This is a genomic window from Nonomuraea sp. NPDC059023, assembly GCF_042740095.1.
Lineage (GTDB): Bacteria > Actinomycetota > Actinomycetes > Streptosporangiales > Streptosporangiaceae > Nonomuraea.
The window spans coordinates 55,981-112,895 of record NZ_JBHYIO010000017.1 but is presented as its reverse complement, the minus strand read 5'-3'; the positions used below and the strand labels follow the sequence as shown (position 1 = coordinate 112,895).

The 56,915-nt window shown below is 70.6% G+C and carries 52 protein-coding genes (2 of these 52 only partly in view); 20 read left to right on the top strand and 32 right to left on the bottom strand.

Translation table 11 applies throughout. The features are described from left to right. Positions 1–904 carry the 5' portion of an aldehyde dehydrogenase family protein gene (locus ACFWYW_RS27835; RefSeq protein WP_379614910.1) on the bottom strand. 527 nt of this gene lie to the left of the window's left edge, so only the first 904 of its 1,431 coding nucleotides appear in the window; the start codon lies at positions 902–904; its stop codon lies beyond the left edge, outside the window. Between the two features lie 292 nt (positions 905–1,196). Between ACFWYW_RS27835 and ACFWYW_RS27830 the strand changes: the two genes are divergently transcribed. Genes ACFWYW_RS27830 through ACFWYW_RS27815 form a run of 4 tightly spaced genes read left to right on the top strand, consistent with a single transcriptional unit; the run spans position 1,197 to position 5,003 of the window. After that, the gene (locus ACFWYW_RS27830) at positions 1,197–2,273 is read left to right on the top strand and encodes an extracellular solute-binding protein (RefSeq protein WP_379614908.1); all 1,077 of its coding nucleotides are present in this window, start codon (positions 1,197–1,199) and stop codon (positions 2,271–2,273) included. After that, a complete protein-coding gene (locus ACFWYW_RS27825) occupies positions 2,270–3,163 on the top strand; it encodes an ABC transporter permease (protein WP_379614906.1) in 894 nt (297 codons plus the stop codon). Before ACFWYW_RS27830 ends, ACFWYW_RS27825 begins: the two co-directional genes overlap by 4 nt. Then, the gene (locus tag ACFWYW_RS27820) at positions 3,160–3,969 is read left to right on the top strand and encodes an ABC transporter permease (RefSeq protein WP_379614904.1); all 810 of its coding nucleotides are present in this window, start codon (positions 3,160–3,162) and stop codon (positions 3,967–3,969) included. Before ACFWYW_RS27825 ends, ACFWYW_RS27820 begins: the two co-directional genes overlap by 4 nt. Next, on the top strand, positions 3,966–5,003 hold the full coding sequence (locus tag ACFWYW_RS27815; RefSeq protein ID WP_379614902.1) for an ABC transporter ATP-binding protein: 1,038 nt from the start codon (positions 3,966–3,968) through the stop codon (positions 5,001–5,003). The genes ACFWYW_RS27820 and ACFWYW_RS27815 overlap by 4 nt, the downstream gene beginning before the upstream one ends. A gap of 82 nt (positions 5,004–5,085) precedes the next feature. Here ACFWYW_RS27815 and ACFWYW_RS27810 read toward each other — a convergent pair whose 3' ends face one another. The 5 genes from ACFWYW_RS27810 to ACFWYW_RS27790 form a co-directional block, all read right to left on the bottom strand. Continuing rightward, the gene (locus tag ACFWYW_RS27810; protein WP_379614900.1) at positions 5,086–5,538 is read right to left on the bottom strand and encodes a hypothetical protein; all 453 of its coding nucleotides are present in this window, start codon (positions 5,536–5,538) and stop codon (positions 5,086–5,088) included. A 27-nt stretch (positions 5,539–5,565) separates the two neighbouring features. Continuing rightward, on the bottom strand, positions 5,566–7,215 hold the full coding sequence (locus ACFWYW_RS27805) for a tetratricopeptide repeat protein (protein WP_379614898.1): 1,650 nt from the start codon (positions 7,213–7,215) through the stop codon (positions 5,566–5,568). Between the two features lie 260 nt (positions 7,216–7,475). Then, positions 7,476–8,765, bottom strand: a complete 1,290-nt coding sequence (locus tag ACFWYW_RS27800; protein WP_379614896.1) for a DMT family transporter — start codon at positions 8,763–8,765, stop codon at positions 7,476–7,478. A gap of 233 nt (positions 8,766–8,998) precedes the next feature. Further along, complete coding sequence (locus ACFWYW_RS27795; protein ID WP_379614894.1) at positions 8,999–9,487, bottom strand: GNAT family N-acetyltransferase; 489 nt, start codon at positions 9,485–9,487, stop codon at positions 8,999–9,001. Beyond that, positions 9,484–11,037, bottom strand: coding sequence for an XRE family transcriptional regulator (locus ACFWYW_RS27790; RefSeq protein WP_379614891.1), 1,554 nt, complete (start codon positions 11,035–11,037; stop codon positions 9,484–9,486). The genes ACFWYW_RS27795 and ACFWYW_RS27790 overlap by 4 nt, the downstream gene beginning before the upstream one ends. Positions 11,038–11,334: 297 nt before the next feature. Here ACFWYW_RS27790 and ACFWYW_RS27785 point away from each other — a divergent pair, with 297 nt between their 5' ends. The 4 genes from ACFWYW_RS27785 (at position 11,335) to ACFWYW_RS27770 (ending at position 14,937) form a co-directional block, all read left to right on the top strand. Then, positions 11,335–11,589 (top strand): hypothetical protein, encoded by a 255-nt coding sequence (locus tag ACFWYW_RS27785; RefSeq protein WP_379614889.1) that lies wholly within the window; start codon positions 11,335–11,337, stop codon positions 11,587–11,589. A 504-nt stretch (positions 11,590–12,093) separates the two neighbouring features. Further along, positions 12,094–13,005, top strand: coding sequence for a mechanosensitive ion channel family protein (locus tag ACFWYW_RS27780; RefSeq protein WP_379614887.1), 912 nt, complete (start codon positions 12,094–12,096; stop codon positions 13,003–13,005). 16 nt (positions 13,006–13,021) lie between these two features. Next, positions 13,022–13,402, top strand: coding sequence for a globin (locus ACFWYW_RS27775; RefSeq protein ID WP_379614885.1), 381 nt, complete (start codon positions 13,022–13,024; stop codon positions 13,400–13,402). Between the two features lie 17 nt (positions 13,403–13,419). Next, a complete protein-coding gene (locus tag ACFWYW_RS27770; protein ID WP_379614883.1) occupies positions 13,420–14,937 on the top strand; it encodes a glycoside hydrolase family 13 protein in 1,518 nt (505 codons plus the stop codon). Positions 14,938–14,966: 29 nt separating this feature from the next. Here the strand turns inward: ACFWYW_RS27770 and ACFWYW_RS27765 are convergent, their stop codons facing one another. From ACFWYW_RS27765 to ACFWYW_RS27750, 4 genes are all read right to left on the bottom strand, one after another. Further along, the gene (locus ACFWYW_RS27765) at positions 14,967–16,133 is read right to left on the bottom strand and encodes an MFS transporter (protein WP_379614881.1); all 1,167 of its coding nucleotides are present in this window, start codon (positions 16,131–16,133) and stop codon (positions 14,967–14,969) included. Positions 16,134–16,202: 69 nt separating this feature from the next. Next, complete coding sequence (locus ACFWYW_RS27760) at positions 16,203–16,625, bottom strand: acyl-CoA thioesterase (RefSeq protein WP_379614879.1); 423 nt, start codon at positions 16,623–16,625, stop codon at positions 16,203–16,205. Between the two features lie 30 nt (positions 16,626–16,655). Continuing rightward, positions 16,656–17,171: a VOC family protein gene (locus ACFWYW_RS27755; protein WP_379614877.1), complete on the bottom strand. Its 516-nt coding sequence runs from the start codon at positions 17,169–17,171 to the stop codon at positions 16,656–16,658. Between the two features lie 67 nt (positions 17,172–17,238). After that, entirely contained in the window at positions 17,239–18,561 is a 1,323-nt protein-coding gene (locus ACFWYW_RS27750) for a DNA-3-methyladenine glycosylase 2 family protein (RefSeq protein ID WP_379614875.1), read from the bottom strand. 292 nt (positions 18,562–18,853) lie between these two features. Between ACFWYW_RS27750 and ACFWYW_RS27745 the strand changes: the two genes are divergently transcribed. Continuing rightward, positions 18,854–20,317 carry an MFS transporter gene (locus ACFWYW_RS27745; RefSeq protein ID WP_379614873.1) on the top strand — a complete coding sequence of 488 codons (1,464 nt, stop codon included), beginning with the start codon at positions 18,854–18,856 and terminating at the stop codon, positions 20,315–20,317. 196 nt (positions 20,318–20,513) lie between these two features. Here ACFWYW_RS27745 and ettA read toward each other — a convergent pair whose 3' ends face one another. Further along, positions 20,514–22,178 (bottom strand): energy-dependent translational throttle protein EttA, encoded by a 1,665-nt coding sequence (ettA, locus tag ACFWYW_RS27740; protein WP_379614871.1) that lies wholly within the window; start codon positions 22,176–22,178, stop codon positions 20,514–20,516. A 61-nt stretch (positions 22,179–22,239) separates the two neighbouring features. On the opposite strand from ettA, the gene ACFWYW_RS27735 reads away from it, so the two are divergent. Continuing rightward, positions 22,240–22,797, top strand: coding sequence for a thymidine kinase (locus tag ACFWYW_RS27735; RefSeq protein ID WP_379614869.1), 558 nt, complete (start codon positions 22,240–22,242; stop codon positions 22,795–22,797). Positions 22,798–22,868: 71 nt separating this feature from the next. After that, on the top strand, positions 22,869–23,900 hold the full coding sequence (locus ACFWYW_RS27730; protein ID WP_379614867.1) for a fatty acid desaturase family protein: 1,032 nt from the start codon (positions 22,869–22,871) through the stop codon (positions 23,898–23,900). Positions 23,901–23,954: 54 nt separating this feature from the next. Here ACFWYW_RS27730 and ACFWYW_RS27725 read toward each other — a convergent pair whose 3' ends face one another. The 14 genes from ACFWYW_RS27725 to ACFWYW_RS27660 form a co-directional block, all read right to left on the bottom strand. Then, positions 23,955–26,159: a M64 family metallopeptidase gene (locus tag ACFWYW_RS27725; RefSeq protein WP_379614865.1), complete on the bottom strand. Its 2,205-nt coding sequence runs from the start codon at positions 26,157–26,159 to the stop codon at positions 23,955–23,957. A gap of 933 nt (positions 26,160–27,092) precedes the next feature. Continuing rightward, positions 27,093–28,208 carry a GGDEF domain-containing protein gene (locus ACFWYW_RS27720; RefSeq protein WP_379614863.1) on the bottom strand — a complete coding sequence of 372 codons (1,116 nt, stop codon included), beginning with the start codon at positions 28,206–28,208 and terminating at the stop codon, positions 27,093–27,095. A 493-nt stretch (positions 28,209–28,701) separates the two neighbouring features. Next, positions 28,702–29,661, bottom strand: coding sequence for a single-stranded DNA-binding protein (locus ACFWYW_RS27715; protein WP_379614861.1), 960 nt, complete (start codon positions 29,659–29,661; stop codon positions 28,702–28,704). 117 nt (positions 29,662–29,778) lie between these two features. Continuing rightward, positions 29,779–31,383, bottom strand: coding sequence for a GTP-binding protein (locus ACFWYW_RS27710; RefSeq protein WP_379614859.1), 1,605 nt, complete (start codon positions 31,381–31,383; stop codon positions 29,779–29,781). Next, positions 31,380–33,491 carry an AAA family ATPase gene (locus tag ACFWYW_RS27705; RefSeq protein WP_379614857.1) on the bottom strand — a complete coding sequence of 704 codons (2,112 nt, stop codon included), beginning with the start codon at positions 33,489–33,491 and terminating at the stop codon, positions 31,380–31,382. The genes ACFWYW_RS27710 and ACFWYW_RS27705 overlap by 4 nt, the downstream gene beginning before the upstream one ends. Positions 33,492–33,496: 5 nt before the next feature. Then, on the bottom strand, positions 33,497–34,729 hold the full coding sequence (gene cobA / locus ACFWYW_RS27700) for a uroporphyrinogen-III C-methyltransferase (RefSeq protein ID WP_379637692.1): 1,233 nt from the start codon (positions 34,727–34,729) through the stop codon (positions 33,497–33,499). 71 nt (positions 34,730–34,800) lie between these two features. After that, positions 34,801–35,796 carry an agmatinase gene (speB, locus tag ACFWYW_RS27695; RefSeq protein WP_379614853.1) on the bottom strand — a complete coding sequence of 332 codons (996 nt, stop codon included), beginning with the start codon at positions 35,794–35,796 and terminating at the stop codon, positions 34,801–34,803. Between the two features lie 335 nt (positions 35,797–36,131). Further along, entirely contained in the window at positions 36,132–37,184 is a 1,053-nt protein-coding gene (gene cobT, locus ACFWYW_RS27690) for a nicotinate-nucleotide--dimethylbenzimidazole phosphoribosyltransferase (RefSeq protein WP_379614851.1), read from the bottom strand. Between the two features lie 14 nt (positions 37,185–37,198). Then, positions 37,199–38,032: a sirohydrochlorin chelatase gene (locus ACFWYW_RS27685; protein ID WP_379614849.1), complete on the bottom strand. Its 834-nt coding sequence runs from the start codon at positions 38,030–38,032 to the stop codon at positions 37,199–37,201. Positions 38,033–38,090: 58 nt separating this feature from the next. Next, positions 38,091–39,260, bottom strand: coding sequence for a precorrin-6Y C5,15-methyltransferase (decarboxylating) subunit CbiT (locus ACFWYW_RS27680; protein ID WP_379614847.1), 1,170 nt, complete (start codon positions 39,258–39,260; stop codon positions 38,091–38,093). Positions 39,261–39,264: 4 nt separating this feature from the next. Then, positions 39,265–40,371 carry a GNAT family N-acetyltransferase gene (locus ACFWYW_RS27675; RefSeq protein ID WP_379614845.1) on the bottom strand — a complete coding sequence of 369 codons (1,107 nt, stop codon included), beginning with the start codon at positions 40,369–40,371 and terminating at the stop codon, positions 39,265–39,267. A gap of 17 nt (positions 40,372–40,388) precedes the next feature. Further along, complete coding sequence (locus ACFWYW_RS27670; RefSeq protein ID WP_379615089.1) at positions 40,389–40,934, bottom strand: lactate utilization protein C; 546 nt, start codon at positions 40,932–40,934, stop codon at positions 40,389–40,391. Beyond that, positions 40,921–42,324 (bottom strand): lactate utilization protein B, encoded by a 1,404-nt coding sequence (locus ACFWYW_RS27665; RefSeq protein ID WP_379614843.1) that lies wholly within the window; start codon positions 42,322–42,324, stop codon positions 40,921–40,923. The genes ACFWYW_RS27670 and ACFWYW_RS27665 overlap by 14 nt, the downstream gene beginning before the upstream one ends. Continuing rightward, a complete protein-coding gene (locus ACFWYW_RS27660) occupies positions 42,321–43,049 on the bottom strand; it encodes a (Fe-S)-binding protein (RefSeq protein WP_379614841.1) in 729 nt (242 codons plus the stop codon). The genes ACFWYW_RS27665 and ACFWYW_RS27660 overlap by 4 nt, the downstream gene beginning before the upstream one ends. Before the next feature lie 69 nt (positions 43,050–43,118). Between ACFWYW_RS27660 and ACFWYW_RS27655 the strand changes: the two genes are divergently transcribed. Next, complete coding sequence (locus tag ACFWYW_RS27655; RefSeq protein WP_379614839.1) at positions 43,119–43,823, top strand: FadR/GntR family transcriptional regulator; 705 nt, start codon at positions 43,119–43,121, stop codon at positions 43,821–43,823. A gap of 36 nt (positions 43,824–43,859) precedes the next feature. Here ACFWYW_RS27655 and ACFWYW_RS27650 read toward each other — a convergent pair whose 3' ends face one another. Beyond that, positions 43,860–44,690: an NAD(P)H-binding protein gene (locus ACFWYW_RS27650; RefSeq protein WP_379614837.1), complete on the bottom strand. Its 831-nt coding sequence runs from the start codon at positions 44,688–44,690 to the stop codon at positions 43,860–43,862. Between the two features lie 73 nt (positions 44,691–44,763). Here ACFWYW_RS27650 and ACFWYW_RS27645 point away from each other — a divergent pair, with 73 nt between their 5' ends. After that, positions 44,764–45,498 (top strand): helix-turn-helix domain-containing protein, encoded by a 735-nt coding sequence (locus ACFWYW_RS27645; RefSeq protein WP_379614835.1) that lies wholly within the window; start codon positions 44,764–44,766, stop codon positions 45,496–45,498. Positions 45,499–45,523: 25 nt separating this feature from the next. Here ACFWYW_RS27645 and ACFWYW_RS27640 read toward each other — a convergent pair whose 3' ends face one another. Continuing rightward, positions 45,524–46,912 (bottom strand): sulfatase, encoded by a 1,389-nt coding sequence (locus tag ACFWYW_RS27640; RefSeq protein ID WP_379614833.1) that lies wholly within the window; start codon positions 46,910–46,912, stop codon positions 45,524–45,526. A 135-nt stretch (positions 46,913–47,047) separates the two neighbouring features. On the opposite strand from ACFWYW_RS27640, the gene ACFWYW_RS27635 reads away from it, so the two are divergent. Then, positions 47,048–48,049: an LLM class F420-dependent oxidoreductase gene (locus ACFWYW_RS27635; RefSeq protein WP_379614831.1), complete on the top strand. Its 1,002-nt coding sequence runs from the start codon at positions 47,048–47,050 to the stop codon at positions 48,047–48,049. A gap of 11 nt (positions 48,050–48,060) precedes the next feature. Here ACFWYW_RS27635 and ACFWYW_RS27630 read toward each other — a convergent pair whose 3' ends face one another. Then, positions 48,061–48,918, bottom strand: a complete 858-nt coding sequence (locus tag ACFWYW_RS27630) for an alpha/beta fold hydrolase (protein ID WP_379614829.1) — start codon at positions 48,916–48,918, stop codon at positions 48,061–48,063. A gap of 67 nt (positions 48,919–48,985) precedes the next feature. Here ACFWYW_RS27630 and ACFWYW_RS27625 point away from each other — a divergent pair, with 67 nt between their 5' ends. Further along, entirely contained in the window at positions 48,986–49,603 is a 618-nt protein-coding gene (locus ACFWYW_RS27625) for a TetR/AcrR family transcriptional regulator (RefSeq protein WP_379614827.1), read from the top strand. 15 nt (positions 49,604–49,618) lie between these two features. Here the strand turns inward: ACFWYW_RS27625 and ACFWYW_RS27620 are convergent, their stop codons facing one another. The 3 genes from ACFWYW_RS27620 to ACFWYW_RS27610 all read right to left on the bottom strand — a co-directional run bounded on the left by ACFWYW_RS27620 (position 49,619) and on the right by ACFWYW_RS27610 (position 51,879). Then, positions 49,619–50,341 (bottom strand): hypothetical protein, encoded by a 723-nt coding sequence (locus ACFWYW_RS27620; protein ID WP_379641097.1) that lies wholly within the window; start codon positions 50,339–50,341, stop codon positions 49,619–49,621. Between the two features lie 172 nt (positions 50,342–50,513). Further along, complete coding sequence (locus tag ACFWYW_RS27615) at positions 50,514–50,945, bottom strand: peptidase inhibitor family I36 protein (RefSeq protein ID WP_379614823.1); 432 nt, start codon at positions 50,943–50,945, stop codon at positions 50,514–50,516. A 328-nt stretch (positions 50,946–51,273) separates the two neighbouring features. Next, positions 51,274–51,879, bottom strand: coding sequence for a TetR/AcrR family transcriptional regulator (locus ACFWYW_RS27610; RefSeq protein ID WP_379614821.1), 606 nt, complete (start codon positions 51,877–51,879; stop codon positions 51,274–51,276). Positions 51,880–51,941: 62 nt separating this feature from the next. On the opposite strand from ACFWYW_RS27610, the gene ACFWYW_RS27605 reads away from it, so the two are divergent. The 5 genes from ACFWYW_RS27605 to ACFWYW_RS27585 all read left to right on the top strand — a co-directional run bounded on the left by ACFWYW_RS27605 (position 51,942) and on the right by ACFWYW_RS27585 (position 55,380). Beyond that, positions 51,942–52,841, top strand: coding sequence for an oxidoreductase (locus ACFWYW_RS27605; RefSeq protein WP_379614819.1), 900 nt, complete (start codon positions 51,942–51,944; stop codon positions 52,839–52,841). 206 nt (positions 52,842–53,047) lie between these two features. Beyond that, the gene (locus tag ACFWYW_RS27600; protein ID WP_379614817.1) at positions 53,048–54,250 is read left to right on the top strand and encodes a hypothetical protein; all 1,203 of its coding nucleotides are present in this window, start codon (positions 53,048–53,050) and stop codon (positions 54,248–54,250) included. 5 nt (positions 54,251–54,255) lie between these two features. Beyond that, positions 54,256–54,414, top strand: a complete 159-nt coding sequence (locus tag ACFWYW_RS27595; protein WP_379614815.1) for a hypothetical protein — start codon at positions 54,256–54,258, stop codon at positions 54,412–54,414. Next, the gene (locus tag ACFWYW_RS27590) at positions 54,411–54,968 is read left to right on the top strand and encodes a cysteine hydrolase family protein (RefSeq protein WP_379614813.1); all 558 of its coding nucleotides are present in this window, start codon (positions 54,411–54,413) and stop codon (positions 54,966–54,968) included. The genes ACFWYW_RS27595 and ACFWYW_RS27590 overlap by 4 nt, the downstream gene beginning before the upstream one ends. A 46-nt stretch (positions 54,969–55,014) precedes the next feature. Then, positions 55,015–55,380 carry a hypothetical protein gene (locus ACFWYW_RS27585; protein ID WP_379614811.1) on the top strand — a complete coding sequence of 122 codons (366 nt, stop codon included), beginning with the start codon at positions 55,015–55,017 and terminating at the stop codon, positions 55,378–55,380. Between the two features lie 149 nt (positions 55,381–55,529). Here ACFWYW_RS27585 and ACFWYW_RS27580 read toward each other — a convergent pair whose 3' ends face one another. Next, on the bottom strand, positions 55,530–56,915 hold the 3' portion of the coding sequence (locus tag ACFWYW_RS27580; protein ID WP_379614809.1) for an ABC transporter permease. Its footprint extends 663 nt past the window's final position; only the last 1,386 of its 2,049 coding nucleotides appear in the window; its start codon lies beyond the right edge, outside the window — the gene reads right to left on this strand; its stop codon occupies positions 55,530–55,532.

The window sequence follows — 56,915 nt, the reverse complement described above, 5'->3', positions numbered from 1 at the left end:
GCTCCTTGACCGCCTTGTCCACGACGACCCGTGAGGTGGCGCTGCACCGCTGCCCGGACTGGCCGAAGGCGCCGAACGCCGTGGCCTTCACCGCCTTGTCGAGGTCCGCGTCGGCCAGCACCAGCACGGCGTTCTTGCCCCCGAGCTCCAGTTGCGTGCGCAGCAGGCGGGGCGCGCCGGCGGTGTGGATGGCCAGGCCCACCGGCAGCGATCCGGTGAAGCTGATGCCGGCCACCCGCGGATGGGAGACCAGCGCCTCACCCGCGGCGATGTCGCCCTGCACGAGGTTGAGCACCCCGGCGGGCACACCCGCGTCCACGAACGCCTCCACCAGCAGCGCCGCGGTCAGCGGCGTGAACGGCGACGGCTTGAGCACCGCCCCGCACCCGGCCAGCAGCGCGGGCGCGACCTTCCACATCGGGATGGCCAGCGGGAAGTTCCACGGCGTGACCAGCCCGACGACGCCGATGGGCGCGCGGAAGGTGTAGGCGAACGTCCGCGGCTCCTCGGCCGGCAGCGTCTCGCCCTTGAGCCGGCGCCCCTCCCCCGCGGTGAAGTCGAGGATGGCGAGGGCCCGCTTCACCTCGCCGCGGGCCTCCTTGAGCAGCTTGCCCTGCTCACGGGTGATCGCCTGGGCGAAGTCCTCGGCCCGCTCCTCGATGAGGCGCTCGGCGGCCCGCAGGTACTCGGCCCGCTTGATCGGCCCGAGCGCCTTCCACGCCGGCATGGCCGCGGCGGCCGCCTCGACGGCCAGTTCGACGTCGGCGCCGCCGGACTCGGCGAAGTCCCCGATGTGGTCGGAGACGTCGCCCGGGTTGATGTTCGGCCGGGTCTGCCCGCTCTCGGGGGCACGCCATTCGCCCCCGATGTGGTTGAGCAGGTAGCGACTCGGGATCGTCGCCATCGAGTTCCTTTCCTCTCATGGTCTAGTACGGCAAAGCCTCATTGCCAGGGATGTTCCGGACAAGGGGGATAAGCCTGATGCCCCCGATAGACAGCGGCTATATGCCTCTGCCTATGGCCGCCATAGGCAAATCACACATTGGCCGGGCCGTACACCTGGACTAGACATGCCGAAAGCCACCCCTCTCGATGGCAAGGCGCGAGTTCACCCCGAATTCACCTCCTTGAAGCCCGAGGGATATCCGACATAAGCCAGCATTCGGTGCGAAATCCCTCAGAAGGGTAGATAAAGGATGAAACTTCGTATCGGGGTTGCTCTCGCATCCCTGTTCGCGCTGACGGCCTGTGGCGGAGCGGGCGCGAGTGACTACGACTGGGCCGCCGCACCGGACGCCGCGAAGATCGCCGAGCAGGGCAAGGATCTGCCCACGTACGGCCTGGCCCCCGACTGGGCCAACTACGGCGAGGTGGTGAAGGCGTTCTGCGCCAAGCACAGCGGCACCTGCGCCCACAAGGACACCGACATGTCCTCCTCGGAGGAGATCGTCCGCATCGACGCGGAGAAGGCCAACCCCATCGCCACGGCCAGCGACATCGGCCTGATGTGGGGCCCGGTCGCCGAGGCCAAGGGCGTGGTGCCCGCCTACCAGCCGCCGTCGGCCGCCAAGCTCAAGGACTGGCAGAAGGGCAAGGGCGGCTGGGTCGCCACCTTCGTCGGCGCGCCCGCCTTCGTCGTCAACACCGACAAGGTCAAGAACCCGCCCAAGAGCTGGGCCGACCTGCTCAAGCCCGAGTACAAGGGCATGATCTCCACCAAGAACCCGGCCTCGTCCGGCACCGGCCAGGCCATGGTCGTGGCCGCCGCGGTCGCCAACGGCGGCTCGGCCGAGAACCTGGCCCCGGCCTATGGCTACTTCAAGAAGCTCAAGGACGCCGGCAACCTCAGCGACGTCAAGATGAGCGAGGAGACGCTGGAGAAGGGCGAGGCCCCCATCCAGATCAACTACGACTTCAACGGCATCGCGCAGAAGGCCGCGCTGAAGGAGAAGAGCGTCAACGTCGAGGTGATCATCCCGGCCGACGGCTCCGTCTGGTCGCCCTCCGGCCTGATCATCAACAGGTACAACACCAAGAAGGGCGACTTCCTCAAGGGCTTCCTCGAGTACGTGCTGTCCGACGAGGCCCAGCTCCTGTTCGCCAAGTTCGGCGCCCGCCCCATCCGCGCCCTGAACGGCGACCTCCAGGTCCCGGACGAGGCCAAGGCCAACTGGCTGCCGGAGAGCGCGTACGCCCCCGTGAAGGAGATCGAGATCACCAAGGTCAACGTCGAGACGATCGTCGCCGACTGGGAGGCCAAGGTTCTCGCGTGACCTCCCACGTAGAGGGACGACCGGCGATCCTCACCCGCCGGTCGTCCCCCCGCAGATTCCTCATCAGATGGGGGCCGGCGCTGCCCCTGCTGCTGTTCACGGCGGCCACGCTGGTGCTGCCCGCGATCATGCTGGTGTACGAGAGCTTCGCGCTGCCGGACGGCGGCCTCGGCTTCGAGCACATCACCAAGGTCGCGAGCAACCCCGTGGACCGCCAGGCCATCGGCGGCTCGCTGGCGCTCGGCGTCGTGCAGGCCACGCTGGCCACCGCGCTCGGCGCCCCCGCGGCCTGGCTCATCACCCGGATGCGGCTGGGCGGGCGCGCCTTCTGGCTCTCGCTCATGAACGTGGCGTCGAACTTCGCCGGCATCGGCCTGGCCTTCGGCTTCGTCGCGCTGATCGGCTCCACCGGCATGCTGACGCTCATTCTGAAGGCGCTGCTCGGCATCGAGGGCAACCCGTTCCCCTCGACCGGCTCCTTCAACGGCATGAACCTGGTCTACCTGTACTTCAACGTGCCGATGTTCGTCCTGCTCACGCTGCCCGCGCTGAGCGTACTCAAGGACGACTGGCAGGAGGCGGCCGAGGTCTGCAAGGCGACCCGGTGGCAGTTCTGGCGGTACGTCGGCATCCCGGTGCTGTCGCCGTTCGTGATCGCCGGCTGGCTGCTCGTCTTCACCTGGACCATCGGGGTCTACGCCGTCGCGTACGCGGTGGCCGCCTCACCGGGCTCGCAGAAGCTCATCACCCTGCAGATCGGCACCACGCTGGAGACCTCGGTCTTCGGCCTCGGCCGCGCCGCCGTCCTGTCGGTGCTGCTGATGATCCTGGCCATCGGAGCCACCGTGCTCTACCGGCTCTGCCTCAAGCGCGCCGCGAGGTGGTTGTGACCAGACGCGTCTTCCTCGGCCTGCTGGCCGTCTACTTCGGCCTGCCGCTGCTGGCCGCGCTGCTCTACTCGGTGGCCACGCGGTGGACCGACACCCCGCTGCCCGACGGCTACACGCTGAGCCACTGGATCAACGTCTTCGCCAAGCCGGACGTGGTCGGCGCGCTCAGGCGTTCGCTGCTGCTGTCGGCCGTGGTGGTCGTCATCGAGATCGTGCTGGTCGTGCCCGCCGCGTACTGGTCGGTGGTGCACAATCCGCGCATCGGCTCGATGATCCAGACGATCGCCGTCATCCCGTTCGCGATCCCGTGGGTGGTCGTGGGGGCGGGCATCCAGCTCGTCACCAAGTCGCTGGCGCCGCAGTTGTTCGGCACGTTCTGGCTGCTGGCGGCCTCGACCGCGGCGATCGCCTTCCCGTTCATGTACCGGGCGGTGGAGAGCTCGCTGCTGGCGGCGGGAGCCGTACAGCTGAGCGAGGCCGCGGCGACGTGCGGGGCGAGCCCGATGCGGACGCTGGTCAAGGTCATCGTGCCGGCCATCCGCGGCGGCGTCGTCTCCGGCGCGCTGCTGGTCATCGCGACCGCCATGAACGAGTTCGCGCTGGCCAAGATCCTCACCGGCGTCAGCTTCGAGACGCTTCCGCTGTGGTCGGCCCGCCAGTTCGTCTCCCGCACGCTCGGCGACCCCAACGCGCTCGCCGTCGTCACCATCTTCACCTTCGGCCTGCTGTTCGCGCTGTCCGCCCTGGTCGTCTGGCTCGGCCGCGGCCGGGTGAGCGCGAGCATGGGAGGGAACACCATCTCATGAGCCATGTCGTACTCGACCGCATCACCAAGCGCTTTTCCGGGCACACCGCCCTCAACGGCGTCAGCGTCCACGTGGAACAGGGCGAGATGCTGGCGCTGCTCGGGCCCTCCGGCTGCGGCAAGACGACGCTGCTGCGCTGCATCGCCGGCCTGACCGCCTTCGACAGCGGCCGGCTGACCATCGGCGGGGCCGACATGTCCGGCGTGCCGGTCAGGAAGCGGCCGATCGGGATGGTCTTCCAGTCCTACGCCCTCTTCCCCAACCTCACCGTCCGCGGCAACGTCGCCTTCCCGCTCACCGTGCGCAAGGAGGAGAGAAGGCGCACGCAGGAGCGCGTGGACGAGATGCTCGCCCTCGTCGGCCTCGACCAGCTGGGCGACCGGCTGCCGAACCAGCTGTCCGGCGGCCAGCAGCAGCGCGTCGCGCTCGCCCGCGCCCTGTCGCCAGGCCCGGAGGTGCTGCTGCTCGACGAGCCGCTGTCCGCCCTCGACGCCCAGGTACGCACCCGGCTGCGCGACGAGGTACGCCGCATCCAGCACCAGGTCGGCATCACCACCGTCTTCGTCACCCACGACCAGGCCGAGGCGCTGGCCATCTCCGACCGCGTCGCGGTGATGAACGCCGGCGACATCGAGCAGTGCGGCCCGCCCGCCGAGATCTACACCGCGCCCTCCACCCGCTTCGCCGCCGGCTTCGTCGGCAACCGCAACACGCTCGAACTGTCCGCGGTCGACGGCAGGGTGCGCGCGGGCGGCGCGTTCGACGTGCCCGCGCCGTCGGAGCGCGTCCTCGCCATGTTCCGCCCCGAGGACGTCGAACTCTCCCGCGAAGGCGAGGGCGAGGGTGCCCACGCCACCGTGGACGTCACCGTCTTCCTCGGCGCCACCACCCGCGTCTACACGCAGGTCCAGGTCAACGGCCACCCCGCCACGGTCTTCGCCGACATCTCCTCGCGCGCGGCATCCGGCCTCACACCGGGCGACGAGGTCCGCGTGCGCGTCGCCGACGCGCACGTCCAGGTCTTCCCCGCCTGACATTTCCAGTACGGCCCCGCCGGGCGATCACCCGACCGCCCGGCGATCACCTGACCTCCCGGCGTTCACCCCGATCGCCCGGTCAGCCGTTCCCGGTGGCCAGTACCCACGCCAGCGTGACCGGGACCGCAGCCCCCACGACCAGGAGCACCAGCACCCGCAGCCACCCCGGCAGCCCCCGCTCAGTCACCACCGCCGCGGCCGCCCCGCTCAGCCCGAACGCCACCACCGCCGACACGCTGTCCGGCACCGTATCGGTCCACACCGGCAGCACCCACTGCCCCAGCAGGACCAGCGCGACCAGCACCGCGGTCAGCCACCCGGTCGCCGCCGCCCGCGCCACGTTCACCAGCCGCAGCAGGTACCCGGCCCCGACCAGCACCGCCGCCGAGACCGCCGCCTGGGACCCGAGCAGCGTGGCCAGGCATCCCCATTCCTCGCAGCCGACGGCCTGGTAGACCAGCTCGACACTGGCCCACCACACCAGCCCCAGCGCGGCATAGACCGCCGCCGCCCTCGCCCACCGCCCCCGCATGGCCCCATCATGGCCAATCATCGTGATCTACGCGAGGTCGGCGGCCCGCTTCTCGTCCCAGGCGGCCTCGGCGACCCGGCCCAGCTCGCGCAGCGCGACGGCCCGGTTGGCGTGTACGTCGGCCTGCGGTTCCAGCTCCAGCGCCCGCGTCAGGTCGGCCACCGCGCCCTCCAGATCTCCCGTCTCGTAGCGCAGCACGCCCCGGTTGGCCCAGGCCGCGGCCAGTTCGGGCGCTGCCGCGACGGCCAGCTCGAACGCCTCGTGCGCGGCGTCGTACCGGCCCGCGGACGTCTCCAGCTGGCCGAGCACCGCCAGCAGGTGCGGGTTGCCCGGCGCCAGCAGCAGCCCGGCCGTCACATCGGTCCTGGCCTCCTCGTCCCGCTCGGCGGCGGCCAGCAGCCCGGCCCGGTTGATGTAGGCGTCGAGGTAGCCGGGATCCAGCACGATCACGTGGCCCAGGTCGGCCAGGGCGCCTTCCTCGTCACCCTCGGCCAGGCGCAGCTCGGCCCGGTTGTAGTACGCCTCGGGCAGCGGCGGGCCCGCCTCGATGGCCGCCTCGTAGTCGGCCAGCGCCTCGGCGTACCGGCCGAGCCGGAAGCGCAGGTTCCCGCGGTCGACGTAGTAGTCGGGGAAGGCGGGGTCCAGCGCGATCGCCGCGTCGTAGTCCTGGAGCGCCTCACGGGTACGGCCCGCTCCGGCCAGCAACTGCGCGCGGTTGGCCAGCAGCACCATCCGGTGCACCGGGTGCCGCTCCCCCAGTTCCTTGGCCAGCTGAAGCGCCGACTCCACCAGCTCCAGCGCCCGCCCGGCGTTGCCGAGCCGCAGCTCCACCAGGGCCAGGCCGTTGCGGTCGAAGCCGAGCTTGAAGGCGCGCTCGACCGGGTCGGGCAGCAGGGTGGAGATGGCGATCGCCTGGTTGAGCCAGGCGCGGGCCCGGCCCAGGTCGCGTTGGGCGGGATCGGGGTGGCGGGCGTCCAGCATGGCGGTGCCGTACGCGCCGGCGGCGTGGACGGCCGGATCCTGGCTCACGCGCCGCACGTGCTCCCACAGTGCCCGCGCCTCCCCGGTACGGCCGAGCCCGCCGAGCGCGGTCGCGGTGCGCTGGGCGAAGCGCCACCACAGGGCGCTTCCGGCCGGGGCGCGGTCCATGCCGCGCTCGCCCAGTTCGACCACCGCGTGCAGGAACCCCTCCCGCACGCACCGATCGACGAGGCGCCACAGCTCCTCGGCGTCACGCTCGTCGCCGGGATGTTCGGGACCGTCCTCGTAGACGGTGAAGCTCAGCACCTCCGCCGGAACCCTGCGCATCAGCACGTTCAGCAGTTCGGCGTCGGTGGGGTCGGCCCATGCCGCGTTGCACACCACGACGGCGCCGCCGGGCGGAGCGGCCGCGCGCACGAACTCCGCCAGTCCGTTGGCGATCCTCAGCGTACGGCGGGGCGCGGGGACCAGGATCCGCTCGTCGTCGGGCAGCTCGGCGTCGAGCGTCACCCGACGGGCCGGCACCCGGTCGCGAAGACCGGGCGCGGCCGCACGGATCTCGATGTCGTGGGCCGCCACGAGACGTTCGGAACGTTCCATGGCGGCCGGCACGAGGTGGTGCAGTAGCGCTGCCCCGACGGTATAGGGACCATGAGGCAGCCGGTGCGCGTCGATCGGCGGCACCAGCAGCGCCATGTCGTCTACTCGGGCCGGTGGTGCACCCTGAACCCTGAGATGGGACCTGTTCTCTATCACCCCTGGTGAATGACGCTGGAGGTCCCGGTAAGCTTCGCGGTTCCCGGCTTACGGACGACGATGCGCTTCATGGTGTACCTCTCTAGTTCGGGGTAATTCACCATTATTCGGACACTCCACCGAATATCAAGATTTATAAGGAATAAGCCGGAGGCCAATAGGTGAGAACTTGCTGTAGCTTATTGGCCGTTATTTGTTGATTAGTTGGGCCGAAACCAGCTTGCGGCCGTGACCTTCTGCTGTTCGGCTTCCTCGATGAGCGTGCACAGGCAGCGACCCAGCAAGGTCACCGACTGGCAGCACCCCGGTCCCGAGGCCGAACGTGCCCGGACGATCGCCGTGGCACGCTGGAGCAGGCGGTCGAGGCTCGGCTCGCCGCTGCCCTTGACGGCTCGGTTGTTCCATGGACACGACTCCCGTTCCGCGCAGGCCATCGCCTTGACCGGGACGATCGGCAGCGCCGTACGGACCAACTTGAGTGGATCGTCGCGTTTGACGCGAAGGTCCGCGAGGACCTTCGCCGCGCGGCGCGAGACCCGCAGCAGCCCGGCGTCGGAGCCCGGCGGGGACTGCTCGGTTTTCGCCACCTCGCCCGTCATCGGCGGGCCGCCGCGGCCGGGCACGACGAGCAGCATCGCCCCCGCCATGAGCCCGCCGCCGATGATCAGGCTCATCCCGACCGGCTCGCTGAACCACAGCACCGCGATCGCCGCCACCCAGAGCGGCTGCGACGACATCAGCACCGCGCTCGGCACCGCCGGCACATGGATCTGCCCGTAGGAACGTGCCAGGAAGCCCAGCGCGCACGCCACCACGGACAGGTGCGCCAGGATCATCCAGTCGCCCCCGGTGGCCGGGAGCACGATCCCGTCCCGCGCCGCGAAGGCGCCGGTGGACAGGCCGATCGTGGCCAGCTGGATGACGGTGACGGCATAGGCGTTGAAGCCCTGCCCGGCCCTGGACACCCGCGCCAGCAGCAGCGTGTGCCCCGAGTAGAGCGCCGCCGCTCCGAGCGTGACGACCAGCGCGACAATGGATAGCTCGTGGTCCTCGGCCCCGCTCAGCAGGGTGAACACCGTCATCCCCGCCATCGCCAGCGCCACCCCTATCCACACCCGCGTCGGGACGCGGACCCGGAAGAGCGCCAGCGCGAGGAGCGGCGTGATGATCACGCTGCACCCCACCGCGAAGCCGGACACCGAGGAGGGCAGGCTCTCCAGCGCGACCGCCTGGGCCGCCTGCCCCACACCGAACATCACCCCGAGAACGATCGCGCTGGTCCAGGTGGACCGCGATAGCCCCCGCAGACACCCCGGCCGGAGGAGAACGAGAGTGATCGCCGCGATGGTGTATCGCTCGGCGAGCAGATCCTCCACTGGTAACCGGTGAATGAGGTCCTTCATCAGCGGAAACGCCGACCCCCAAGCGGCGCTGACGAACAACAGAAGCACGGCTCCCAGGAGGGGTCGGGGAGCGGGCACGCCTGCCATGGGAAAAGCATGGCACTACAATCAGCAGCCGTCGGTGTACAGCCCGGAGCTGGTGATGCTCCTCTACCACTCGGAGTGAAGGGCCTCACTCACGGGTCCGCACAGCCCTACCCGGCTCCTTTGGCGAATCGTCCATTCCCCACAATTCCCTCGCCCACCTTGGGCATCTCTTCCCAGGCGTCCCCGGACATGGAAAGGGCGCCAGTGGTGACTGGCGCCCGGAGAAGGACGGATCAGCGGTCCGCGACGGCCGCGGAGGTGAGGCGCTTCTCGATGAACACGACGGTCAGCGACCCTACGCGCCGCCGTGAGACCTCCTGCCACCCCAGCGCGAAGTACAACGCCAGAGCGGCCTTCTGGTTGAGCGTGGTGTCGCCCTGGACACTGTGGAAGCCGAGCTCCAGTGCCCGCGCCTCCAGGGCCTGCACCATGGCCCGGCCGAACCCGCGCCGCTGGAACTGCGGATGCACCCGCAGGCGGCACATCTCGGCCATGCCGGCGTCGACGGGCTTGATGCCGCCCATGGCCACGACCCGGCCGTCGACCTCGCCGACGAGGAAGTCACCGCCGCATGCCAGGTAGATCTCCTGGATACGCGGGAAGTCGTCGTCGTAGTAGACGCCGTCGCCCGGCACCAGGCCCACCTCCGCGAGGCAGATGCGGTGCAGGGCGAGGATCGTGTCAAGGTCAGACCAGCGGTAGCGCCTGATCTTCAGGTTCATGCACCATTGCTCCCTTCCCCGACGGATGCCTTGTAGAGCTGACTCTGGTAGCCCGGCAGATCGGGGTGGTTGGGTTTCCTGGCTTTCACGGACTGCTCCAACTGCAGAGCGGGCCGCATGACGAGTTCGGTGCGGTACTCGTCGCTCAGCTTCTTGAGAGCGGCCGTGCCAATCTTGAGGGCTTCGTCGACATCCCCCTCGATCAGGCGGCACTGCGCCTGGTCCAGGCGGATGAGCGTCTGGTCGAGGATGTGGTCGGAGTACTTGTCGAGCGCCTGACCGAGGACGACCTCCGCTTCGAGCGTCTGTCCGAGCTTGGTGAGGACGTCACCCTGGTAGAAGTAGAGCTGCTTCTCGGTGTAGCCGAAGGCGACGTCTTCCTGCTCGTGCGCCTTCATGTGGGCGAAGGCGTTCCTGGCCCGCGTCAGCGCGCGCTTGGCCTGGTCGACGATCTCCTTGTTGCTGTCGGTGCCGGAGATCATGGCGAGCGCGCGGGCCTCGACGACCGGCGCCATGGCCTGCGCCGCGCAGGACGTCTGGCCGGCCAGGTCGCGGCTCTTCTTCGCGAGGTTGAGCGCTTCGCGGGCGTCGCCGTAATAGAGGGGTACGAGCGCTTCGCGAGCGGTGACCCACGCGCGCAGGGCCCGGTCGCCCGTCTCGTCGGCCGCGGTACGGCCGGTGCGGAAGAAGGATCGGGCCAGCCGGTGGTCGCCCAGGTTGATCATGATCATGCCGCTCAGCCCGGCGAGCTGGGCGGCCATGCGGCACAGCCGTTCCTGAAGGTCGATCGGCTGCCTGCACGACATCGCGGCGCGCACCGCGCTCAGCTCCAGCAGCACGTCACACAGGAGCCGCAGCGGGGCGGTCGTGGTGTACTGCCGGCCGAACGCGAGGGTGGCGTCCTCCCACTGGTCGAGCATGTTGGCGGAGACGGTGGACGAGACCAGCATCTCGTCCATCCGTCTCCTGATGCCCTCGGCGGCGCCGATGATCTGGGCGTCGAGCCTGAGCGACGTGTCGCCGCGCAGCAGCGTTAACAACGTCCTGCGCATGACGTTCTCGTGCTCTTCGCCGACCTCGTCCGTGGGCCCGGCCGATGAGGCCGGAACCCAGATGTCGCGCGGGCGGTCGATCTCGATGGTGTCGACCGTCTCGCTGCGGACCACGCCGGGCATCCGGTGCCCGTGGCCGCAGATGCAGGGGCCGTCGTAGCCGAGCGACTTGGGCTCGACCCGGTAGACGCTGCACAGGTAATGGAGGTATTCGGGTCCGGGCCGCTTGAGCCCGCTCTCGTATGCCGACAACAACGTCTCACCGATGCCCGGCGGCGGCTTCTCATCTCGCTCGAACAGAGCGCGCACCTGCTCGATCACGTCGGCCAGCGCGATGCCGTGGCTCAGGCGATGACCTTTGATCTTGGTCGTCCCGAACTGCGGCTCACAGGCTTCGTGGATCTCCTCAGCGATCTGGGCAGCGGTACGGCCGGCGGCGAGGCCCTTGGCCCGGATCCGCCGTGCCATTTCCGTTTCCCTGTGCTGTCTGCCGGACATCCCGGCCCCTCTCACACACGTCCCGACGGGTCCGCTACCGCTGACGCAGCGTAGTCCGAAGATAGCACTGCGCCTACCAAGAACTATGGCCCATTAATGACAGGTTGAAAACGTCCTCTTGAAGCTTACGGTTAAGGATCGTCCCCCCGCGGACTGTTTCTTACAACCCACTAGGGAGAAGGTCGCTCCCTGTGCACAGGGGGGCCTCGTTGCGTCACCGGCAGACTTGAGTCATCTTTTGCTCACCAGCAACGATTCAAGGGAGGCATCGAGGTGGGAGGCGACAACGTCGGACACTTGGAGAGGCTCGTGGCGGAACTGTGCGGCCACGGGCTGCTCGCCAGAGTAGTGCGGACGCAGTCCGGCCGGCTCTTCGTACGGGTCATCAATCCAGCGGCCACCAGCCTGTCCGAAAACGTCACCTGCCGGCCGAACGCCGACGTCCCCGACTGGTGGTACTGCTGGTCATGGGGCGAACGGATGCATACGGCCGACGATCCGGCCGGTGCAGCGACCAAGGTCGCACGCGTGCTCGCCGCGGTGGGGGAGTGACCATGCGGTGATCCGGGTGGAGCGCAGCCACCTCGGCTCACCGCGCCCAGCGCGGCCTCTCGGAGCCGGCGGGGTGCCCGGTGCGGAGGGTTTCCGTTTGCGGAATCCTTGGGCATCTCGCCGGTTCCGGCCCCTTTTCTCAGTTCGTAACGCTTGGACCGCCTTCCGGGTCGAACCGGAGGGTGTATCGGGGGATCCCTCCCGGAGAACGGCACGGGACATGCTTCCGGGTGTGTGTCCCGTCCGAGCCGTCCGTCACCGGAGCGCCAAGCCCGCCCTCCGCGGCCCCGGGCCCTGGCGACCCCGTCTTCCCCGGCGTGATGTGACGGCGGCCGGTTCGGTCGGCGGTATCTTTTGAGGCGATTTGCTCATTAGTGACCGTCGACCGAACCGCATCCGGAGGGGATCCACCTCGTGCTACTGCTGGCTCCACCGTCTTCCACGCCATCGCCCTCCCCGAGCTCCACGTCGTCGCCCATCAGCCCGGCGAAGCTCATCAACGACGTGAGCCAGGCGTGCACGAATGACGGGTCGTTCTGCAGCCTGCTCTACGACCTGCTTCCGGTGGGCTCCTTCGCGCCGCTTCTGGCGACGGTCATCACGATCGCGCTGATCCTGGTCCTGGCTCTGCTGGTGCGCAATCTGGCGCACCGCCTGATCGCACGGGTCGTCAACCGGGCCTCCACCACCACCCCGATCGCCGGCCGCTTCCGTAAGAACGGCGCCGCCACCGACGGCATCGACGCCCTCCTCAGCGAGCGCCGCAAGCAGCGCGCCGAGACCATGGGCTCGGTGCTCAAGCACATCGCCTCGATCGTCATCATCGGCACCGCCGTCCTGACCGTCCTGGACCGGCTGACCATCCCCATCGCCCCGCTGCTCACCAGCGTCGGCATCCTCGGCGTGGCGATCGGCTTCGGCGCGCAGGAGCTGGTCAAGGACTTCATCGCGGGCATGTTCATGCTGCTGGAGGACCAGTACGGCGTCGGCGACGTCGTGGACGTGGGCGCCGCCGTGGGCACGGTGGAGGCGGTCACGCTCCGGGTGACGCGGCTGCGCGACGCCGACGGCCGGGTCTGGTACGTGCGCAACGGCACCATCGCCCGCGTCGGCAACGAGTCGCAAGGCTGGTCGCGCGCCTACATGGACGTCCCGGTGGCCTACGACTCCGACGTCGCCGCAGTACGCGAAGTGCTGCAGCGGGTCACCGCGGAGCTGTGGGAGGACCCCGAGTACCGCGAGTCGGTGATCGTGGAGGAGCCGAGCGTCTTCGGCGTGGAGCAGTTGTCGGACAGCTCGCTGGTCTTCCGGGTCTCGGCCAAGACGCTGCCGTCCCGCCAGGCCGAGGTGGCCCGCGAGCTGAGGCTCCGGGTCAAGGCCGCCCTGGACGCGGCGGGAATAGCCATCGCTCCCTAACACTTAGGCTTATACCGTGACTGAGATTTCCTTCTATGACGCCGTCGGAGGCGAGGAGACGTTCCGGCGCCTCGTGCACCGCTTCTACGAGGGCGTCAAGGAGGACCCCTTGCTGCGGCCCATGTACCCGGAGGAGGATCTCGCCGGCGCCGAGGACCGGCTGCGCGGGTTCCTGATCCAGTACTGGGGCGGGCCGACGACCTACAGCCAGGAGCGCGGCCATCCGCGGCTGCGCATGCGCCACGCGCCGTTCCAGGTCGACGTGGCCGCGCGGGACGCCTGGCTGCGGCACATGCGCGACGCGGTCGAGGATCTGGAGCTGACCGAGGAGCTGGAGAAGCGGCTCTGGGACTATCTGGTGTACGCGGCGCACAGCATGGTGAACACTCCGACATAGCGGGCATGACACGCCACATGGATATCCCCTGGTGGCGTGATGCCATCGTCTACGAGATCTACGTCCGCAGCTTCTCCGACGCCTCCGGTGACGGTGTCGGCGACCTCCCCGGGATCCGGGAGCGCCTGCCGTACCTCAGAGATCTGGGTGTGGACGCGATCTGGCTGACGCCGTTCTACACCTCTCCGATGGCCGACGGCGGGTATGACGTGGCGGACTACCGTGACGTCGATCCGCTGTTCGGGACGCTGGGCGACTTCGAGTCGCTGGTCTCCGACGCGCACGAGCTCGGGCTGAGGGTGGTCGTGGACATCGTGCCGAACCACAGCTCCGACCGGCATCCGTGGTTCAGGGAGGCGCTGCGGGGCGAGCGGCGCGAGCGCTACCTGTTCCGGGAGGGCGGGGAGCTGCCGCCGAACAACTGGCAGTCGACGTTCAGCGGGCCCGCGTGGACGCGGGTGGCGGACGGGCAGTGGTATCTGCATCTGTTCGCGCCGGGCCAGCCGGACTTCAACTGGCGCGATCCCGAGGTGCACGCGGAGTTCCTGGACGTCCTGCGGTTCTGGCTGGATCGCGGCGTGGACGGCTTCCGCATCGACGTGGCCATGGGCCTGTACAAGGCCGAGGGGCTGCCCGACGTCGAGGACCAGTCGTTCACGTCGGTCTCGCCGGTGTGGGGGCAGCCGGAGGTGCACGAGGTGTACCGGCAGTGGCGCAAGGTCCTGGACTCCTACCCCGGCGAGCGGATGGCCGTCGGCGAGGTGTGGACGGACAAGGCTGAGGATCTGGCCCAGTACGTGCGCCCGGACGAGTTGCACCAGAGCTTCAACTTCGCGTGGCTGCAGGCGCCGTGGTCGCCGACGGCGTTCAAGAAGGTGATCGACGAGACGATGGCGACGGTCCCGTTCGCGACGTGGGTGCTGTCCAACCACGATGTCGTACGGCACCGCACCCGCTACGACGCCGAAGACCCGGGCACCGGCCTCAAGCGGGCAAAAGCCGCATTGCTCACCATGCTTGCCCTGCCCGGTAGTGCATACCTCTACCAGGGGGAGGAACTAGGCCTCCCCGAGGTGAAGAATCTTCCCCCGGAAGCCCGCCAGGACCCGGTCTTCCGCCAGTCCGAGGGCAAGCTCCCCGGCCGCGACGGCTGCCGCGTGCCGATTCCCTGGACCTCCGGCGGCGCCTCGTTCGGCTTCTCCCCCGGCGACGTCAAGCCCTGGCTCCCCCAGCCGGAAGCCTTCGGCGAACTGAGCGCGGAAGCCCAGACCGGGCAGACCACCTCGACCCTTGAGTTCTACCGCCAAGCCCTGACCACTCGCCGTGACCTCCTACGTTCCCTGCCATACACCCTGGAGTGGCTGGATTCCCCCGAAGGTGCGCTTTTCCTTACCCGTGGCCCGCTGACCTGCGTGCTCAACTGCGGCCTGGAATCCGTGCGGCTTCCGCCGTACGACAGCGTGCTTCTGTCGAGCGGCCCGCTCGACGGCGGCCTGCTCCCGCCCGACACGGCGGCCTGGCTCCACCGCCCCTAGACAGCCCGCGGGCGTCATGGTGAGCCTGATCATGGCGCCCCCCGGTCCCGCTCCGAGCCGACCGGGATCACCGGCAGCGAGGCCAGGCACAGCACCAGCCCGACCCCGAACCCCGCCCAGAACCCCGTGTGCGCGATCAGCACGCCGAGCAGGGGCGCGGCGACCAGGGCGACGACGTTCTGGATGCCGTTGTGCGTGCCGAGCACCCGCCCCGCCCAGCCGGGCCCGGCCAGCTCTCCCGCCGCCAGGTAGGCCAGCCCGTTCCCTGCCACGGTGAGCACCGCTGCGAGCGCCAGCGTCACCGGCCCCGCCCACGCGATCGCCGCCGCCCCGGCGGCCACCTGCGCGCCGACCAGCAGCGCGAGCACCGCCACCGTCGTGACCGTGAGGATCCGCAACGGCGCCATCCGCAGCCCGGTCCGGTCCGACCAGCGCCCCACCGCGATCCGCACCACCGCTCCCCCGATGGCCGCCGCCCCGAAAAGCTGCCCCGCGTGCACCGTGTCCCATCCGTAGGTGCCGACGAGGCAGGCCACGCCGTACGTGCTGACCGCGATCTGCGGCACGACGTGCAGCGCGCTCGTGCCGTGCACCCGCCACAACACGCTCTTCCCGTACGGCGAGGCCGCCTGCGGAGCGCTCGCCGCGGCCAGTTCGCGCGGCGGCTCGGCCAGCAACAGTCCGGCCAGGACCGCCGCGACCAGGCAGAACGCGGAGCAGACCAGAAACACGCCGGACAGACCATACGCGCTGGACACCGCGGGCAGCAGGAAGCCCGCCACCGCCATCCCGAGCGTGTAGGAGACCTGCCGCAGCCCCATCGCGACGCCGCGCTCCGGCGGATCGAACCACCGCAGCACAATGCGCCCGCCGCCCACCATGGCCGCCGATCCGGCCGCGCCCGCGAGCGCGAGCAGCGCGACGACCGCCCACGCCGCCTGGGCGAACGCCGCCGCCGCCAGGAACACCGAGGCCAGCCCGACCCCGGCGCCGAGCACCACCCGCTCGCCGCGCCGGTCGGCCAGCGCGCCCCAGGCGACGAGGGCGAACAGGACCCCGATGCCGGGAGCGTTCCCGATCACCGCCGCGACGGGCAGCGACACCTGGAAGTCGCGCTGGATGTCCGGCATGATCAGCGGAAGCCCGAAGAGTCCGAGCGTGACACTCGTATGAGCGTTGACGCCGAGTCCCAGCATCCCCCAACGCCTCTTATCGCCCACAACCTCCGATATTTCATGACATGAGGCTGTTTGCGCGAGCCCGTATTACTCCGCGAGATACCGCTTGAGATAGATGAGCTCGTCCTCCAGCAGGCGGCGCGGCGCCGCACGGTCCACGTCATAGGCCACGAGCACCGACCGGGCGGTCACGAAGACCTCGTGCTCGTCCCGGATCTCGTACTCCAGCGTGAACCGCACCGGCCGCACCTCGGTCACCCACGTCTCCACGCTGACCGGATCCGCCCGGAACGTGAGCGGCCGCCGGTAGTCGATCTCATGCCGGGACACCACGAGCCCCTTGAACGGCGCGTCCCCGGCGCGATACGGGTCGATGTGCAGCATCCCCAGCCGGGCATCCTCCAGATAGTCGAAAAACCGCACGTTGTTGACGTGCCCGAGCGAGTCGATGTCGGCGAACCTGACCATCCTCGGGAAGATGTGCCGCTTGGCCGGGGATCTCTTGACCACCCCTCCACGCTATCGACTGTCATCGCGTGGTCATGGGCTGGGGATGCCGTTGCCGTCGAACCCACGTCCGGCCAGCACGTCGTCGAGGCTCACCCGGGTCCCGCCGTGGTCACCGCCGGACTGGGCCAGCTGGATCAGCACGCCGTGCGCCTCCTTCGGGTGCAGGAACACCTCGCGCCAGCGCGGGTCGCCGGTGTTCAGCCCGTGCAGCCGGTACCCCTTCCCGGTCAGCCTGGCGACCGCCGCGTCCATGTCCGTGACGTGGAAGTTGAGGTGATGAACCCCGCCCCTGCCCCGGGTCAGCTCGAAGAAGCTGTCGAAGAAGGGCGATCCGGCCAGGGGTTCCATGAGTTCGACCTTGCCGCCTCCGGTGTAGGTGAGCTGCACGGTCCGGTACCCGGCCGCCCGGCTGTCGCCACCGCCGCCCAGGTGCCGTCCACCCAGAAGGTCCTGGTAGATCGGAAGCAGGTCCCTGATACGGGGGGCGGCCACCGCCGTGTGGTCGAACGTCACGCCGAGGCCGTCAAGATCTTGTTCCAGTCCCACGCTTTGGCTCCTCTCGCGCCATCTAGAATTTGATTCTAGACATGGGCGGGCGGGTGCCGCGCGGCCTTCAGTTGCCATGCGCCTTCAGATGCTGTGCGGCGTAGGAGCGCCAGGGGCGCCATCGGTCCTCGCCGGGGTGGTTCAGGCGGACGTCCGGGTCGTGCAGGGCGCGCATCCGGATGAGCGCCACCTCCCGTTCGCCCAGGCCGGGGAGGTCGGTGAGCCGCTTGCCCGCCTGGTGCGGGTCGGCGGCCTCGTCCAGCCGCAGGCTGCCGTCCACGAGCGCTTCTACCAGTGGTTCTGCGATCTTCAGGTCGTCGTCGAGTCGCGCCTTGGCGAGGGTGGCGAGGTCGGGGAAGGTGTGGGTGACGGTCCCGATCGGGTTCGGCAGCGGCCGGCCGTACCGCTCGACGAGCTTGCTCGCGCGCTCACCCAGCACCGTGCGTACGGCCAGCTCGTGCGGATCCACGTGACCGGGCACACGCAACCCGGGGCGCGCGGCCACGCTCGGCCCGAGCCGCGGGTCGGCGGCGAGGAAGGCGTCGATGGCGTGCTGGTCGGCATCCAGGTCGAGCAGCCGGCGACAGCGCCGCACCGCCGCGGCGAGGTCCCGCAGATCATCCAGCCGCAGCTCACACCCGACATGACCGGCGCCCGGAACCTCGGTGAGCGTGACCACCCCAGGAGCATGAGGAAGATCGAGCGACCTCGTATACCCCTCGTTGTACTCCTCGATCCCGGGCAGCCCCTCACTCCCCAGCCGGTCGAGCATGGCACGAACGTCCATCGGCGGCCGGAACGCCAGCCGCAACGCGATCACCCCGGACGGCACCCGCCGATCCCCACGCATCGCGCTCGGCGTGCTCCCATAGGCCTGACGCATCGTCACGTTGAACTGCCTGATGCTCGCGAACCCGGCCGCGAACGCCACATCACTCACCGGCAGCCCGCTCGACTCCAGCAACATCCTGGCAGTACGCGCCCGCTGCGCCCGCGCCAGCGCCTGAGCCCCGGCCCCGACCTCGGCGACGAGCTGGCGATGCACCTGCCGCTCGCTGTACCCGAGCCGCCGGCACAGGCCCGCCACCCCCTCCCTGTCCACCACCCCGTCGGCGATCAGCCGCATCGCCCTGGCGGCCAGATCGGTCCGGAGATTCCACTCCGGCGACCCGGGCGCGGCATCGGGCCGGCACCGCTTACACGCCCGGAACCCGCCGGCCTGGGCCGCGTGGGCGGACGGAAAGAGGCGAACGTTCTGCCGCTTCGGCATGACAGCCGGGCAACTGGGACGGCAGTAGATCCCGGTGGTGGCAACCCCGACATAGAACCACCCGTCGAACCGGGGATCCCGGGTCTCCATGGCCGCGAAGGCCACCTCCTCATCAATCATCCCGACCAGCCTGCCACACCCCCTGACCAGCCAACCGGCACCCATCGGACACCATCCCCACACCACCTTTGACCCGCCACCGCCCTGTCCCGGCCCCCGTGGACCGGCGACGCTCCTGAGCCCGGCGTTCGGCCGAAGCGGGACAGCTCGCGGTGCTGATCGGGAGCGCGTGACCACCACTCGGCGTCTCCTGGACCGCTGCGGCATTACCCCGAAGACGCTTGGGTGAAGGCGGGGTCGGTGGCCGATGGGCGCCAGCGTGTGGGGCTGGCCGGGCGGGAGGGTGGGCGGCATGCTGCTTCAGGTGCGGGCCCGGCTCGGGCCCTATCGGCGTGCGTTGGCCGGGCGGGACTTCCGGGTGTTGTGGCTCGGCTCGTCGTTGTCGCTGGTGGGCGATGGGATGACGTTCGTGGCGCTGACCTGGCTGGTGCTGGCCCGTGAAGGTGGCGCCGGGCAACTGGGCCTGCTGGCGATCTGCTACACCCTGCCGGTCTTCGCCGGAGGCCTGCTGGCCGGACCGGTGCTGGACCGTTTCGACAAACGGCACGTGCTCGCGGTCGACAGCGTGGTGCGCGGGCTGGCCATGGCGTCGGTACCGCTCGCTTCGGCGCTGGGCGGCGTCCCGGAGCCGCTCCCGTTCGTGGTGGCCGCCGTGTACGGGTTGTTCAAGATGATCCCCCTGGCCGGATTCCCGGCAGCGATCCCCGACCTGGTCGAACCCCGCGACCGAGACGCGGCCAACGCCCTGGAGTCGGTGAGCTTCAGCGTCGCGGGCGTGCTCGGCCCCGCGCTGGCCGGGTTCCTGATCGGGACCATCGGCAGCGAGCTGGTCCTGGCCTTCGACGCCCTGTCCTACGCGCTGTTCGCCACAGCAGCCCTGACCGTCCGCCGCCCCCTGTCCCCCTCACCGGTTCACCCCACCACCCCACCCCCAGGACAACCAAACACCCTGTCCCCACCCTCGCCAAACCACCCCGGCATCCCGTCCCAGCTACCACCCACCACACAGGTCCCTCCAGCGGAACCCAACGACCCGACGAGCCGGGCGACCTCGTTCAGCCCGGTCAGCCCGGCGACAGGCCTGTCCGGACCGCACGGCAAGAAGCTCGGGTTCCTGTTCCGGGACCGGGTTCTGGTCGTCACCACGCTGGCGTTCATGGCGTTCAACGTGGCCGAAGGCATGCTCCTGGTCGCCGCCCCGTGGCTGGCCAAAACCCAGCTGACCGGCGGCGCACAGACCTTGGGTGTCCTGCTCTCAGCGCTGGCCGTCGGCGAACTGCTGGGCGCGACGGCCGCCGGTAGCCGCAGCCCCGGCCGACGCCCTCTGCGGGCCATAGCGATGGTTCAGTTCCTGGCCGCCACCGGCTTCCTGGCCGTGCTGGCGACCCCGAACACCTGGGCGGTGGCAGCGGGCTTCCTGGTCATCGGCCTGTTCAGCGCCCCGATGACGGTCTGGGCCCAGTCACTCAGGATGGCCAGGATCCCCGCCCCGATGCGCGGCCGAGGCTTCGCCCTCCTGCGAACCCTCATGCAGGCGACCCCACCCCTGGGAGCCGCGGCCGTCACCCCACTCCTGTCCACGGGACAACTGGGCGCCGCCGCCCTCACCATGCTGGTGATCGCCGCCGGTCCCGTTGTGGCACTTGTCTGGGCAGGCGGGGCCGTGACGGCGGGTACCACGTCCGACGTGAGAAGCGATCCCCCCGATCGGCGCGAGCGGACGTCGGCGGGTGGCGTGGGGGCGGCGGAGCCGTAACGGATGGGCAGCGCACCGAGGGAAACACCCCGATCGGCCGCGAGCCACAACCAGAAGAGCCGCACCCATCACAGGCAGGAGAAAGGCACGAACGCAGGTTAGAAGAAGCGTCTAAGGCCGGGCAGCGTAAAACGGCCGCCGCCCTCGTGGACGAGGGCGGCGGCCTATTACGGCGAGCAGCCGGAAACCGGTGAAGCTAGTCGCGGTGGAGCTTGCGGTAGGTGACGCGGTGGGGGCGGGCGGCGTCGGCGCCCAGGCGCTCGATCTTGTTCTTCTCGTAGTCGGCGAAGTTGCCTTCGAACCAGAACCAGTTCGAGCCCTCCTCCCAAGCCAGGATGTGCGTGGCGATCCGGTCAAGGAACCACCGGTCGTGGGAGGTGATGACGGCGCAGCCCGGGAAGTCGAGCAGGGCGTTCTCCAGTGAGCCCAGCGTCTCGGTGTCGAGGTCGTTGGTGGGCTCGTCGAGCAGGAGGACGTTTCCGCCCTGCTTGAGGGTGAGTGCGAGGTTGAGGCGGTTACGCTCGCCGCCCGACAGCACGCCGGCCTTCTTCTGCTGGTCGGGGCCCTTGAAGCCGAACGCCGCGATGTACGCGCGCGAGGGCACCTCGACCTGCCCGACCTTGATGAAGTCGAGGCCGTCGGAGACGACCTCCCAGACGTTCTTGTTCGGGTCGATGCCGCCGCGCGACTGGTCGGCGTAGGAGATCTTGACGGTGTCGCCGACGATGATGGCGCCGTTGTCGGGCTTCTCCTGGCCGGTGATCATGCGGAACAGCGTGGTCTTGCCGACGCCGTTCGGGCCGATGATGCCGACGATGCCGTTGCGGGGCAGGTCGAAGGTGATGTTCTCCATCAGGACGCGGTCCTCGAAGCCCTTGGTGAGCTTCTCGGCCCTGATCACCGTGGTGCCCAGGCGCGGGCCCGGCGGGATCTGGATCTCTTCGAAGTCCAGCTTGCGGTGCTTGTCGGCCTCGGCGGCCATCTCCTCGTAGCGCTGCAGACGGGCCTTGCTCTTGGTCTGGCGGGCCTTCGGGTTGGAGCGGACCCACTCCAGCTCGTCCTCCAGGCGCTTCTTGCGCTTGACGTCCTTCTGGCCCTCGACCTTCAGACGCTGCGCCTTGGCCTCCAGATAGGTGGAGTAGTTGCCCTCGTAGGCGTAGCAGCGGCCGCGGTCGAGCTCCAGGATCCATCCGGCCACGTTGTCCAGGAAGTAGCGGTCGTGGGTGACGGCCAGGACGGTGCCCGCGTACTTCTCCAGGTGCGACTCCAGCCACTGCACGCTCTCGGCGTCCAGGTGGTTGGTGGGCTCGTCGAGCAGCAGCAGGTCGGGCGCCTCAAGCAGGAGCTTGCACAGCGCCACGCGGCGGCGCTCACCACCGGACAGCGTCGTGACGTCGGCGTCGGGCGGCGGGCAGCGCAGCGCGTCCATGGCCTGCTCGAGCTGCGAGTCGAGCTCCCACGCGTTGCGGTGGTCGAGCTCGTCCTGCAGCTTGCCCATCTCCTCCAGCAGCGCGTCGCTGTAGTCGGTGGCCATCAGCTCGGCGATCTCGTTGAAGCGGTCGAGCATCCCCTTGGTCTCGGCCACCGCCTCCTCGACGTTGCCGAGGACGGTCTTGTCCTCATTGAGCGGCGGCTCCTGCTGGAGCATGCCCACGGTGTAGCCGGGCATCAGCTTGGCGTCACCGTTGGAGGGCTGCTCCAGGCCCGCCATCATGCGCAGCAGAGTGGACTTGCCGGTGCCGTTCGGGCCGAGCACGCCGATCTTCGCGCCGGGCAGGAACGAAAGCGTGACATCGTTCAGGACAACCTTGTCGCCATGCGCCTTGCGTACGCGCTGCATCGTGTAGATGTACTCGGCCATGCCCTCTAGCTTAGGGCGTGTGTCACCCCGCCCCGGCCACGGTTGCGGTTAACGTGTGCGGGTGCGCCAGGGACGGGTCGAGGTCATCGCGGGGCCGATGTTCGCGGGCAAGAGCGAAGAGCTCCTGCGGAGGGTACGGCGGGCCGTCATCGCCGGCCGCCGGGTCGAGGTGTTCACCCACCGGCTGGACGTACGCAGAGGCGCGGACCGGATCTCCTCCCACGCCGGCGCCGGCCACCCGGCCCGCTCGACCGAGACCGCCGCCGGGATCGAGTCCATAGCCGACCCCGCCGCCGATCTGGTCGCGGTCGACGAGGCCCAGTTCTTCGGCCCCGATCTGGCCGAGGTCGCCGACCGGCTGGCGGTGCGCGGCGCCGTCGTGGTCGTCGCCGGCCTGGACGTGACCTTCGACCGCCGGCCGTTCGAGCCGCTGCCGTCTCTGATGGCGCTGGCCGAGCACGTGACGAAGCTCACCGCGATCTGCCTGGTCTGCGGCAACGACGCGATCTTCCACGAGCGGGTGACGCAGGCGGACGGCAGCGCGACCGATGTGGTCGCCGAGCACGTGGGCGGCGAGGACAAGTACCAGGCCCGCTGCCGGGTCCACGTCAGAAGGTAGGGCTAGCCCCCCTATGGTTCGGGGTGTCCACGGGCTTAGAACGGGGGGAGATCTTCAACAGACTCATCAGCATGACCACCGAGACGATCGCGCGGCCGGGTACCGGCAGCGACTACGCCCGGCTACTCCAGCGCGTGACCGACGCCGGCCTGATGCGCCGGCGCCCCGGCTACTACGTGGTGCGAATCGGCCTCATCCTCGGCCTGTACGCCGGAGGCCTGGCCGCCTTCTTCGCGCTCGGCGACTCCTGGTGGCAGGTGGGCGTGGCCGTGTTCTTCGCCGTCATGTTCGCCCAGGTCGCACTGGTTTCCCATGACATCGCCCACCGTCAGGTCTTCCGTACCGAGAAGCCCACCAGGATGACCGGCTGGGTCACCGGCAACCTGCTCGTCGGCATGGGCTACGGCTGGTGGATGGAGAAGCACACCCGCCACCACGCCAACCCGAACCACGAGGAACTCGACCCGGACGTCCGCCCCGACGTCATCGTCTGGTCCAAGGAGCAGGCGCGCTCCAGCAAGGGCCTGGCCCGCATCATCGGCCCCCGCCAGGCGCTGCTGTTCTACCCGCTGCTCCTGCTCGAAGGCCTGAACCTGCACGTGTCCGGCTTCCGCTCGCTGACCAACCCGAAGCTCAAGTTCAAGGCCGTCGAGGGCGTCCTGCTGACCGTTCACGTGGTCGGGTACCTGGCGGCGTTGTTCATGGTGCTGTCGCCGGTGAAGGCGCTGATCTTCCTCGCGATCCACCAGGGACTCTGGGGCCTGTACATGGGCTCGGTCTTCGCCCCCGGGCACAAGGGCATGCCCACGCTCAAGCAGGGTGAGAAGCTCGACTACCTGCGCCGCCAGGTCCTGACCACCCGCAACGTGCGCGGCGGCGTCGTCACCGACATCGCGATGGGCGGCCTCAACTACCAGATCGAGCACCACCTGTTCCCGAACATGCCCAGCCCGCACCTGCCTCTCGCCCAGTCGTTCGTCCGCGACCACTGCGCCGAGATCGACGTGCCCTACTACGAGACCAGCCTGATCCAGTCGCACCGTGAGGCCCTGCAGCACATGCACGAGGTCGGCGAGCCGCTGCGGCTGGGCAACCTCGAGTAGCGGCCGGGGTCTCGAAGGGGCGGGCGCGGGAGGGGAGCGCCCGCCCCTTCGGCGTCAGTGCCGGTGTCCGTCGTCGCCGTGCTGCGGCTCCGCGGAGTTCTCCACCGCCGTGTACGGCACCGCCGCCACCTTGGCCATCGCGCCGGAGACGGCGGCGGCCGGATCGGGACGGCCAGCGTGCGCGCACTGCCCGGTCGCGGCACCGGTGATCCGGTTCGCCGCGCCCAGGTTGGCGGGGGCGGCGCTGTTGCCGGTGCAGACCAGCGCGCCCCGCACGGTGCTCCCGGCCAGCGCCGGCGCCTGGTTCCCGGTGAGCACGAGCGCCCCGCGCACCTCGGTCCCGGCGATGACAAGGGCGTCCGTGGTGCCCTTGATCTCCACCGCGCCGTTCACGCGGCCCTTCAGCAGGTGCACCTGTGCCGCCTTGGACGTGCTCAGGACGCCGGAGATGCTGCCGCCGCGCATGACCAGGGAGGCGCCGGGCCGTACCGACACGGGACCGGACACCTTTGCACCTTCCAGGCAGGTGACACCGGACGTGATCACCAGCGCGCCGCGGTACGTGCCCGTGATCGTGCGGTCGCACGCGGGCGGCGGCGCCATCGTGGCCACCCGGAAGCTGCCGGCCCTGCCGTAGTTGCCCGCGGCGTCGATGGAGCGGTACTCGATCGTGTGGCGGCCGCGCGGCAGCTTGCCGTAGACGAGATGGTCGATGACGGTGCCGCTCTCGCTGAACGTCCACGGCAGGTCGGCCGAGGTCGGCCAGCCGAAGTAGTTGAACCAGCCGTCGCCGTCCACGCGCGACTCGGACACCACGTAGCCGTCCTTGTCGTCGCGGCCGGTCAGCCGCATCGTGAACGGCCCGTTGTACAGGTACAGATCACCGTCCTTCACCACAGGATCGGACAGCTCGTAGCCGGTCGTGGGCGGCGTCCCGTCAACGGTCCAGGTCACCGTGTCCGCCCCGGCGGTCGCGGTGAGCGTGTGGACACCCGGGCTCAGGTCCTTGAGCGCGAAGTCGCTGCCCGAGTCGCCCACCTTCGTCCCGTCCAGCTTCCAGGTCACCGGGACAAGTTGCTGCGCCGGATGCGTGGTCTCCACGTACATGACGTCGCCGCGCCCGGCCGGCCTGGTCGTGGGCGCGGCCGAGACGATGCCGGGAGCCAGCCCGTCGGGCGGCGTGGTCAGCGTGGTGTCGACCGTCCAGGTCCTGCCGCGGGTGAGCGCGGCGCGCACCGCCGGGTCCCGCACGAACTCCGTCGTGTCCGCCACCGTCGCCGTGACCGTGTGCGTCCCCGGCGACAGGTTCAAGGTCCGCAGGTCAAGGGCATCCTCAGTCGAGGGTACGGCGGCGCCGTCCACACTCCAGGTCACCTTCAACGCGTGACCCAGCGGCCGCATCGGCTCCACCCACAACACCCGGTCCGCCCCCACCGGCGCGTTCACCGGCGTCGAACCCTGGATCACGTCCGTCTTCGCGGTGATGCGCTGCACCATCACCTCGCGGCTGACCTGGTCGAAGTAGTAGCCGAGCGACTTCATCATCGAGTGCCGCGAGGGCCGCCACACCCCCGTCGAGGCGTACAGCCCGCCCTCGAACCGCGCGATCGGCCCGCCCGACTCGCTCTCCTCACCCAGCCAGCGCCACCACTTGCGCTTCTGGTCGAGCATCTGCTGCTCGGTCAGCAACGAGTGGTGCGCGCTGGACGGCTCCGGCCCCGTGTAGGCGCCGCCGGGGACGCCGCGCTGGTAGTAGTCGTACTCGTCCTGGAGCCCGCCGAGGGAGTGGCCCAGTTCGTGCGGGCTGATCAGGGCCGACATCGCGTTGCTGCCGGAGGCGGTGGCGTAGGAGCCGCCCGCGCCGCCGTACGTCTTGCTGTTGCCCAGCGCCAGAATCTGCCGATTGCCCGGCGTGGTGCCCGTGACCATGTTGGCGTAGCGGTTGGCGGCGGAGTTGTTCATCGTGATCAGCCGCTGCACGCTCTGCGCGTTGCACTGCCCCCAGAACCCCATGCTCAGCGGCGTGTTCTTACGCGGCGAACTGAGATCAGGATCGCAGCTGATCCCGGACTCGCCCGAGACGATATCCACACGGTAGACGTTGATGTAGTTCCGGTAGCTCTTGAACGGCTCGATGGACCACATCACGTTGAGATGCCGGTCCACGTCGGTCTTGAAGGCGGCCTGCTCGCTCTCGGTATACCCGTCACCGAGAAGCACCAGATTGAAACGCTTGGCCGGATCCCCGGTGACCTGCACCGGAACCACCGTCGCCGCACCAGGCTCTGCGGCACTGGCGGGAAGGGGGTGGACAAGAAGGGATCCGGCCAGCAAGAGGGCGGCTAAGGCGCCGGTGGCGCGCAATGGGACCTCCGGAGTGTGGTACATGACGTGCTAGTACTATCCGCGCACGCCACCCATCCGTCCCATCTCACCTGGGGATAACCCCAGCGATATACCCCAACCCTGCGGTCAAGCACGCAACCTCCCCACCACCCAAGAACCCCCCACCCCAAACCCCAGCCCCGCAGCACAGCCCCGCAGCTCACACCCGATCCCCACGCCTGAGCCCCACGCCTGAGCCCCACGCCTGAGCCCCACGCCTGAGCCCCACGCCTGAGCCCCACGCCTGAGCCCCACGCCTGAGCCCCACAGCCGATACGCCTGCACATCACCGCCGCACCACACGCCCGAGACACCGGCGCCCGTCACGGACGCACAAGCAGGCTGCACGACAGGCGGGCGGGGCACCCCACGGCCGACGGAAGAACACCCGGCGAGCTACCGCCTGACAGCCGAGCCAAGCGGCACCGGGAACACGCGGGAGGACCAGGCCGCGTGGCCGGAGAGACTCGCGAAGCGGCGGCATGCCCCGTGTCTTGAGGCGCCACGCCACGCGCAAGCACGTGCTCCTGCCCCGAGGCGCCACGCCGGGCGCAAGAGCGTGCTCCTTATCCCGAGGCGCCACGCGGAGGGCGCAGGCGTGCCCGTGCCCCGAAGCGGCACGCGAAGGGCGGAGGCGTGCCGGTGCCTCGAAGCGGCACGCGGAGGGCGCAGGCCTGCCGGTACCCCGAGGCGGCACGGGAAGGGCGCAGGCGTGCCCGTGCGCCGAGGCGGCACGCGGCCGGGAGGGCCCGTGGTGAAGCCCTCACGCGCGCGGGTGCCGGGTGACAACTCCTGGGGTGGGGGTGGTCAGGGTGGAGGGAGGGGTGGGTCGGCTGGAGGTGGGGGTGGGGGCTGGACGGCGGGGATGCAGATGCGGTCGCGGCCCAGTTCCTTCGCGCGGTACAAGGCCAGGTCGGCGGCGGCGAGGAGTTCGATCAGGTCGTCGCCGTGGATGCTCATGATGGCGACCCCGGCCGAGATCGTGATGGTGATCATGGCGTCGTCGGCGGGGATGGCCATGCGGCCGATGCGGTGGCGCAGGCGTTCGGCGACGCGGCGGGCTTCGGAGATGTCGGCTCTCGGGAGGAGGACCACGAACTCCTCGCCGCCGAAGCGGCCCACGACGTCGTAGTCGCGGAGCTGGCCGCGCAGGGTGGCGGCCACGCCCACCAGGACCTGGTCGCCGACCAGGTGGCCGTGGGTGTCGTTGACGCGTTTGAAGTGGTCGATGTCGATGATCAGCAGGGCCAGCGTCTCGCCCGTACGGCGGGCGCGGACGATCTCGGTGTCGGCTTCGCGCTGCCAGGCGGCCGCGTTGAGGAGGCCGGTCTTCGGGTCGGTACGGGCCGCCGCCTGCAACTGGGCGTGCAGGAGGCTGCGCTGCAGCAGGACGACCGGCGGCAGCGCCAGGACCAGCAAGGCCAGGTTCAGGCCGCAGGCTATGGCCACCGTGACGCCCAGGCAGAGCTCGACCACGTCCAGCAGGACGCTCTCCCGGTCCCACAGGACGTCGCGCCAGCGGGTGTCGGGGTCGGCGGTGTGGGCGGCCACGGCGATGAGCGTGGTGTTGAGCAGGGCGAACAGCGTGGCGCAGGCCACCGCGTAGAGGATCGGGGTGCCGCCGCCTCTGGACAGGACGGCCGGGTCGGGGACCAGGTGGTGGAAGACCACCGAGGCGGTGCACCCGGCCAGGCCGATGGCGGCCGAGCTGAACACGCGCCGGTACAGGACCGTGGCGCGCACCCGCAACTGGAGCAACACCTGCAACAGGATCGGCGCGAACAGGGCGTAGACCGGCGGCAGCAGCAGCGCCACCGGCAGCCACCACGCCGACAACAGGTCGCGTGAGACACCGGCCGGCATGCCCAGCCGCCTGGTCGCCTCGATGCAGACCGCCCCACAGGCCATCAACGCGCCGAACATCAGCAGATCTGACCAGCTAAATTCGGCAGATGTCGCAAAGACGGCAATGGCCGCGACATCCAGGATTACGATCCCTATGAGATAGACCATGAGGGCGCGGCGCTGCCCCAGCAGCGGCCAGCGGCCGGCCAGTGTTGACACACCGTCGCGAGACTTGACCGAGGTGTGACTGGTCGCCGCCATCCCGTCTCCTCTCAAACTAACGATGTGTAACACAATAGTTGCGGAGTGTGCGTTGCGCGACGGGAACCGCTACCTTTGGCTCGGTGGCCTTTGCGTCAAGCGGCCACCGAATGGGATGCCGCTCACTCCGCGAGCGGGCCGTGCGGGAAAGGAGCAGCCATGGTGCGGGGCGTGACCTGGACCTGACAGATGCTCTCAACATCTGACACGGGCAACACCATCGGCTGATCCGCGCGGTGTCCGAGCTCGCCAGGCTCGGGGACACCGACACGTCACGGCCGGTGCCCCCTCCTCCTCCGCCCGCCTGAACTCAGGCGGCAGCCCGCTCCTCGACGGGATCGCCTGAGCCGTCGCCCGCTGCGCCGAGCACTCTCACCAGCGCGTCACCGTCATCGAGCGCGCCCTGCGGCTCCTCACGCCGCCCCCGCCGCCGCCCACGAGCGACCTCCGCCACCACGCCGCCCTTCCCCGGCTCCCGAACCGCCCCGACCCCGCCCTTCACCAGCTCACGAGCGCCACCGCCCTCGCCCTTCCCCAGCTCGCGAGCGCTTCCACCTTCGCCCTTCACCACCTCCTGTGCACCTCCGGCATCGCCTGCCCCGGGCTCACCCTCCGGCACGAGGCCACCGGCAACACCGAGGCCACCGGAGTCACCACCGGCGCTCTGGAGCGCGGGGTCGCCCGCCTCCCCCATGGACGTGCCCAGCACACGAACCTCCCCCGCCCCGGCCGGAAGGGCGGCACGGAGGGTGTCGCCGCCGGTCAGGGCGCGCTCACGGGACTCCAGCGTGCCGAACACCGGGTCGAGCTCCGCGGCACCGGACCGGGGCCGGCCGCCGCCGCCCATGGCCCAGTCCTGGGTGTCCTCGTCGAGCCGTTCCCGCCGTTCCCTGCTCACGATCGAGGCCCCGCGCTCCGGCTTGCTGAACACGCCGGTCCCCCACCGCAGGTCGTGACCCACCGAAGAGGCCTCCACCTCGGCCATGAACCGCCGGTCGTCCTCCGCCCCGAACTCCCTGATCCGCAACTTCCCCGACACCACGACCGGATGCCCGACCCGGATCGACTGGGCGACGTTGTCGGCCAGCGCGCGCCAGCACCGTACGGCGAAGCAGACCTTCTCCCCGTCGGCCCACTGCCCGGTCTTCTTGTCGAAATAGCGGTGACTGGTCAGCACCCGCAACGAGGTCACCCGGACCCCGTCCTCGAAGGTGTACTGGCGCGGCTCGGATGCGACGTTGCCGGTGAGCGTGATGTAGATGTCGTTCATCGGTTGCCTCCCATGCGGCGGGCGGGCTGCCCGCGGACGGAGGCCACGTTCTCGCGAACGGCACCCGGAAGAACCCGCCGAACCCCGTTCTGGGGACAACCTGCCCCTGTGGAGAACTCAGCCCGTGAGGCCCCTCATGGCGGCGGCGAACTCGTTGTGCCTGGTCAGCTCCCGCTCAACCGGCTCCACGACCATGCTCTCCGCCACCGCGCCCACCCGGCGGCGCATCTCCCGCTCCAGCCGCTCACGCTCGCGCGAGGCGCCCAGAACGACGAAGTTCCGCGAGGCGACCGCCGACAACGCGCCCAATCCGAGCACGGAGGCCATCATCACCCCGACCCAGGGCAGCGCCGCCGTATCGCCGAGCACCGCGAACGCGGACGGCAGCGAGTCACCGGCCGTCAGCCCGACCCCCAGCCACACCAGCCCGAGGAAGAACGCCGCCACCAGCGTGTACTGCCACGCCTTGAGCGCCCGCCACCACCCCGGCACCCGGTCGAGTTCTGGCGCGACCTCGGCCAGCTCCTCGGTGAGCGCCTGCGGCAGTTGCCCGGAGCGCGAGCGCGCCGCGTGGTGCAGCCCCGTCCGCCAGACATCTGTCATCCCGCCCGACAGCCCGTCGGCCAGCGCCTGCACGGCGTTGACCACCTCGGCGGGCTGTGCGGTGATCCGCCCGGTGACGACCTGCATCTCGTCCAGCTTGAGGCTCTTCAGCGGATCCGGCCGGAACTTCGCGATCCATCGCGGGTACGGCCAGCCGACCCACCGCCCGGACCGCTCGGCGTAGATGTTCTCCATGGCCTCGCCCAGCGCGGGCACGCCCACGGCGTCGCAGAGCGCGTCCGTCAGCCCGACGCGGCGCGCGGCGTCGACGTTGGGCGGCGCCTCGCCCACGGGTGAGGTTTCGGCCAGCCGTCTGGTCAGCCGGTCAAGGTCGGCGTCGAGACGCTGGATGGCGGCCCTCCGGCGGGAGACGGCGTCGGCGATCACGCTCTTCAGGCTGTCGATGCCGCGCCCGGAGACGGCCGAGGTGGGCACAACGGTCGGCTGCGCCACGCCCTCGCGCTTGAGCAGGTCGTTGAGGTCGATGACCAGCTCGGCCAGTTCCTCGTGGGAGAGCCGGTCGGACTGGTTGAGCGCGAAGACGGTGACGGCCTCGTGCCCGGCCAGGTCGGTGACGTAGCGGCGGTGGGTGGAGGCGTCGGCGTACTTCTGCGGGTCGAGCACCCACACCACCAGGTCGGCCAGCCCGATCAGCCGGTCGGCCTCGTTGTCGGTGAGCGCCCTGATCGAGTCGTGGTCGGGCAGGTCGAGCAGGATCAGCCCGTGCAGGCGGCTCTCGCCCTTGTCGAGCGCGCTGGCGCGGGCGAAGCGGTGCCGCCACTGCACCTGCAGCCAGTCGAGGAGCGGCGCCGCGCCGTCGAGCCCCCACACGCAGGCGTGGGTACGCGCCGTCGTCGGCCGCCTGACGCCCGTCGGCGACAGTTCGAGCCCGGAGACCGCGTTGAACAGCGTCGACTTGCCGCTGCCCGTGCCTCCGGCCAGCGCGACCACGGTGTGCTCGGACGAGAGCTTGAGCCGGTCGCCCGCACGCAGCAGCAGGGCGCCCGAGTCGGTGAGCAGCTTCTCGTCGAGCCGTCCGGGGCCGAGCTCCACGATCTTGGAAAGGGCGTTGAGCCGGGGGCCGAGCCCCGGCCTTCCGGTGGTGGTGACAGCCGTCATCGAGCGACCTCGAGGTTGTATGTCGCCTGGTAGAGCCTCGTCGCGGCCGACTCGTCCGGTATCCCGGCCGCGTCGAGCGCCTGCACGTAACGCATGGATTCCTCGTCGAACAGCACACCGATCCTGGCTCGCAGGTCGCTGAGCGCCTTCGCGCCGATGCCGCGCAGCGACTCGGCGCCGAGCAGGGCGTTGACCAGCTTGTGCGGCACGCCCTCGACGCTGCCGCCGCTGAACATCGCCACCATGAAGATCAACGCCAGCGAGTCGGCGTCGAACGACACGATCTTGGAGATCGACCGCTTGGCCACGCCTTCGGTCCTGACCAGCTCGGTGACGTGCTCCTGCCAGGCCGCGATGGCCCGGTTGGCCCGGCGCGCGAGCTCGTCGGAGGGGCGTTCGAGCCCGGCCCCGAGCAGCCCGCCCAGCTCCGCGCGGTGCCGCCAGCGGGCCACTACCTCCTCGGAGGCCCGGTTGGCCGCCGCCGCGATCAGCGACTCCAGGCCGGTGCGGATCGCGGTGCGGAAGGCCTGGATGCGCTCGGGCGTCTGCTTGGCCGCCTTGCCGCGCCGCCGTACCTGGAGGGCGCGGGTGAGTTCGCCGGAGCCGGTGAAGTCCTGCCAGCGGGCCAGCACCTCGCCGTTGACCAGCGAACCGTTCTTGGTGGCCCGCTCGATGTCGGACAGCGCGCCCAGGTAGGCGGCCTCGACGTCGGTACGCAGCTCGTTGCGGAAGGCGACCTGCTCCTCCAGTTGCCTGGCCAGTTCCGGCACGCGGGTGCGGAAGCTGTCGAGCACGCCGTCCAGCGTCTCGCGTACGGCCAGGGCCCGGCGCTCCTCGTCGACGGAGAGTTCGGCCAGCCAGAGCCGCAGGTCGGTGACCTCGCTGTCGGGCAGCCTGCCGTCGGTGACCGTGGCCTCGTTGACCACGAACCGGTCGGCGTCGCCCAGGCCGTACTCGGTGAGCATGCGGACGAAGTGCTTCACAACAACGTCGCGCGCCCTCGGCTGGACCCGGGAGAGCACGATCCCGAGCCGGGCGCCGCGCTCCTTGGCCAGCCGCAGCAGTTTCCACGCGGGCGCGTCGGCGTAGCGGGCGGCGGTGGTGACGAAGATCCACAGGTCCGCGGCGTCGAGCATGCGGTGGGCGACGTCGTGGTGCTCCTCGACGACGGAGTCGATGTCGGGGGTGTCGAGCAGCGCCACGCCCTGGGGCAGCTTCTCGGTGGACACCACGACCAGGCTGTCGAGCCCGGTCTCCGGGGTCGGCTTCTCGATCCGCGTCAGCCCGCCGAGCAGCTCGCCCGAGCCGAACCACGGCAGGTCGTCGGGGTGACAGGCGAGCACCGGTGTCCCGGTGGTGGGCCGGCGCACGCCGGTGCGGCTGATGTTCTTCTCCGCCAGGCTGTTGACCAGCGTGGACTTGCCCGCGCCGGTCGACCCGGCCACCACGATCAGCGCCGGGGCCGTGCTGGTGCGCACCCGGGGCAGCACGTAGTCCCGCAACTGCGCCAGCAGGTCGTCCCGCGCCTGCCGCGCCTCCTCGGCGCCGGGCAGGTCGAGCCCGAACCTCAGGTCGGCCACGCTCAGCCGCAGCGCGTCGAGTGCGAGGCCGAGCCGCTGAGCCGCCTCCTTGGGCAGCGCTTCCTCCCGCACCGCCCGCGCGGGCGCGCCCTCACTCTTTTCCGGTACGGCTCCCGCCGCGTCCTCGGCCACCTCCGTGGCCTCGTCAGTCGTGGCCTCGTGATCGGTGGCCTCGTCGTCAGCCTCAGCCTCGGCGTCCGCGTGATCCGCTACCTCTGGCGCCTCGGCGGCGTCCTCGGCCTCAGCGGGACCGTCGTCGTCTCCGGCCTCGTCGTCATGCTCGGCGACCTCACCGGCGTCCTCGTCCGCGACGTCTTCTTCCACGACGTCCTCTTCCACGACGTCCTCGGCGGCGACGTCCTCGGCGCCCGGATCCTGGGTCGCCTCGGCCTCCGGCGTCTCCTCCGGTGGCTCGCCGTCGTGCTCGGCGGCCGGGTCGGGGGCGGCCGGCCGTACCTCTGCGGGCTGTCTGATGGGAGGCATGAACAGCGTCCGCTCCCCCGCGGACTCCTGGTGCCCGTCACCCATGGCATTCACGGAACCCGCTCCGATCGAACCATCTCGACCTCCTGGCCGACCTTCACGACGTCGCCGACGACGACGATCGCCGGGGGCCGTATCCCGGCCGCTGAAACGCGGTCGGCCACGGTGGCAAGCGTGGCGGTGACCGCCCGTTGCGTGGGAAGAGTACCGTCCTGTACCACCATTACGGGAGTTTCCGGCGAACGTCCGTCTCGCTGCAAGGCCTCGGCCACCTTGGCCAGCCGTTCCACGGCCATCATGAGCACGAGAGTTCCTTCGGAGCGTGCCATTCCGGGCCAGTCGACCGTGGAGCGCGGATCGTCGGGCGCGACGTGCACCGAGATCACATGGAACTCCTGGCTGACCCCCCGGTGGGTGACCGGGACCCCCGCGGCGGCCGGGACCGCGACCGGGCTGGTGATGCCCGGCACGACCAGCACCGGGATGCCCGCGTGGGCGCAGGCGAGCATCTCCTCGCCGCCGCGCCCGAACACGAACGGGTCGCCGCCCTTCAGCCGGACCACGAACTTGCCCTGCCTGGCCCGGTCGATCAGGACCTCGTTGATGGCCTCCTGGGGCAGCGAACGCCCGTACGGCACCTTGGCGGCGTCGATCAGCTCGACGTCGGGGGCGAGCTCGTCGAGCAGCGCCCGGGGCGCGAGCCGGTCGGCGACCACCACGTCGGCCTGGGCGAGCAACTGCCGCCCGCGCACCGTGATCAGGCCAGGATCGCCCGGCCCGCCGCCGACGAGGGCGACACCGATGGGTTTCGCCCGGTTACGGCGGGCGTCGACGGTGCCGTCGCGCAGCGCGTCGACCACGGCGTCGCGGATTCCGGCGGCCCGGCGCGGATCGCCGCCCGCCGTGATCGCGACGCTGATCTCGTCGACCTTGCCCGAGGCGGGCGTCCAGGCGGCCGAGGCGTCCTTGTCGTCGGCGCGCACGCACCAGATCCGCTTGGCCTCGGCCTCCGCGGCCACGGCCGCGTTGACCGCGTGGTCGCTCGTGCAGGCCTGCACGAGCCACGCGCCGTCGCAGTCGCCCACTTCGTACGGCCTGGCGTGCCAGGTGATCCGGCCGGCGGCGATCAGGTCGTCGAGCGCCGGAGTGACGGAGGTCGAGACCACCGTGACCGCCGCACCGGCCTCCAGCAGCGCGGGAACCCGTCGCTGGGCGACCCGGCCGCCACCGACGACGAGGACCCGGCGGCCGGAAAGCCGCAGGCCGAGGAGGTAGGGGCCCATGGGGCGAATCTCCCGTTCGCGAAGGTTGGTGTGTTAGGAGGTAAACCTAACGGAAGATTGGCAATGTGGAACTAGCGGCCGTCAAGTAGAGGCTGCCGGGGATCCCAGCGCGGCCCGCCCTCACCGTCCTTGCGGCGTCTGGCCATCGCTGACAGAGCCTCAAGGATAACGCGGTTGCCGAGGAAGGCGGTGATGTCCGCGTGATCGTACGGCGGCGCCACCTCCACCACCTCCATGCCCGCCACCGGCAGTTCGTAGCAAATGCGGCGAACCGCGTCGAGAAGCTGCCTGGCCGACAGCCCGCCGGGTTCCGGCGTACCCGTGCCCGGCGCGTGGCCGGGGTCGCAGACGTCGATGTCGACCGAGAGGAAGATCTGGTCGCACTCGTCGAGCGCGAGCGTGAACGCCTCGGTCAGGCACTCCTCCAGCCCACGCGCGACGATCTCGGTCATCTCGTAGGAGCGCATGTTCTGCTCGGCCATCCAGTCGAGCGTCTCGGGCCCCGGCCAGTAGCCGCGCAGGCCGATCTGGAGGAAGCGGTCCCCCCTGATCGCCCCAGACTCGATGAGCCGGCGCATCGGCGTACCGTGCCCGTGCAGGTGCCCGAACTCGATGTCACCGGTGTCCGCGTGCGCGTCAAAATGGATCATCGAGGTACGGCCCGGCTCGAAGGCCCGCGCGGTGCCCTTGGCGTCGGGCAGCGCCACGGTGTGGTCACCGCCGAGGATCAGCGGGATGGCGCCGGAGGCGGCGATCCGGTGGACGGCGTCCTCGATGTTGGCCAGTGAGCTCTCGACGTCTCCCGAGTACATCTCGACGTCTCCGGCGTCCAGCACGCGCAGGTCCTGAAGGGCGTCCACCCGGAGCGCCAGGCTGGGCCTGGAGCCGTCGTGCGGCAGGTAGCAGGCCTGGCGCAGCGCCATCGGCCCGAACCTGGCGCCCGGCCGGTTCGAGGTGCCGCCGTCGAAAGGGGCGCCGACGATGACCACGTCCGCGTCCGCGTAGGTGGCCGGATCGAGCACATCGCACCGCTCGACGCCCAGGAAGGTGATGTCGGGTCCGTACATCGCACCATAACGAGTCACAACCCCATCATCACACCCACCACCCCATCCCCGGCCAGGCCACTCCCGGACGCGACCCCTGGCCGACGACCGGTGCCCCGGACCCACGGAGACCCGGACACACAGAGACCCGGACACACGGCCACGAGACGCGGGCCCGGGATCCAATGGGCGCTTCCGTGGAGACGGGATGCCGCGCTGGGGGCGGCGCGCCGCAGGGTTGCGCTCCTGAGCGCGAGTAGCGGGTGAGGGTGATGGGGCGGGGTGAGGCTAGAGGGGTGCGACGGCCCTGACGGGGCTATGGAGGCGGGTGGAGGTTGCAAGGGGCGAGGGGCTGGTCAGATGGGCTTTTCGGTTACGCCGGCGGCGTCGAAGGTGGCCACCTCGTGCATGACGCGGACCGCCGCGCACACCAGCGGATGCGCCAGCAGCCCACCCGTCCCCTCACCCAGCCGGAGCTCCAGGTCGACCAGCGGTCGCAGGCCGAGGTGGGCGAGGGCGACCGCGTGGCCGGGTTCGGCGGAGCGGTGGCCGGCCACGCAGTGGTCTGTGACCGAGGGGGACAGCGCGTGGGCGGCCAGGGCGGCGGCACCGGCGATGACGCCGTCGAGGATCACCGGCACCCGCGCCGCCGCCCCGCCCAGGATGAACCCGGCGATGGCCGCGTGCTCGAACCCGCCGAGCGCGGCGAGGGTGGACAGGGGTGTCTCGGCCGAAGCACCGGCGTCGAGGGCGCGGCGGACCACTGCGATCTTGAGGGTGTGGGTCTCGTCGTTCACGCCGGTGCCCCTGCCGGTGACCGCGGCGGCGTCGGTACCGGTGAAGGCGGCGATGAGGGCGGCCGAGGCCGTGGTGTTGGCGATGCCCATGTCGCCGGTGATGAGGCAGCGGGCGCCGTCCGCGATGAGCGTGCGGGCCACGGAGATGCCCGCTTCGAGCGCCTGTACGGCCTGCGCCTGCGTCATCGCCGGGCCGAGGGAGAGGTCGGCGGTGCCGTACCCCACCTTCTTGATCATGAGGCCGGACGCGGGCGTGAGGTCGGCGGCCACGCCCACGTCGACGACGGTCACGGACGCGCCGACCTGGGCGGCGAAGGCGTTGGCCACCGCACCCCCGGCCAGGAAGTTGGCCACCATCTGCTGCGTGACCTCCTGCGGCCACGGGCTCACGCCCTGGGCGTGGACGCCGTGGTCGGCGGCGAAGATGGCCAGGGCGGCGGGCGCCGGCATCGGGGGCGGGGAGGTTCCGGCCGAGCCCGCCAGGCGTACCGCGACCTCCTCCAGCGCGCCGAGCGCGCCGGGAGGCTTGGTGAGGCGGTCCTGGTGGGAGCGGGCTTCGGCCAGCGCGCGGGCGTCGGCGGGGCGGATCGCGGCGATCGTCTCTTCCAGCACGCCCGCCACCTTAGCTAGTGGACGAGCTGGAGCGCTTCCTCGTAGCGGTCGATCACGACGTCGGCGAGGGTCTCGCAGTCGCCGATCACCTCGGCGCAGCGGATGTCGAGCTCGGGGTGGCCGGCGCCGTAGGCGAGCGCCTGGGCCCAGACCTTCTCCAGCATGACCCCGGCGAACAGCAGGTAGGGGACGACGATGACGCGCTTGGCGCCGAGCCTGCGGCAGCGCTCCAGGCCGCCGGGCACACCGGGCGGGGTGACGGAGACGAAGGCGGTCTCGACGGTCATGAAGTCGTAGGCGTGCGTCTCCCAGAACAGCCGCGAGACCCGGTGCACCTCGGCGTTGGCGACCGGGTCCGTGGAACCCTCGCCGACCAGCACGACGGCGGTCTCGCCCGGCTCGATCCTGGGGGACTCCTCAAGGACGGCGGAGGAGTCGACGACGCGCAGGCGGGGCCGCTCGGTGACGGGCTCCACGATGTCGGTGGCGGCGTCCTTGAGCCGCTCGGCGAGGACGGCGAGCACGCGGGGGTCGGGGCCGAGGGGGCGGCCGTAGTCGTACATGAGCGTGGGGTGCCTCTCCTGCTCCAGGGCCATGGCGGCGGGGAAGTCGTCGTCGCTGACCCGGCTGAGGCTGAGGGGCAGCGCCACCAGGCGGTGATGGCCGCGTGCCACCAGGGAGGCGACGGAGTCGCTCAACCGGGGGGTCGCGCGTTCGAGGTAGCCGCCGGATACATCGGCGGCCTGCTCGTCGAGGCGGCATCGGAGCCGATGGACGAATCTGCCGAACTCTGCGGAATCGCCGTCATCGTTCGAGCCGTGCCCGATGAGCAGCAGCGGCGGCTTCATGTGTTGGGGTTCTCCGGTGCGTAGACAAGACACGCGAGGATAACCGATCGGCGACGGTTCAGAGAACCCGTGCGTGCACCACGAACACGGGATCGGCGGCGTGCAGGCCGTGTGAGCCGTCGGAGTGGGCGGTCAGCCTGGAGGCCTGGATCTGGGTGCCCTCGGCCTGGTAGCCCTGCTCGCGCAGCAGGTCGAGTACGGCGGGCACGTGCTCGACGGTGTTGAGCGAGCACACAAGCGTGCGGGGGCCGCGGGCGGCGCAGGCGGCGATCACGTCGGTTCCGCCGCCGCCGACGAAGACGGCGTCCGGGTCGGGCAGCGGTTCGAGCGCGGGAGGGGCCTGGCCGCGGGTGAGGGCGACTTTGACGCCGTGTTCGATGACGTTGGCGCGCAGGCGGGCGCAGGCTTCCTCCTCGCGCTCGACGGCGACGACGGCCGCGCCGAACCTGGCGCACTCGACCGCGATCTCTCCGGATCCGGCGCCGACGTCCCAGATCAGGTCGCCGAGGCGGGGGCCGAGCTTGGCCAGGATGAACGCGCGTACCTCCGGCGCGATCCCCGTGCCGAACGGCAGCGCCCACTCGCGCGGCCCCGGCTGCGCCCCCGCCACCCAGCCGGTCTCCCTGGGCCGGTGCAGCGGGTCGAGGACGAGGACGACGTCGGGGTCCTTCCACGGCCGGGTGGTGGCCTCGCCCATGCGGCTGTGGGTGACGCGCTGGCCGGGGCCGCCGAGGTCCTCGCAGACGATGAGGGAGCGCGGGGTGGTGGGCGCGAGTTCGCGGGCCAGCTCGGCTGGGCCGACGCCGTCGGTGCAGAGCACGGCGACCTTGGGGTGGGCGCGGCAGGCGTTGACGACGCGGGCGAGCTGGTAGGCGCCGGCGGGGGCGACCACGAGGGCGTCCTCCCAGTTGAGCCCGGCGCAGGCGAACGCGCGGGTGATCACCGCGGTGGCGGGCAGCACCTCGGGCTTGATGCCGCGGGCGCGCAGCGCGGCGACGGCGCCGAACAGCCCGGGGTCGCCTTCCGCGAGCACGACGGCGGGGCCTTCGCCCTGTTCGAGGTGGTCGTCGAGGGCGTCGATGAGCGCGTCGGACGAGGCGGTCGGCGCGTCGATCTTGAGCTCGCCGAGGAGGGCATCGGGGCCGATCACGAGGGCGGCCGCGCGCAGCCGGTCGGCCGCCATGGCCGGAAGGCCGGTACCGTCCCAGCCGATCACCGTGATTGTCACCCCTTCAGAGTGACGTCTTTCCCACCTGCTCGGAAGGGATGTCGGAAGGGATAAGGCCGTACACGACGAGGTCCTCGCCGTGGCCGCCGTTGCGTGCCACGCCTTCGCGGACGAACCCCGCCTTCTCCGCCACCCGCTGCGAGCTGGTGTTCGACGCCGCGGCCCGCAACTGGAGCCGCAGGAAGCCGTGCTCGGCGAAGATCCAGCGCGCGACGGCGAGCACGGCCTCGCCGATGTAGCCGTGCCCGCGGGCCCACGGCGCGGTCATGTAGCCGACCTCCGTGGTACGCATCCGCCAGTCGGTGTCCTTGAGGTCGACGCCGCCGACGTACCGCCCGCTCTCGCGCTCCTCGACCGTCCACGCGACGCCCGCGCCGTCGGCGCGCGCCTGCTCGACGTGACGCAGGAAGCCGCGCGCGTCCGCCTCGGTGTAGCCGCGCGGCACGGTGGTGAAGGCCTGCGTCCGCTCGTCGGCGCCGGTCGCGGCCAGTCCGGGAATGTCCCGCTCGTCCGGCCGCCGCAGCCGCAGCCGCGCCGTGAGCAGCTCACGGTGCGGGAAGACATTTTTGGGGGAACGGCTGTCGCCGCGCAGCAGCCCGAACATGGCCAGATCGTGCGGCCCGTCGTCCTCCAGGACCGCGGCCCGCAGCACGCCTTCCCTGGTGAAGCCGGCTTTCTCGGCGACCCGGAGCGAGGCGGTGTTGTCAAGGTTGGCGGTCAGGTCGATGCGCCGCAGGTCGGTGTGCGCGAAGACGTGATCGGCCAGTCCGGTGACCGCCTCAGGCGCGAAGCCGCGCCCCCGGTAGAGCGGGTGGACGCCGTAGCCGACCTCGGTGGTTCCCGCGGTCCACGAGGTCTTGAACAGGCTGATCGCGCCCACGACCAGCCCGTCGGCGTCGGTCATGGCCAGGTGCGCGCCGGTGCCCGAGCGCTGGAGTTCGTGCACGCCCGCGGTGAGCCACGGGGTGATCCCGGCGACGTGCGCGGGCGCGCCGGGCGGCAGGAAGATCGCCCCGGACTCGACGATGGCGCGGATCCGGTCGGCGTCCTGGTGGCCGAACGGGCGCAGGACCAGGCGTTCCGTCGTGACGGTGAGCTGTGCGTCGAACACGTGCGAAGGCTACCCAGTCAGGTGCTGATGATCACTTCCAGGGTCCTGGGACCGTGCACGCCCTCGACGCGGTTGAGCTCGATGTCGCTGGTGGCCGACGGCCCGCTGATCCAGGTGAGCGGCCTGGACGGGTCGAGCCTGGCGATCGCGTCGGGGACGCCGCCGACGATCTGGCCGGCGCGCACCAGGCACAGGTGGTAGTCGGGCAGCAGCGTCTGGGCCCGCTCGCCCTGGCGGGAGTCCAGGACGATGGTGCCGGTCTCGGCGATGGCGATCGCGCAGCCGGTGACGACGCCGTCGGCCGCCGCCAGCTCTTCCCGTGACCACGCGCGTTCGCCGGGCACGACCATCCGCTTGCCCTCGGTCAGCTCGGCCACCTTGGCGTCCACGTCGGCGGCGGGCACCACGTGCACGATGGCCCGGTAGTCGTCCAGCCGCTCGGCGAACAGCCCGACCGGGTCGGCCACGGGGATGCTCGTGCGGTAGTCGCGCGGGATCTCCACCTCGGGGGCGCCCTTCACGGCCTTCCTGATCCGGCCCAGGATCTCCTCACGCGCGCCCATCACGATCCCACCAATCTCTGAACGACTCTTCTGGAATGTCCGGCAGGTCGCGGGTGTCGGTCCAGGCCGACAGGGGGCCGGGCAGGCGCTTGGGCACCAGTTTGCGGAAGCGCGTGGCGAGGCGCTGGGCCTTGGCCAGCCGTACCTTGTCGTTGAGCACCCAGCCCGCGACCTTCATGCCCGCGCGCTCGGCCCGGCCGTGCGGGACCTTGGCGCGCAGGTCGACCAGCACCTCCGGGATGTCGATCGCGACCGGGCAGGCGTCGAAGCAGGCGCCGCACAACGACGAGGCGTAGGGCAGCGAGGCGTCCAGTTCGGTGTCGAAGCCGCGCAGCAGCGGGGTGAGGATGGCGCCGATCGGGCCCGGGTAGACCGAGCCGTAGGCGTGGCCACCGGCGCGTTCGTAGACGGGGCAGACGTTGAGGCAGGCCGAGCAGCGGATGCAGCGCAGCGCCTGCCGGCCGACCTCGTCGGCGAGCACGCCGGTGCGGCCGTTGTCGAGGAGTACCAGGTGGAAGTCCTGGCCTTCCGCGGAGCCCGTCCAGGTGCTGGTGTAGGGGTTCATGCGCTCGGCGGTGGAGCTGCGCGGCAGCAGTTGGAGGAAGACCTCCAGGTCGCGCCAGGCGGGCAGCAGCTTCTCGATGCCGACCACGCTGATCAGCGTCTCGGGCAGGGTCAGGCACATGCGGCCGTTGCCCTCGGACTCCAGGACGACCAGCGTGCCGGTCTCGGCGATCATGAAGTTGCCGCCGGAGACGGCGACCTTGCTGGCCAGGAAGCGTTCGCGCAGGTGGAGCCGGGCGGCGTCGGCGAGCGCGGGCGGGTCGTCGGTCAGTCCGGGCGGCGCGGGGCGGCCCCACTCGGCCATCTTGTCGAGGAAGATCTCGCGGATCTCCGAGCGGTTGCGGTGGATCGCCGGGACCAGGAAGTGCGAGGGGAAGTCCTCGCCGAGCTGCACGATCAGCTCGGCCAGGTCGGTCTCGTACGCGGTGATGCCCTCGCCGGCCAGATGCTCGTTGAGCCCGATCTCCTGGGTGGCCATCGACTTGACCTTGACCACCTCGCGCTCGCCGGTGGCCTTGACCAGGTCGGTGACGATGCGGTTGGCCTCGGCGGCGTCGCGCGCCCAGTGGACGGTGCCGCCGTTGCGGGTGACCGCCTCCTCCATCTGCAGCAGGTAGCGGTCGAGGTGGCGCAGGGTGTGGTCCTTGATGGCCTTCCCCGCCGCGCGCAGCTCCATCCAGTCGGGCAGCTCGTCGACGGCCTTGACGCGCTTGCCGCGGATGGTGTGCGTGGCCTTGCGCAGGTTGTAGCGAAGCTGACTGTCCTGTACGGCCGCCGCCGCGTTGGCCGGAAAGGCGCCGGGCATGCCGAGGAAGGTGCCGCTCATCGTTCCTCCGTCGCGGCCAGGATCTCGGCCAGGTGCATGATCCGCACCCCGGTCCGCTGGCGTTTCATCGTGCCGCCGATGTGCATCAGGCAGGAGTTGTCGGCGGCGCAGAGCACTTCGGCGCCGGTGTCGAGCACGTTGCGTACCTTGTCGGCGCACATGGCGGCGGAGATGGCCGGGTTCTTGACCGCGAACGTGCCGCCGAAGCCGCAGCACTCGTCGGCGCCGCCCAGGGGGATCAGTTCGAGGCCGCGCACGTTCCGCAGGAGGCGGGTGGGGCGATCGCCCAGGTGGAGGCCGCGGAGCGAGTGACACGTCGGGTGATATGTCACCCGGTGCGGGAAATATGCGCCTACGTCGTCGACTTTGAGAACGTCGATGAGGAACTCCGACAGGTCGTGCACCTTCGGGGCCACCTCCGCCACGGCCACGGCTCCCCTGCTACCGGGCCGTACCAGCTTGGGGTACTGCTCGCGCACCATCGCCGCACAGGAGCCCGACGGCGCGACGACCGCGTCGTACCCGGCGAAGACCTCGGTGAAGTGGCGCGCCAGCCGTACCCCCTCATCGCGATAGCCGGTGTTGACGTGCATCTGCCCGCAGCAGGTCTGGGCGGCGGGAAAGTCGACCTCGCAGCCCAGCCGGCGCAGCAGCGACACCACCGCCTTGCCGGTGCCGGGGAAGAGCGTGTCGTTGACGCACGTGATGAACAGGGCGACCCGCACGGCACTCCTTCCTCTCTATGGTCTGACCACTGTATGGTCAGACCATACAACGCGACAAGAGGGGTGCCCGTGACCGACACCGGATGGCGGCCCGTGAAGCGGACCCGCGCGTTCGAGGACGTGCTGGCCCAGATCGAGCACCGCATCGTCGAGGACGGGCTGACCGTCGGCGACCGGCTGCCCGGCGAACGCCAGCTCGCCGAGCAGCTCCGGGTCGGACGCTCGTCGGTACGCGAGGCGCTGCGCGTGCTGGAGACGCTGGGCGTGATCTCCTCGCAGGCCGGGCGGGGCCCGGACGCCGGAGCCGTGCTCACCTCCCGGCCCGACAGCGCGCTGACCGACCTGCTCAGGCTCCACCTCGGCCTGGCCAGCCTGGAGCTGCGCGAGGTGATCGACACCCGGCTCATGATCGAACGCTGGGCCGCCGCCGGCGCCGCCGCCGCCCGCGCCGACACCACCGGCCTCGTCGCCGCGCTGGAGGGGATGGAGCGGGCCCGGACGGCGGAGGAGTTCGTCGAGCACGACACGGCCTTCCACTGCGCCATCGCCGACGCCTCGGGGAACCGGCTGATCGCCGCGATCATGCGCTCGCTGCGGGAGTCGGTACGGCGGTACGCGATCGAGGCGGTCGAGCAGCTCGGCGACACCCGCGTGCTGCAGGCCGATCATCGGCGCATCCTGGCCGCGATCGCCGCCGGATCACCCGAGGAGGCGGCGCGGGCGGTCACCGACCACCTGGCGCACGCCTACCCCGCCCTCTTCCCGGAGTCCTAGCCGCCTTCCCGGAGCCTTAGCCGCCTTCCCGGAGTCTTAGCCGCCGAAGGCGGCCTTGTTGTCCCTGGCCCACGACTCGAAGGAGCGCGCCGGGCGGCCCAGAACGTCCCGGACCGCCGTGGTCACCACCGCGTTGCCGCCCGCCGCGATGAACGCCCAGCCCTTGGCCGCCGCCTTCGCATAGGCCGGGTCGGCGATCTGGGCGACGGCCCGCTCGATCGGCACGTCGACCGTCTCCACGCGCCGCCCGATCGCCCGCCCGATCAGTTCGGCCTGGTCGTGGGTGGTGAGCAGGTCGGGTCCCGTGACCTCGTAGACCCGGCCGTGGTGCTCGGAGCCCGTGAGCGCGGCCACGGCCACCGCCGCGATGTCGCGCGGGTCGACGATGCCTTGGCGGCCGTCGCCGGTCATGTTGGGGATCGGCTGCCCGGCCTTGACCATCTCGGCCCAGCCCAGGGCGTTCGTGGCGAACATCGAGGGCCGGACGATCGTCCACTCGACCCCGGAGCCGGTGAGGGCGCGCTCGCCGGCCGCGTGCATGCCGGCGACGTCCTCGGGGTCCTCGCTGTCGCCCGCCCCGATGGCCGAGATCTTCACGATCCTCTTCACGCCCGCTCCGGCCGCCACGTCCACGAACGCGCGGTCGCGCGCGGCGATCTCCGGCCCGAACGGCGTCAGCAGCAGCGCCGCCGACACCCCCGTCACGGCCGCCTCCAGCGACCGCACGTCCCCGAAATCCCCCTGTACGGCAGGCCCCGCCACCTTGCCGGGATCGCGCGTCATCGCCCTGGCCGGGACACCCGCCTCGGCCAGGAGCCTGGTCACTTCACTGCCGATGGTGCCCGTGGCACCGGTGATCAGAATCATGCCGTCCACGCTGCCAGCGGCGCCCCGGCGGCCTATAGGAAGAATCGGCACGGCGTCGGGGTTGCCCACGGTCATGAGAACCCTGGAGGCCGAGGTACTGACCCGGCGGGCGCACACCGATCACGAGGTGCACGTGCGCGCCCCGGACACCGCCGCCGTGCTCGCCTTCCGCAGCGGAAGGGACGGGACCGGACTGGTGGTGCTCGGGCCCAGAACCCGGGCGTCCTATTTCGCCCCGGGCGACGCCCCGCGCTGCGTGACGATCCGGCTGCGCCCAGGGCCGGCCGGCGCGGCGCTCGGGGTGACGATGCGCGAGCTGGTGGACCGGGTGGTGCTGCTCAGAGACCTGTGGGGAGCCGCCGCCGACACCCTCCTGGACCGGCTGGCCGCCCGCGACGACGCCGAGGTGGCCCACGGCCTGGCCGGAGCGCTGGAGGAGCGGCTCCGGGCCGGCTCGGCCGCCGACGCCGCCCGCGCCGATCTGGTGGACGCCGCCGCCGGACTCCTCACCGGCGCCGGCCGGGTGCCCGAGGTGGCCCGCGAGCTGGGCGTCTCGGAACGGCACCTGCGCAACCTCTTCCACGACGCCGCCGGCCTGTCCCCCAAGCGCTACGCCCGTATCCACCGGGTCCGCAGCGTCCTGGCCGGGGCCCGCGAGGAGCCATGGGCGGAGCTGGCCGCCGAAACCGGCTTCTACGACCAGTCGCACCTGTCGGCCGACTTCCGAGCGGTCATGGGCGTCCCGCCGGGCGCCTTCCGCGCCGGCCGGCTGCCCGCCCCGGTCCCGTGCGCCTGGTCACGCCTATAAACCTGGTCACGCCTATAAAGCCTGGTCACTCCTGTAGGTCGGCGATGCGGCACGAGGCTCCGACACAGCCGCGCATGGCCGTCAGCCGCGCCTGCAACGCCAGCACCAGCCCGAGCGGCGCGGTCCCGGCGAGGTTGTTCAGCTGGTCGGGGTCCTGGTTGAGGTCGTAGAGCTGGGTCTCGCCGGTCTGGTACTGGACGTAGGTGTAGTCCTTGGTACGCAGCGCCGCGTAGTCGGGCACCGGCGTCTGCTTGGCCGACATCTGGTTGAGCGGCCGGTTGAACTCGACGAGCACGTTCTTCCGCCACGGCCGCGGCTCCTGCCCGCGCAGGAACGGCAGCAGCGACCGCCCCTCCGCGAAGTCGGGCGTGACGACCCCGCCGAGCTGGGCGAAGGTGGGCGCCAGATCCACGGTCGCGGTCAGGTCCCGGACGGTCGCCCCCACCGGCACCCCGGGCCCGCGCACCACGAGCGGCACCCGGATCGCCTCCTCGAACGGCGTGGTCTTGCCCTGTTTGAGGCGGTGGGTGCCGAGGTGGAATCCGTTGTCGGAGGCGAAGAAGATGTAGGTGTCGGCGAGCTTGCCGTTCTCCTGCAGCGTGGCCATGAGCGAGCCGACCAGGTCGTCGACGCCGAGCATGGCGCGCAGCCTGGCCCGGTAGCGCTCGTCGACGCGGTCGATGGCCCGCTGGCCGAGTTTCGGCAGCGAGCGGAGCCAGACCGGCTCGTTGCCCACGTCCTCGCGGTTGAAGTTCTTGGTCCTGGGGGCCTGGGCGTCGGGGAAGGCTCCGGCGTGCCGTACCGCGGGGTTGGCGGGGTTGTGGGGGGCGACCGGGGCCAGGTAGAGGAAGAACGGCTGCCGGCCCGAGGACTGGACGAAGTCGCGCACCTTGGTGGCGAGCACGTCGGAGAGGTAGTCGTCCTCGGCCCAGCCGTAGTCGACGAGGGTGCCGTTCTCGTTGAGGCGGTAGCCGTACTCCTCGTAGAGGTTGCGGACGGGCACGCGCCAGTCGTCCCAGCCGGGCGGCACGTAGGTGGGCGCGGCGGACTCGCCCGGGTAGTGGTTGAGGAACTTGCCCATGAGGGCGGTGCGATATCCGGCGGAACGCATCCAGGTGCCGATCGTGGAACGTTCCAGACCGGAGCGGTAGAACTTGTCGAATCCGCCTTCCGGCGCGGTGTTGGTCAGCACGCCGTGACTGTGGACGTACTGGGATCTCAGGATGGAGCTGCGCGAGGGGCAGCACCAGGAGTTGGTCACGAAGAAGCGGTCGAACGAGGTGCCCTGGCTCACCAGCTGGCGGGTGATGTTCGGGAAGTACTGCAGCGTGCCGGACTCCAGGTCGTCGACCAGGACGAGCACGATGTTCGGCTTGGGCGCCCCCACCGCTCCCGTGGCGAGCGTTGTCCCCATCGCCGCAGGTAGGAGCAGCAACAGGAAGGCGAGTCGACAGAAACCCTTAACCACAGAACAGACTTCCCCGAAAGATGGTGCATTGACACCCAACGGCGTGCGCAGCACTAATAGAACTTAATTCGGAGGTGTCACATGAAGCTCGGGCTGAACCTCGGCTACTGGCAGCGCAACGCCGACGACGCGACCGACGCGGTCCTCGCGGCCGAGCGGCTCGGCTACGACTCGGTGTGGACGGCGGAGGCCTACGGCAGCGACGCCTTCACCCCCTTGGCCTGGTACGGCGCCCGCACGAGCCGCATCAAGCTGGGCACCTCCGTGGTCCAGCTGTCGGCCAGGACGCCCGTGGCCACGGCGATGACCGCGATGACCCTGGACCACCTGACGGGCGGCCGCCTGCTGCTGGGCGTCGGCGCCTCCGGCCCGCAGGTCGTGGAGGGCTGGTACGGCCGGCCGTTCGCCAAACCCCTGGCCAGAACCCGCGAGTACGTGGACATCATGCGCCAGGTCTGGCGGCGCGAGGCCCCCGTCACCAGCGACGGCCCGCACTACCCCCTCCCCCTGCCCGGCGAGCTCGGCAAGCCGCTCAAGCTCATCACCCACCCCCTGCGCCCCGACATCCCCGTCTATCTCGGCGCGGAGGGCCCCAAGAACGTCGCCCTGGCCGCCGAGATCGGGCAGGGCTGGCTCCCGCTGTTCGCCTTCCCCTCCAAGATCGAGGAGATGTACGGCGGCGCCCTGGCCGGCCGGAGCCCCGACTTCGAGATCGCCGCCATGGTGATGGTCGTCATCTCCGACGACGTGCGCTCCGCGCTGGACGGCGTGAAGATGATGCTCACCCTGTACATCGGCGGCATGGGCGCCAAACACCGCAACTTCCACGCCGACATCATCGGCCGCATGGGCTACGCGGAGGCCGCCGAGCACATCCAGGCGCTGTACCTCGCGGGCCGCAGGGACGAGGCGTTCAAGGCGATCCCCGACGAGCTGGCCGACGGCATCTCGCTGGTCGGGCCGCCCGGCCGGATCAAGGAGCGGCTGGAGCTGTGGCACAAGTCCCCCGTGACCAGCCTGCTGGTGATGGGCCCGCGCGACGAGGACTCCCTGCGCACGATCCGCGACCTGGTCCTTTCCTGACCTTCCTGGCGTCAGGTCAGGAAGGCGCGGAGCACGGTGATCAGGTCGGCCGGGTTGTCCTCCTGGACGAGATGGCCCGCGTCGGGCACGACGGCGAGCTCCCAGTTCGGGAGGCGAGCGGCCAGCTGTTCGGCGACGGCCTGGGTGAGCACCCTGCTGCGGCCGCCGCGCACCAGCAGCACCGGCACCCCGACGAGCTGGGCGGGCAGCTCTTCGACGGCCGCGAGGATGGCGGGGAAGTCGGGGGGACGCAGGTCGCCCTTCGGCACCCAGCCGCCGCCGGGCCCGCGGCGGAACAGGGTGCCCATCCGGTGGGCGACGCCGGCGCGGCCGGCGCGCGGATTGACGCGCAGCGCGGCCTCCACGACCGTCTCCAGATCCGCCACCGGGCCCAGCCCGAACATGAAGGCCCGTACCTCCCTGGTGCTCTCGAAGTCCACGCCGGGCGCGACGTCGACGAGCGCCAGCCGGTCCACCAGATCGGGCCGCGACTCGGCCAGGCGGGCCCCCACCACGCCGCCGAGTGACATGCCGGCCAGCCGTACCCGGTCGAGGCCGAGGTGCTCGGCCGCGGCGGCGACGTCGGCGGCGTGGGTGCCGACGCGGTAGTCGTCCGACCAGTCGCTGTCGCCGTGCCCGCGCAGGTCCAGCGCGATCAGCCGGGCCTCGCCGCGCAGGCCGAGACAGACGAAGTCCCAGGTACGCGCGGTGAGCCCGCCGCCGTGCAGCAGGAACACCGGGGTTCCCGTGCCGCCCCAGTCGAGCCCGCGCAACCGGCAGCCCGCGCGGGTGAAGCGGATCTCGCGAGGCGGCGCCGGATCGTGGATCGCGACTCCGAGCGCCGCCGCCAGCTCGATCGTGGTTCGCACGACGCCTCCTTACCTTGGGCCTTCAAGGTAAGAGAATTACCTTGGCCAGTCAAGGTAGAGTGGGCACGTGACCGGCCGAGTACGACGCAAACCCGATGAAGCCAAGCGGATGATCCTTGAGGCGGCGAGCAGGCTGCTCTCGGCCGGCGGACCCGCCGCCGTGCAGGTACGCGCCGTCGCCGCCGAGGTCGGGATGACCGACGCCGCGATCAACCACCACTTCGGCACCCGCGAACAACTCCTGGAGTCCCTGCTGCGGTTCGGCGGGTCCAAGCTGAAAGCCGAACTGCGCACCGTCCTGGGCGCGTGGGCCGACGGCCCGGTCGACCCCGCCGCGCTGGTCCACACCCTCTACACGCTCTACGCCGGCGGTTACGCCGCACTCGCGATCGCGCTGCACCAGTCCGGCTGGCGCGACCCCGGCAGCGGGCTGCTCGACGAGGTGGTGGACCGCCTGCACGCCCAGGCCCGCCTGCACTGCGCGAGCACCGGAAGAACGCCGCCGTCACGCGAGGCGATCCAGCTCACGATGGCCGGGCTGCACCAGGCCGTCGCTCTGGAGCCGCTGTTCGGCGGCGAGTTCCGCAGAAGCGTCGGACTGGACACGGCCGCCCGGGACCGCACGCTCGACTGGTGGATCGCCCTCCTGCGCACGACCCTCACCGGGCAGAGCGGGCCGAGGTGATCCGGGCCGCCGGGGTCAGCCGAGTACCCGCCGGGCAGCCGCGAGCTGCCTTACCTTGACCGCTCTCAGCTCCCGGAACTTCCCGGGGTGGGCGCGGATGGCGGCGTTCTGGACGCGGGTCTCGGCCGCGGCCCAGATGGACACGACGCCGGTCTTCTCCTTGCACAGCACGTCCCTCTGGGCGGTGCGGATCTCCTGCGTGGTGGGCGCCTTCGTCGACCAGCGCCGGTCGGTGATCGCGGCGAGCGGGTCGGCGTAGCGGAAACCCTCCTCCGCCATGCAGGCGCTCCAGGAGCGGAAGGCGCGGGTGACCCGCCTGTCGCGCTGGGCGGCGTCGAACGTCGCGAAGATGACCTTGTTGAAGAACGCGGCGTCGGCCTTCTGGGCACCGCCGTACATGCTGGCGCGCGCTTGCTTGAGGCACGCCTTCGCCGCCTCGCGTACGCCCGGCGGAGCCCCGGTGACGCGGGCGAGCGCCTTGACCCCGCGAGCGGCCACGGCCGGCCGGTACGGCGGCGCGTGATAGCCGAACACGTCGGCTACCCGCGACTCGATGACACCGTAGCGACGGCGATGCGGCGGCTCGATCTCGCTCTCGCCGGGACCGGGCAGCGCCTGCCAGGCCAGGCCGCGAGCGTTCATGCAGTCGCGGACGACGACGTCCTCGGCGACATCCAGGGTCATGTCCTCGGCGGGGCTGAAGTTGTAGGCGTCAAAAGGAATGGTGAGTTGCCGCACTTGCGGATCGGGTTCTGGAACGGCGATCTCCTGCGGCCTTTTCGACGGCGTTTCCGTTTCGGTCGGCGAGCAGCCGGATGCCGCTCCGACGAGGAGCACAAGGGCCATGCCCCATCGCCGGATCGGCATGCTCATCTCCTGGATGCGAATTATTGCCGCTGAATTACAACGGCTATCTCAGCGAATCCGTCTTGTTGTCGAAGCCGTTGTTCGTGAGGTCCTTGTCCTCACTCTCGGCCAGGGCCTTGTAGCCGGACGAGCCGGAACAGTTTGTCTTGGCGTAGAACTTGATGGTCCGGTTGTATTCGTTCTGCTGGGAGCTCGCCATGTTCCTGTACTCGGGTGGGAGGTTCCCGCAGACCCCGGGCGAGGGCATGATGATCCGGAGCGCGAGACCGCGGAAATCGTCGTGTTCGTACAGGCACAGGCGGTTGTTGGCACAGCGGCCTGCGGCGTCGGCGCGACTGTCGATGACTTCGACGGTCAGCTCGTTGGCAGTGGGTTCGATCGGGTCGTCAGTCGCCTGGGCGGCGGGACCCAATCCCGCGAACCCGACGACGCCGAGCGCCAGGGCGCTGATGACGAGAGCTGCTTTTCGCTTCATGTGCATTTCCCTTCCTTGACCTGTCGACAAGGGGGCAATCGCGATGAGGGCAGCGTGGTGCCACCCTCCAGATCAGCTTCTCTGGGCCCCCTTGAGAAGCTGACTGGAAAGTTATCCTGAATTCACAGGAATGGTCAATATCGACATTACGATGCTGCATTCACGCAGCGCCGTTATGCGTATGCGCAAACAGGAAATAGGTTATCTTCGGGCATGACGAAGGCGCCATTGTGAACACTGTAATCGCAAGAGTAATACGTGCGCAAGATGTTTACTGTGTGCACATCAGTGCACAGCGTAAAAGCCCGAGGTGGTAGCCGCGCAGCGGCTAGGGAAGCGGGCGGGCGCCGCGGAGAAACTGCTCGACCGCGGTCTCCACGAGTCCGTCGAGCAGTTCCGGGTCGACGAGGTTGCCGTTGATGAGCGCGGCGATGCCCTGAAGGGTCGCGAACAGGACGATCCCGATCCGGGCCGTGTCGCCCGCCTGGAGCATGCCCTGCGCCTGCCCTTGCAGGATCAGTTCGATCATCAGCCCGAACGGCGCCTCGGCCGCCTCGGCGATCTGCTTCGCGTCCGGCCGGTGCTTGCTCGTGTACATCAGCTCAAGCAGCGCCGCGTTGTCGGTGGCGAAGCGGGTGTACGCCATCATCGCGGCCCGCACCCGGGACGGGAAGTCGTCGCCCGCGCCCGCCATCGCGGTGCGCAGCGTGGTGTCCAGGCGGGCGAATCCGGCCACGGCGAGCGCGTCGAGCAGCGCCTGGCGGTTGGGGAAGTGCCGGCGCGGGGCGGCGTGGCTGACGCCGATCTCCCTGGCCAGATCGCGCAGCGCCAGCTGGTCCGCGCCACTCTCGCGCAGGACGCGTTCGGCCGCGTCGAGCAGGGCGGCGCGGAGGTTTCCGTGGTGGTAGGGGCGCTCGTCGGTTGCTTCTGGCACAGGCAGAGGCTAGCACAATGTGCCTGTTGACAACATTGTTGTCGGTGCCTACTTTGTAGTCCATGACAACATTCTCTGCTTCCGACGTCCCGTCCATGGCCGGGCGTACCGTCGTCGTCACCGGCGCGAACAGCGGGATCGGCCGCGCCGCCGCCCGCGTGCTCGCCGCCAAGGACGCGCGGGTGGTGCTCGCCGTACGCGACCTCGCCAAGGGCCGGGCGGCCGCCGCCGGGATGACCGGCCGCGTCGAGGTCCGGCGGCTCGACCTCGCCGACCTCGCCTCGGTCCGCGCGTTCGCCGAGGACTTCACCGAGCCGGTCGACGTGCTGATCAACAACGCGGGCGTCATGATCCCGCCGTTCTCGCGTACGGTCGACGGGTTCGAGCTCCAGTTCGGGACCAACCACCTGGGGCACTTCGCCCTGACGAACCTGCTGCTGCCGCGGATCAGGGAACGGGTCGTCACCGTCTCGTCCGGCGGGCACCGGGTGGGCTCGATCGACTTCGACGACCTCGGCTGGGAGCGCAAGCCGTACCGGGCGATGGGGGCTTATGCGCAGTCCAAGCTCGCCAACCTGCTGTTCACCTCGGAGCTCCAGCGACGGCTCAGCGAGGCCGGCTCAACGGTGATCGCGACCGCCGCGCACCCCGGGGCGTCGGCCACGAACCTGCTGCGGTTCGACGGCCGGAGCCGCGTGCGGTACCTCGTGATGAAGGCGGCGGCCGGCCTGCTCGCGCAGAGCGACGACGACGGCGCCCTCCCGACGCTGTACGCGGCCGTGGCGGACATCCCGGGCAACAGCTACGCGGGCCCGCGCGGTTTCCTGGAGACACGCGGCGCACCGAAGCTGGTCGGCCGCTCGGCGAAGGCACGCGACGCCGAAGCGGCGCGGCGCCTGTGGGAGGTCTCCGAAGAGCTGACGGAGGTCACCTTTCCCCGGCGCTCTCTCCAAGCGGCCTGAGCGGTCCCCGCTTCTTGAGTTTGGTCGCGACCAGGGCCGGGCCAGGAGCCTTGACCGATACCTTCTTGCCCCGGAAGCGCACCCCCGCACCGGGCTCCATCGGACACCGGCGGGGTCCTTGGCGGGGAGAGCGCCGGCGGCCGCGAGCATCTTCTTCACGTGGACGGAGCCCAATCAACAGGAGATCACTCGCGTAAGGTCAGAACGTGGACAGTTCTCTCTTCGTCCTCGTCGAGGACCTGCGCGGCGAAGGCGTCGGCAAGGTGCTCGACCGGGTGCTGGGGTACGGCGTGGCCGGGGTCACCGTCGGGGCCGTCCACCACGGTTCCCGCGACGTCACCCCGCACGGGCCGTCCAAGCTGACCTTGCGGCACGACGGCGCCCACTTCGCCGTGCCGGACGACCTGTTCGCCGGGCTGCGCCTGGTGCCGCCGGCCGGCTACACGGACGCCTTCGACGGTCTGCTCGCGGCCTGCCGTACACGGGGGCTGAAGTTGCACGGACGGGTGGTGTTCCTGCGCAACGGCACGCTCGGCGCCCGGCACCCCGACGTGACCGTGCGCAACTGCTTCGGCGACCGCGGCTACCTGACCGACCTGTGCCCGGCCCACCCCGACGTGCGGCAGTACGCGGTGGCGCTGGCCAGGGCCGTCGCCAGGCTCGGAGTGGACAGCGTCGTCGCCGAGGGGCTGCACTACCGGCCGTTGCGGGCCGAGCGATCGTTCGTGCCGCTGGGGCCGATGGACGCGTACCTGATGGCCCTGTGCTTCTGCGACCACTGCGTGGCACGGGCGTCCGCCCTCGGCATCGACGCTCACGCGGCGCGCGAGGAGTGCGCGCGGATCGTCGGCGGCGTCCTCGACGGCGACCCGCCCGCCGAGGGCGAGGTGACCCGCGCCGCCCTGAGCGCCTACGCGGGCCCCGACGTCGTCGCCTACGCCCGCGCCCGCGCGGAGACCGTCACCTCGCTGGTCGCCGAGGTAGCGGAGGCGGTGACCTGCGAACTGGTCTTCATCGACCCGACCGGCGCCGTGAAGGGCTACCGCGACGGCCTCCCGTCACCGGCCCTGGCCGCGCACGACGCCTGGCTGCTCGGCGTCGACCCGGCCGCGCTGGCCGACCTCGTCTCCTCCTTCGCCGTCCTGGCCTACGCCCGCGACGCCGCCAGGGTGGCCGACGACGTGCGCGCCTACCTGCGCTCGGTCGGCAAGCATCGCGAGGTACGCGTGGTGCTGCGCCCGGGTTACCCCGACAACGACTCGGCCGACCGCCTGACCGCCAAGGTGCGCGGCGCCCGCGCGGCCGGCGCCCACGCCGTCGACTTCTACGCCTACGGCCTGGCCAGCCACCGGGTACTCGACCGCATCCCCCACGCGCTGTGTCCTCCTGCGCCGCCACCAGTCCGGTGAGCAGTATGTCGAGGGCCGCCTCGAAGTCCTTCTCCCGGCCGGTGTCCGGCACGGCGGCCGGCAGGCGGCTGAAGTGGGGCGGCCGGGCCGGGTCCGACGCGCTCGCCTTCTGGTTCGGCCTGACCACTATCGTCGTGCCGTGCACAGACAAGGAGACCGTATGACCACCGCGCTCATCGTCGGCGATCTGCAAGCGGGCATCGTGGACAACTACCCCTTCGCCGCCGGTGTGCTTCCCGTCGTGGAAAAGGTGATTCCCGCGGCCAGAACCGCCGGAATCCCGGTGATCTTCATCCGGTTCGGGCTGCGGGCCTCAGGTCTCGACGTGTCGGCGGGGAACCAGGTGATCAGCGGCCTGCACGGCGCGGGGACGCTGTTCCACGCGGAGTCCCCCGAGACGCTCGTGCACCCGCGCATCCAGCCGTTGCCCGGCGAGGCCGTCGTACTCAAGCACCGCGCCAGCGCGTTCGCGGCGACCGACCTCGACCTGATCCTGCACGCCCAGGGCATCGACTCGCTCGTGCTGACCGGCGTGGCGACCGGGGCGATGGTCGCCGCCACGTTCTACGACGCCGCCGACCGCGACTACCGCCTCACCGTGCTCGGCGACTGCTGCGCCGACGGGGAACCGGACGTGCACGACTTCCTGGTCAACCGCCTCTTCCCGGCCAGGGGCGCCGACGTGCTCACGGGCGAGGAGTGGATCGCCCGCCTGTGACCATGCTCCGGCTCCCCGGGATGGCCTGACCTTGAGAGGAAACGCAGTGCGGATCGCGACAGAGCACGGCCGGATCTTCCGCGAAGCTTGGATCGCCGGGGTTCACCGGCACTTCCCGGGTGAGCCGAAGCCCGGCTACGTCACCCCGTGGGAAGACACACCGGAGTGGGAGCGCCAGGCAGCCGCCGCGGTTTTCGGGCAGGTGCGGGACTTCATCGAGGTCAGCGGCGGCATGGCGGCACGCCTGACCCGTGCGCAGAAGGGCCGCTTCGTCGCCCTGTGCTGGATCGCCCAGATCCACAAGCACATTGACGAGCCCAAGCCGTCCTACGTGGCCGACTGGGAAGAACTGCCCGCGTGGCAGCGGGAAACCGACGCCGACATCTTCGAACGCATCGAGCAGGAGCGCTAGGGCCTCTTCAGGTGCCCAGTCGCCTCACCCGGGCTTGCGCGCCCGAGCGGAGCGAGGACCATTGTGGGGGGCGCTGAGGCCCCCCACGTGTCACAGTCCGGAGCCTCACCCAGCGCGAAGCGCCCCTCTGAGAGGAGCGGAGGCCCGAGCTAGTCGGGGCGGGGGGCCGGGTCGGCCGTTACCGAGCGGAGTAGGGGTCTGCTCAACGCTCCTGCTCCGATCACTCCCCCGAAGCCCAAGCCCACACACAGCACCAGCGTGATCAGGCCGTTCACGCTCACCGCGCCCAGCATGAACGGCATCGCGCAGAACGCGCCCACCGCGATCGCGCCACCACCCATCACCGTCAGCGGGATCAACGTCTCCGCCCGCCTTGCCTTGTCCAGGACCGACAGCGGGGTGCCCGCCAGGCGCAGCAACGCGTACGTCTGCCGGCGGTCCAGCACCGACGACGCGGCCGTGATGCCCGAGCTGGCGATCGCCACCAGGAACGACACCGACAGCACCACCACCGTCCCGGCTCCCACGTCGGCGAGCATCTGCATGCCGAACCGCTGGTCGTCGGCCTCGGTGGTCGGTGTCCTGCCGGGGGTCAGGCCGTCGAGGGCCGTCCTGGCCCGGTCCACTACCGCGGCGTCCGCGGTGGAGCCCAGGGCGGCTACGACGACCTTCTTCTCGGCCTTCACCGTTGCGGTCACCCCCGCTTTCGACAGCCGTTCCTTCGCCTGTGTCACCGCGTCCTGCGGCGAACCCGACAACACCGCGACACGCAACTGCGCGGGCCCCGGATCCGACGAGAAGGCCGACGGGCTCAGCAACCCCAGGAAGCCTGCCACGAACCCGGTCAGCGCCACCCCGCTGACCGTGCGCCAGGCCGAGCGCGGGTCGTCCACGAGCCGCCGCCCGGCCAGCAGTCGTGCGGGACGGCGGGCCGAGCCGGCCGTGATCCGGCCGATCAGGGCCACCACCCATGGCCCGACCAGGTTGATGCACAGGAACGCCAGCCCGATCACCACCGCGATCACGCTCACGCTCGTGCTCCTGCTCAGCAGGGGAACGACCGCCAGCACCGCGACCAACGCCAGCACACGGAAGAACCGCAGCCCCGGCGGGGTCTCCCGCTTGGCCACCCCCAGCGGGCTGACCACGACCCGGCGCAGTCCCACCACCGCCGACAGGCCGACGAGCAGCGGCACCGCCACGAGCGTCGCGGCCAGGACGAGAGGGCTGGGCCACAGGTCGGACAGGTACCAGACGCCGCCGCCGATCTGAATGCGCGACAGCAGGGGTACGGCCACGCCGTACAGGATGGCGCCCGTCAGTGCGCCGGCGAAGGCGACGATGATCGCCTCGGCAACGGTCATGGCGGCGACCTGCCCGGGGGTGGCGCCGATGAGCCGGAGCGAGGCGAGGCGCTGGTCCCGGCGGGCGACCGTGAGACGGGCCGCCGCGCCCCCGAACACGAGCAGCGGCACGATCATGAGCACGGTCGCGATCAGCGCCAGGACCTGGTAAGCCTCGGCCTCCTCCGACGC

Bases quoted from the DNA above. Each gene is read 5' to 3' on its own strand.
- ACFWYW_RS27650 (WP_379614837.1), bottom strand. From the start codon at position 44,690: ATGATTCTGATCACCGGTGCCACGGGCACCATCGGCAGTGAAGTGACC.
- ACFWYW_RS27730 (WP_379614867.1), top strand. From the start codon at position 22,869: ATGACCACCGAGACGATCGCGCGGCCGGGTACCGGCAGCGACTACGCC.
- ACFWYW_RS27685 (WP_379614849.1), bottom strand. From the start codon at position 38,032: ATGAAGCCGCCGCTGCTGCTCATCGGGCACGGCTCGAACGATGACGGC.
- ACFWYW_RS27745 (WP_379614873.1), top strand. From the start codon at position 18,854: ATGCTGCTTCAGGTGCGGGCCCGGCTCGGGCCCTATCGGCGTGCGTTG.
- ACFWYW_RS27790 (WP_379614891.1), bottom strand. From the start codon at position 11,037: ATGTCCGGCAGACAGCACAGGGAAACGGAAATGGCACGGCGGATCCGG.
- ACFWYW_RS27720 (WP_379614863.1), bottom strand. From the start codon at position 28,208: ATGTTCGGCGCGTTGATGGCCTGTGGGGCGGTCTGCATCGAGGCGACC.
- ACFWYW_RS27800 (WP_379614896.1), bottom strand. From the start codon at position 8,765: ATGGCAGGCGTGCCCGCTCCCCGACCCCTCCTGGGAGCCGTGCTTCTG.
- ACFWYW_RS27750 (WP_379614875.1), bottom strand. From the start codon at position 18,561: ATGATTGATGAGGAGGTGGCCTTCGCGGCCATGGAGACCCGGGATCCC.
- ACFWYW_RS27765 (WP_379614881.1), bottom strand. From the start codon at position 16,133: ATGCTGGGACTCGGCGTCAACGCTCATACGAGTGTCACGCTCGGACTC.
- ACFWYW_RS27815 (WP_379614902.1), top strand. From the start codon at position 3,966: ATGAGCCATGTCGTACTCGACCGCATCACCAAGCGCTTTTCCGGGCAC.
- ACFWYW_RS27670 (WP_379615089.1), bottom strand. From the start codon at position 40,934: ATGGGCGCGCGTGAGGAGATCCTGGGCCGGATCAGGAAGGCCGTGAAG.
- ACFWYW_RS27770 (WP_379614883.1), top strand. From the start codon at position 13,420: ATGGATATCCCCTGGTGGCGTGATGCCATCGTCTACGAGATCTACGTC.
- ACFWYW_RS27705 (WP_379614857.1), bottom strand. From the start codon at position 33,491: ATGGGTGACGGGCACCAGGAGTCCGCGGGGGAGCGGACGCTGTTCATG.
- ACFWYW_RS27645 (WP_379614835.1), top strand. From the start codon at position 44,764: ATGAGAACCCTGGAGGCCGAGGTACTGACCCGGCGGGCGCACACCGAT.
- cobA (WP_379637692.1), bottom strand. From the start codon at position 34,729: ATGGGCCCCTACCTCCTCGGCCTGCGGCTTTCCGGCCGCCGGGTCCTC.
- ACFWYW_RS27605 (WP_379614819.1), top strand. From the start codon at position 51,942: ATGACAACATTCTCTGCTTCCGACGTCCCGTCCATGGCCGGGCGTACC.
- ACFWYW_RS27635 (WP_379614831.1), top strand. From the start codon at position 47,048: ATGAAGCTCGGGCTGAACCTCGGCTACTGGCAGCGCAACGCCGACGAC.
- ACFWYW_RS27710 (WP_379614859.1), bottom strand. From the start codon at position 31,383: ATGACGGCTGTCACCACCACCGGAAGGCCGGGGCTCGGCCCCCGGCTC.
- speB (WP_379614853.1), bottom strand. From the start codon at position 35,796: ATGTACGGACCCGACATCACCTTCCTGGGCGTCGAGCGGTGCGATGTG.
- ACFWYW_RS27715 (WP_379614861.1), bottom strand. From the start codon at position 29,661: ATGAACGACATCTACATCACGCTCACCGGCAACGTCGCATCCGAGCCG.
- ACFWYW_RS27615 (WP_379614823.1), bottom strand. From the start codon at position 50,945: ATGAAGCGAAAAGCAGCTCTCGTCATCAGCGCCCTGGCGCTCGGCGTC.
- ACFWYW_RS27665 (WP_379614843.1), bottom strand. From the start codon at position 42,324: ATGAGCGGCACCTTCCTCGGCATGCCCGGCGCCTTTCCGGCCAACGCG.
- ACFWYW_RS27795 (WP_379614894.1), bottom strand. From the start codon at position 9,487: ATGAACCTGAAGATCAGGCGCTACCGCTGGTCTGACCTTGACACGATC.
- ACFWYW_RS27595 (WP_379614815.1), top strand. From the start codon at position 54,256: ATGTCGAGGGCCGCCTCGAAGTCCTTCTCCCGGCCGGTGTCCGGCACG.
- ACFWYW_RS27640 (WP_379614833.1), bottom strand. From the start codon at position 46,912: ATGGGGACAACGCTCGCCACGGGAGCGGTGGGGGCGCCCAAGCCGAAC.
- ACFWYW_RS27805 (WP_379614898.1), bottom strand. From the start codon at position 7,215: ATGGCGCTGCTGGTGCCGCCGATCGACGCGCACCGGCTGCCTCATGGT.
- ACFWYW_RS27830 (WP_379614908.1), top strand. From the start codon at position 1,197: ATGAAACTTCGTATCGGGGTTGCTCTCGCATCCCTGTTCGCGCTGACG.
- ettA (WP_379614871.1), bottom strand. From the start codon at position 22,178: ATGGCCGAGTACATCTACACGATGCAGCGCGTACGCAAGGCGCATGGC.
- ACFWYW_RS27810 (WP_379614900.1), bottom strand. From the start codon at position 5,538: ATGCGGGGGCGGTGGGCGAGGGCGGCGGCGGTCTATGCCGCGCTGGGG.
- ACFWYW_RS27590 (WP_379614813.1), top strand. From the start codon at position 54,411: ATGACCACCGCGCTCATCGTCGGCGATCTGCAAGCGGGCATCGTGGAC.